The following is a 55003-nucleotide window of genomic DNA, read 5'->3' as shown; positions in this document are numbered from 1 at the left end:
CGGGCGATGCGCGAGACGTCGAGCAGGTCGTCGATCAGCCGCGACATGTGCGTCACCTGCCGCTCGATCACCTCGCGTGCGCGGTCCTGGCGCGGCTCCTGGCCGCCCACCCGGCGCAGGATCTCCACCGCGGTGCGCACCGGCGCGAGCGGATTGCGCAGCTCGTGCGCAAGCAGCGCGATGAACTCGTCCTTGCGCCGGTCGGCCTCGTGCAGCGACTGCTGGGCCTCCAGCTGCTCGGTGATGTCGGTGTTGGTGCCGAACCAGCTCACGATGCGCCCGGACTGGTCGCGCAGCGGGAAGGCACGCGAGAGGAACCAGCGGTAGTGGCCGTCGCGCCCGCGCAGCGGGAAGGTGTCTTCCCAGGGGCTGCCGCTTTCCACGTGACGGTTGAACTTGTCGAGCGCGCGGTCGCGGTGTTCGGGATGGTGGGCGCGGCGCCAGCCCTCCTCGGCCGGTGCGAGCGCGCTCGCGCCGGTGAACTCGTACCAGCGGCGGTTGAACCACTGCATGGCACCGTGCCGGTCGGTCATCCAGGCCAGCTGGGCGATGTTGTCGGCCAGCGCCTTGAAGCGCATCTCGCTTTCTTTCAGGGTGGTCGAGCGCTCCTGCAGCAGCCCGGCTGCGGCCTGCAGCGCGCTGCCGACGGCCGCTGCCTCCTTGATGTGCATCTCGGGCAGCGCGATCTCGCGACCGGCACCGAGCTCGGAGGCGGCCCCGCTGAGCGATTCGAACGACGTGCCGATACGCCGCCCCATGTGCCGCGCCAGCAGCATGCCGGCTGCGAACAGCACCACGATCCCGAAGCCGAGCAGGGCCGACGTACGCACCACGTCGCCCACCATCACGGACTGCGGAATACCGATCGCGACGCCCCAGTTGGTGATGGGCGAGCGGCTGAAGAAGGACGACACCGGCGTGCCGTCCAGCGTGGTGAAGCGGCCGCTGCCCTCGTTGGCCACCTGCAGCAGCCTCATGAGACCGTCGGCGACGCGCCGGCCCACGTACTGCCGCGAATCCTGGGCGCGGGCCACCAGCATGCCGCTGCCGTCGAAGATGGCTGCGTACCAGTCCTGCGGCAGTCCCTGGACGCGCAGCAGTCGGTCGAACTGTTCCGGCTCGACGCCGATGCCGAGCGCATAGCGCACCTCGTCGTTCACCAGCACCGGCACATCCACGCTCATCATGTGGCGCCCCAGCTCGGGCGCGACCACCAGGTCGGACACGGTGGGCTGGCTGGTCTCGAAGACGTGCTGCACCAGTTCGGGCTGCAGAACCTCCGGAAGGGGCTCGCCCCAGGGCACGGCGGTATTGATCAGCTGATGGCCGGCCTGGTCGCGCACCACCACATGGCTGCCCAGCCCGACCTGCGTCATCACCTTCAGCGCCTGCTGGTGGAAGCGCGCCAGGTCGCCCTGGGCGAGCGCAGTGGAGGTGGCCAGCGACTGCGCCACGGCCTGCACCTTCAGCAAGTGGTTGTCGGTGGCCTGGGCCAGGGCGCGGGCCGTGAGGATGGTGCTCTTTTCCTGGTCGGCGCGTGCCTGCCGGTACTGGTGGCCGAACAGCGCGACGGCGCCGAGCACGCCCGGCAGCAGGCAGGCCAGTACGAGCCAGATCAGATAGGTTCTCACCGTCCAGCGGGCGGGACGGGACTTGGATACGGTCATCGTGTGTGAAGCGCTCCCTCGCGCAGGGGCCGGACTGTCGCAGCATGGGCGGCCCAGCGCAAATCTGCTCCGTTTACCCTCCGGATGAGCAAGGAAAAGCGCAGCAGCCGGCGGCTCGGCCGGCGCTGCCGCACATCACAATGCATCTCACTGGCCATCAGCTTTCCCCATGCATGAGCACGCTCCACTCACGGTTCTATACCTCGACCGTTCGCTGATCGCGATTGACAAGCCGGCCGGTCTTCTGGTGCATCCAAGCGGCCTCGACGCGCACGAAAGCAGGACCGCCCTGGATCTGCTGCAAGCCCAGCAGGGCGAGCGCCTCTGGCCCCTGCACAGGCTCGACAAGGCCACCAGCGGTGTGCTGCTGATGGCGCGCAGCGCGCAGGCGGCGGCGCACTGGGGTGCGGCCTTTGCGGCGGGCAGCGTGCGCAAGCATTACCTGGCCCTGGTGCGGGGCTGGCCGGACGCCAGCGGCACCGTCGCGCATCCGCTGGCACGCGACCCGGAGCGGCCTTCGGCCGGCCAGGAGCACCGCGCCGCGCTGACGCACTACGAGTGCCTCGCCTGCTTCGACTGGCCCTTCAGCGCCGACGGGCGCCATCCCAGCAGCCGCTACGCCCTGGTGCGTATCGAGCCGCACACGGGGCGGCGCCACCAGATCCGCAGGCATTTCAAGCACATCGCCCACCCGCTGGTCGGGGACACTACCCACGGCAAGGGCGCGCACAACCGCGCCGTGGCCGCCTGGCTGGGCGTGCAGCGCCTGTGGCTGCATGCCGAATCGGTCGAGCTCGCGATGGCCGGGGGGCCGCTGCGCATCCGCGCGGCTGCGGGCCCCGAGTGGGCGCCCCTGCTCGCGCAGGCCCAGGGCGCCGGCAGCGCCGCACAATCGCGCTGACATGCTGAGCACCCTCACTCTCCCCGTCACGCCTTTTGCCCAGAACTGCTCCCTGCTGTGGGACGACGCGACGCGCCAGGCCGCCGTGATCGACCCGGGCGGCGAGCTGGACCGCCTGCTCGCCGAGGTCGGGCGGCGCGGGCTGCGGCTCGAACAGGTCTGGCTGACCCACGGCCACATCGACCATGCAGGAGGTGCCGGCGAACTGGCCGCGCGTCTGGCGCTGCCGATCATCGGACCGCACGAGGCCGACCGCTTCTGGATCGACGCGCTGCCCGAGCAGAGCCGGATGTTCGGCTTCCCTCCAGCGCAGCCCTTCACGCCCACACGCTGGCTGCAAGATGGCGACACGGTCGCGCTTGGACAACATGTTCTGGCGGTGCGGCACTGCCCCGGGCACACGCCCGGACACGTGGTGTTCCACTCGTCCGAGCTCAAGCGCGCCTTCGTCGGCGACGTGCTGTTCGCCGGCAGCATCGGCCGCACGGACTTTCCGCAAGGCGACCACGCCACGCTGATCCGCAGCATCACGCAGCGCCTGTGGCCGCTGGGCGACGACACCGTGTTCGTCCCGGGCCACGGGCCCGAAAGCAGCTTCGGCGAGGAGCGACGCAGCAATCCGTACGTGCGCGGCACCTGAACAAGGCAGCAGCGTGACTGCTGCTGCTGCTGCGTCAGTGCCGGCAGCGGGTGCGCACGCGCTGTCTACCGGATGATGGGGATGCCACCCTGCTCGGGCGGAGGCCTGCCGGCAGGCCGGCCGGCGGCGCTCGCCGGCGCACTGGCGGCCGGACGGCCCGCGGCACTCGCAGGCGGTCGGGCGCTGCTCGCCACCGGTGCACTGCCGCGCCCCCGCGCCTGCTCGTACAGGCCCTGAACCCGGGGGATGTTCTCGCGCAGCCGCGCCATCCGTGCCGGGCCGCTCGGGTGGGTCGAGAGGAAGCCCGGCCCCTGGCTGCCGCCGGAGGCGCGGCCCATCTTCTCCCACAGCGAGAGCGACGCCCGTGGGTCGTAGCCGGCGCGAGCGGCCAGTTCCAGGCCGACCAGATCCGCCTCGATCTCGTCTTCGCGGCTGAAGCGCAGCGACAGCAGCTGCGTGCCGATGTTCGCCGCCATGTCGCCGAACTGCCCCAGCCCGAGCACTTGCGCCAGCACCGAGAGGCCGATACCGGTGCCCTGGGTTTTTGCGATGCGCTCTCCGGCGTGCTCGCGCAGTGCGTGCGCCATCTCGTGCGCCAGCACCATCGCAGCCTCATCCTCGGTCAGGTTGAGCTTTTCGATGAGGCCCGTGAATGCGGCAATCTTGCCCCCGGGCATGACGAACGCGTTGATCTGCGGGCTGTTGATGAGGTTGACTTCCCAGCGCCAGGAATTGGCCCGCTTGTTCCATTGCGCCGCGTGTGGAATGAGCCGCGCGACGATGCTGCGCAGGCGCTGCAAGGTGGGATTGCTGTCGCTGGCGAGAACGCCCTTCTGGCGCGCCTGCCCGATCAGTTGCGCGTACTCCTGGGCAGCTGCAGCCTCGAGCTCGGCGGCAGGTACGAGGCCGCGCATGCTGGAGGGACGCCCCACATCGACCTGGGCCATGGCCGGTGCGAGCGCGGACGCGCCGGCGATCGCCACACCGGCACCCAGGAAGCCCCGGCGCGACATGCTGTTGGGCCGGGCATAAGGGCGGTCCTGCGAGGCCCCGATGAAGCAGAGCTGGCACATGCGGCCCATCATAATGAGCGCCGCAGCCCCCCATGTCAGACAACATCACCACCCCGACCCGGACCGGGCGCCTCGACGAATGGGTCGCCGCCCTGCGCGTCTACCTCGAGCCCTCCACCTGGCGCATGCTGTTCCTCGGCTTCTCAGCCGGGCTGCCGCTGCTGCTGGTGCTGGGAACCCTCAGCTTCCGCCTGCGCGAGGCCGGACTGGACCGCACCACCATCGGCTATCTCTCCTGGGTGGGACTGGCCTACGGTTTCAAATGGGCCTGGGCGCCGCTGGTGGACCGCCTCCCGATCCCGGGGCTCACCGCTGCGCTGGGGCGACGGCGCAGCTGGCTGCTCGTGTCGCAGCTCGCCATTGCGCTGGGCCTGGCCGGCATGGCGCTGTGCGACCCCCGCACGCAGCTGCAGGCCGTGGTCTGGTTCGCCCTGGTGGTGGCCTTCGCTTCCGCCACCCAGGACATCGCACTCGACGCCTTCCGCATCGAATCGGCCGACACCGAGCGGCAGGCCGCGCTGGCCGCGGCCTACCAGACCGGTTACCGGCTGGCGATGATCTGGGCCGGCGCCGGCGTGCTGTGGATCGCAGCGCGGGCCGAGGTGGCGCCGGCGGTGGCCGGGGCACAGGCCGCCTACCAGGACGGCGCGTGGCGGGTGGCCTACCTTGCCATGGCGGCCTCGATGGCGGTGGGCGTGGCCACCGTGCTGCTCTCGCCCGAGCCCGTCCGGCGTGTGCTGCCGCCCGCGCGCGGCCTGACGGCCTGGCTGCGCGAGGCGGTGGTCGAACCCTTCGCCGACTTCGTGCGCCGCTACCGCTGGCAGGCGGCGCTGGTGCTCGCGCTGATCGCGGTCTACCGGATCAGCGACGTGGTGATGGGCATCATGGCCAACCCCTTCTACGTGGACATGGGCTACACCAAGGACGAAGTCGCGGCCGTCACCAAGGTGTACGGCGTCGCCATGACCCTGGCCGGCGCCTTCATCGGCGGCGTGCTCGCGCTGCGCCTGGGCGTGATGCGGGTGCTGATGCTCGGCGCGGTGCTCAGTGCCGCCACCAACCTGCTGTTCGCATGGCTGGCGTCCCGCGGCCACGACCTGCAGGCCCTGGTGATGGTCATCTCCGCGGACAACCTGGCCTCGGGCATCGCGTCGGCGGCGTTCATCGCCTACCTCTCCGGACTCACCAACGTGAGCTATTCGGCCACGCAATACGCGCTCTTCAGCTCGGTCATGCTGCTGCTGCCGAAATGGCTGGCCGGCTTCTCGGGCCAGGCCGTGGACGCCTGGGGCTACTCCACCTTCTTCCTGGCCACCGCCTGCCTGGGCGTGCCCGTGCTGCTGCTGGTGGCCCTGGCGGCACGGGTGCGACCGCGCGGCGCCTGAGCGGGCCCGACTCACCGGACGGCCGTTTACCGCCTGTTTACAGCGCGCGCGCCGTGCGCCGCGCCCGCCGGTGACAGAATGGCCCCGCCAGCCTCGACCACGACCCTCATGCCCCACCTGCTGATGATCGAAGACGACGCCCGCCTCGCGCAGATGGTGGGCGAGTACCTGGAGCAATCGGGGTTCAGCCTGACCCACGCCCTGGACGGCAAGGCCGGCCTGGCCCTGCTGGAGCCGCCGCCCGCGGGCGGGCTGCCCGCGCTGGTGATCCTCGACCTCATGCTGCCGGACATGGACGGCCTGGAGGTGTGCCGGCGCTTGCGTGCGCTGCCCTCCGATGCCGCCCGGCTGCCCGTCCTGATGCTCACCGCCAAGGGCGACCCGATGGACCGCATCATCGGACTCGAGATGGGTGCGGACGATTACCTGCCCAAGCCCTTCGAGCCGCGTGAGCTGCTGGCGCGCATCCGCGCGGTGCTGCGCCGGCGCGGCGAGGGCCAGGCGCCCGCGGCCCGGATCCTGCGCTTCGGCTCGCTGGAGATCGACCGCGACGCGCGCACCGTAACCCTGGGCGGGCGGCCCTGCGAGATCACCTCCTATCAGTTCGACCTGCTCGCCGCCCTGGCCGAGCGCGCCGGCCGCGTGCTCACGCGCGACCAGATCATGGAGGCGGTGCGCGGCCGCGAGCTGGAGGCCTTCGACCGCTCCATTGATGTGCACATGGGACGCATCCGGGCCGCCATCGAGGACGACGCCAAGAACCCGCGCCGCATCCTCACGGTGCGGGGGGTGGGCTATGTCTTTGCCAAGCAGCAGGACTGAGCGCCCGGCGCGGCGCCTGCAGCTGCCGCTGTACCTGCGCCTGTGGCTGGCGGTGGTGGCGGCCGTGGCCGTCATCACGCTCTTCTTCGGCTGGCTCTGGCAGGCCAGCAGCGAGCCGCGGCCCCTGCGCGAGGTGATCATCCGCAACCAGCAAGGAGAGGTGCTGGGGCAGGTGCGGGTGCGTCCGGTGTTCGTGCCGGGCGAAGGCATCGAGTTTCCGGTCGCCATGCGCGACGGCAGCACGGTGGTGGTGCAGATGCCGCCCCGGCCGCGCAGCCCCGGCGAAGGCCCGCTGCCGCGCCGCTGGCTGCGCGGCGGCTCGGGCCTGCTGTGGATGCTGGGCATCGCGGCCCTTGCAGTGGCGGTCGGCAGCTACCCGGTGGTGCGGCGGCTGACGCAGCGGCTGGATGCGCTGCGCGCCGGCGTCGAGCGCTGGGGCGCGGGCGACCTGAGCGCGCGGGTGGACGAATCCGGCTCGGACGAGGCCGCGTACCTGGCGCGCCGTTTCAACCACGCGGCCGAGCGCGTCGAGCAGCTGGTGCAGAGCCACAAATCGCTGCTGGCCAACGCCTCGCACGAGCTGCGTTCGCCGCTGGCGCGCATCCGCATGGGCGTGGAGTTGATGGAGCGCAGCAGCGACACGGGAGCCGCGCGCGCCGAGATCGCCCGCAACATCGCCGAACTCGACCAGTTGATCGACGAGATCCTCCTGGCGAGCCGGCTGGACGCCCGCGCCGCGGACGTGGAGCCGCACGAAGCCGTCGATCTCACCGGCCTTGTCGCCGAGGAATGCGCGCGCAGCGGCGCCGAACTGCTGGTGTCGCAGGACGGTCGGGCCGTCATGGTCGATGGGGTGCCGCGGCTGCTGCGCCGCGTGGTGCGCAATCTGCTCGAGAACGCCAGGCGCTATTCCAGCGGCCCGGTCACCGCGGCCGTGGGCGCGGTGGCGGGCGAAGCCACGCTGCAGGTGTGCGACCAGGGTCCGGGCGTGCCGCCGGACCAGCGCGAGCGCATCTTCGAGCCGTTCTACCGCCTGCCCGGCGCCAGCGAGCGCTCCGGCGGCGTCGGGCTCGGACTGGCGCTGGTGCGCTCCATCGTCGAGGGCCACGGCGGCACGGTGCGCTGCGAAGGCGCCGAGGGCGGCGGCGCACGCTTCGTGGTGCGGCTGCCGGCATCGCAGACCGAGCCCGTCGCGGGCGTCTAGCGGGGCGGAGCGCGACGGGGCTGGGCCGCGGTGGCCGGCAGCGCGTGGCGTTGGTCGAGAGGCCGGCAGTCTCAGCGATCGCCCGCAGCGCCGGCCCGGTCAGGAAGCGCTGGCCAGGGCCTTTTGCACGCGCCCGGGCGGCAGGTCGTGCAGGCAGCGGTGATGTCCGAGGGGGCACTCGCGTTCAAAGCAGGGTGCGCAGTCCAGCGGCGGCTGGTAGGCAGGATCGTTCTTGAGCCACAGCACCTGCGCCCGAGCGTTCAGCGGCGGCGTGTGCAGCGGGCTGGTGGAGCCGAACAGGGCCACCTGCGGCACGCCGAACGCCGCGGCCACGTGCATGAGCCCGGAATCGTTGCTGACCATGGCGCGCGCCCCCGCGATCAGGGCGAACGCGTCCAGCAGGGACGTCTTGCCGGCCAGGTTCACGCACCGGCCCGGCGCAGCCTGCGCGATCTCCTCGCACAGCGGCGCCTCCTTGCCCGAGCCGAGCAGCACGGCGGGTGCGTCGAGCCCGGCCGCGAGCTGCGCGTAGTGGGCCGGCGGCCAGCGCTTGGAACCACCGAATTCGGCCCCCGGCGCGAAGGTGTAGTAGCCCCGGACCTGCAGGGCATGCGCCTGGGCCGCGCGCTCGACGGCGCCGGGCGGCAGCGCCAGCCGGGGTCGGTCGTTCTCGATGCCGGGCTCGCCGCTCAGGGCCGAGTAGAAGGCCACCATGGGAAGCTTGCCGCGGGGGTTCTTGAGTCGGTGCGTGAGCAGCCCGACGCGGGCCTCACCCAGATAGCCGACGCGATGCGGAATGCTCGCCAGGAACGGCAGCAGCGCGCTCTTGAGCGAGTTGGGCAGCACATAGGCCGTTTCAAAGCGCCCGTGCAACTCACGCGCCAGCGAGCGCCGCGCGGCGAACTGCAGCCCGCCGTGCTGGAAGGGGAACTCGATGACGGAATCGACCTGCGGCATGGCCCGGTACACCGGCGCCACCCAGGGCAGGGCACCGACCGTGAGCCGCTCGCCCCGCGCGGCCAGCCGGCGCAGCAGCGGCTCGGTCATGACGGCATCGCCGATCCACTGGGGTGCGACCACGAGGCTGTGGCTCGCAGGCGTTGGCCTTGGTGCGGTGCGGCGGTGCAAGAGGGTCATCATGGGAGGAAGCAGGCTCACAGGATGCGGGCGGTCTGGCCCCGGCGTGCGCCCAGGAAGGCTGCGCGCGGGTACGCGGCACGCCCGCGGCAACGCAGGGGGCGCGACGCGGCAGCCCTGGCGCGCAGCGCCGGTCGAGGCCGCTCCTTGGCGCTGGCCTCTCGTGGGTGCTGCGCGTCGGCTGCGCCGATGCCGGCCCGGCCGGGCTCAGTGCCCCGCGCCGAAATGCTCTCCCGCCTTCAGCTTGTAGACCGTGCCGCAGTAGGGGCAGCGTGCCTCGCCGGTGGTGGCCACGTCGAGGTAGATGCGCGGATGGGTGTTCCACAGCTTCATGTCGGCCTTGGGGCTGGGACAGAACACGCCGCCGTTGGCGTTGAGGTCCTTGCCGAGCAGCTCGACGACGGCTTCCTTGCGGGTGGCGGTCATGCAGCGGGCCCTCAGACGCGGGTGAGCCAGTGGGCGTACTTGGGGTTGCGGCCGTTGACGATGTCGAAGAAGGCCGACTGGATCTTCTCCGTCAGGGGACCGCGGGCGCCGGCGCCGATCTGCACCCGGTCGAGTTCGCGGATGGGCGTGACCTCGGCCGCGGTGCCGGTGAAGAAGGCCTCGTCGCAGATGTAGACCTCGTCGCGCGTGATGCGCTTCTGCACGATCTCGATGCCGAGGTCGGCGCAGATGTGGAACACCGTGTTGCGCGTGATGCCGTTGAGCGCGCCGGCCGAAAGGTCGGGCGTGTAGATCTTGCCGTCCTTGACCAGGAAGATGTTCTCGCCGGCGCCTTCGCTCACGAAGCCCGAGCTGTCCAGCAGCAGGGCCTCGTCGTAGCCGTCGTCCACCGCCTCCATGTTGGCCAGGATGGAGTTGGAGTAGTTGGAGACCGCCTTGGCCTGCGTCATCGTGATGTTCACGTGGTGGCGGGTGTAGCTGGAGGTCTTCACGCGGATGCCGCGCCTGAGCCCTTCCTCTCCGAGGTAGGCACCCCAGGCCCAGGCGGCGACCATCAGGTGCACGCGGTTGCCCTTGGGGCTCACGCCGAGCTTCTCGGAGCCGTACCAGGTGAGCGGGCGCAGGTAGCAGCTCTCGAGCTTGTTGGCGCGCACGACCGCCTTCTGTGCCTCGTTGACTTCCTCCTTGCTGAAGGGAAGTGTCATGCGCAGGATCTTGGCGCTGTTGAACAGGCGGTCGGTGTGTTCCTTCAGGCGGAAGATGGCCGTGCCGTCGGACGTGTTGTAGGCCCGTACGCCCTCGAAGGCGCCGCAGCCGTAATGCAAGGTGTGGCTCAGGACGTGGATCTTGGCGTCGCGCCAATCGACCATTTCACCGTCCATCCAGATCTTGCCGTCGCGGTCGGCCATGCTGGGAACAACGCTCATGTCTCGTCCTTCGGAGTCAGGTGTGGGGAAGCAGCAAACCGCCGATTTTAGTGGCCCGACGCTGTGCTCGATTCGCGCTGGGAAGCCGTCGCCGCCTGCACGGCCTGCGGCTGCGCGCCGGCGGGGTCGGCAGCGGGCTCGGGCCTCTGCAGGGTCCATCTCACAAGGCGGCCGTCGGCGAACTCGCAGGTGACGCTCGAGCCGCCCGGGTCGGTCCAGCGAAACACCTCGGGCTGCTGGTCTTTGGGCGAGAGCGGCTCGCCCAGGGAGCGCGTCATGGCCATCACGTGCAGCAGGGTGGACCGCGGCTTGAGCTTCGCGTTGAGCATCACGGCGCTGCCGACCCAGCCCACGGGCCGGTCTGCGGCCTGCTTGAGCACGTGCATCAGCCGCGTGAAATGCAGCAGCAGCCACATCAGCAGCCCCCCGCTGGCGATGGCCAGGCCCGGGGCGCCGTAGGCGCGCCAGGCGGCGCCCAGTACCACCACGGCCATTACGGGAATGAGGATTCGTTGCCAGTTCATAGGGGCGGATTGTCTCGCGGCGCACGCGCGCACCTGTTGCGGGGAGTGCGTACCGCCGTGCAAGTCGCGTGTGCGGCGTGGGTGGACCGGTGGCGCCGCCAGCATCAGCCGAGCCCGCGCACGACCTCCATCGCCTCCTCGATGCGCTCGACCGGATGAATGGCCAGCCCTTCTATCTCGCGGCTGCCTTTTTTCGGCGCGTTGGCCTTGGGCACCACCGCCACCGAAAACCCGAGCTTGGCCGCCTCGCGCAGGCGCTCCTGGCCGCGAGGCGCGGGCCGCACCTCACCGGCCAGGCCCACTTCGCCGAAGGCGATGAAGCCCTTGGGCAGCGCCCGCCCCCGCAGGGACGAGGTGATGGCCAGCATCACGGCCAGGTCGGCCGCCGGCTCGCTGATGCGCACGCCGCCCACGGCGTTGACGAACACGTCCTGGTCCATGCAGGCCACGCCTGCGTGGCGGTGCAGCACCGCCAGCAGCATCGCCAGGCGGTCGCGCTCCAGGCCCACCGACAGGCGGCGCGGGCTGGGGCCGCCGCTGTCGACCAGAGCCTGGATCTCCACCAGCAGCGGACGCGTTCCCTCCAGCGTCACCAGCACGCAGCTGCCGGGCACCGGCTCGCTGTGCTGCGACAGGAAGATGGCGCTGGGATTGGCGACGCCCTTGAGGCCGCGCTCGGTCATCGCGAAGACGCCGATCTCGTTGACGGCGCCGAAGCGGTTCTTGATGGCCCGCACCAGCCGGAAGCTCGAATGCGTATCGCCCTCGAAGTACAGGACCGAATCGACCATGTGCTCCAGCACCCGCGGGCCGGCGAGCGCGCCCTCCTTGGTCACATGGCCGACCAGCACGATGCAGGTCCCGCTGGCCTTGGCGGCGCGGGTCAGGTGCGCCGCGCACTCGCGCACCTGCGCCACCGAGCCGGGCGCCGAGGTGAGCTGGTCCGAGTACACGGTCTGGATCGAGTCGATCACCGCCACCGCCGGCTGCAGGGTCTGCAGCGTGCCCAGGATCTTCTCGAGCTGGATTTCGGCCAGCACCTGCACGCGCGAGTTGTCCAGCCCGAGCCGGCGCGAGCGCAGCGCCACCTGCGCGCCCGATTCCTCCCCGGTGACGTACAGCGCCGCCACGCCGGCGCGCTGCAGTGCATCGAGCGCCTGCAGCAACAGCGTCGATTTGCCGATGCCGGGATCGCCGCCGATCAGCACCACCCCGCCTTCCACGATGCCGCCGCCGAGCACCCGGTCGAGCTCGTCGATGCCGGTGGGCGTGCGCGCCACCTCGGTGGCCTCGATGTCGGCGAGCACCGCCACCGCGGCGGTCTTCGCCAGCGCGGCGAAGCGGTTGCGCCCTCCTGCGGCGGCGCCCTCGGGCGCGGTCTCGACCAGCGTGTTCCAGGCCTCGCAGTGCGGGCATTTGCCGAGCCAGCGCGGGCTGCTGCCGCCGCATTCGCTGCAGGTGTAGACGGTTTTTTCCTTGGCCATGGGCGGGGATTGTCCGGGACCGGCGCGTCGGGCCACTCCAGGGCGGCTCATACGGGTTAACCCGCAATACCCCACAACGGTCATGGGTCGCTTTTCATTTAACATGTTAATCAATTCAACGCTTCCGGTCCGTCCTGTCCTGCACCGGCGGCCCGCCCCCATGGCCCCCCGCTTCGCCCACCGCAACCTGCCGCGCCTGCTGCTTCAAGCCCGTGAGGCCGTGATGGCCCACACGCGGCCGAGCCTGCGCGAGCACGGCCTGTCGGACCAGCAGTGGCGGGTGCTGCGGGTGCTGGGCGAGCACGGCACCGTGGAGACCGGGCGCGTCGCGCGCGAGGCCTTCATCCTGGGGCCCAGCCTCACGGGTGTGCTGGCGCGCATGGAGCGCGACGGGCTGATCACGCGCGAGCGCGACCCGCTCGATCAGCGCCGCACCGTGGTGGCGGCGACGCCGCGCGGGCTGGAGCTGGTGGAGTCGCTGTCGAGCGCGGTCGAGGCGCACTACGCATGGATGGAAAAAAGCCTGGGAAAGCAGAACCTGCGCGCCCTGTACGAGCTGCTGGACCAGGTGATCGAACTGGAGAAACCTGCATGACTGCATTCGCCCCCCGGGGCACGGTCTACGGCACGCTGATGAACTTCCGCAGCGAGCACGAAGCGCTGGGCGCGCGCATGGACGAGCCGCCCTACAAGGCGCCGCCGCGCGCCCCGGTGCTGTACGTCAAGCCCGCCACCACCTGGAGCCGCGGCGGCGACCGCATTGCGGTGCCCGCGGCGGCCGAAGAGGTCGAGCTCGGAGCGACCATCGCCATGGTGATGCGCGCTCCCGGCGAGGTCGCCGGCTGGGTGCTGCTCAACGACCTGTCGCTGCCGCACGCGAGCTTCTTCCGCCCGGCCATCAAGCAGCGCTGCTTCGACGGCTCGCTGTCCATCGGCGACACGCTGGCGCGGCTGGACGACCCTGCGGCGCTCGCCATCGAGGTACGTGTGAACGGCGAGCTGCGCCAGACCGTGCGCTTCGATGCGCTGGTGCGCAATCCGCAGCGCCTGCTGGCGGACGTGAGCGAATTCATGACGCTGGGCGAGGGCGACATGCTCATGCTGGGATGCGAAGCGAGCCGCCCGCGCGCCCGGGCCGGCGACACCGTGGAGCTCAGCGCGCCCGGGCTGGGTACGCTGCGCAACACGCTGCATGCCGAAGAGGAGGTCGCATGAAGCACGCACGCGTGATGCTCGAAGGAACCCTGCACCGCGCCACAGAGCGCGAGGGCAAGGTGCTGCTGCAGGATGGGCGGCTGCTGGCCGAGGAGGCGGTGCAATGGTTGCCGCCGCTCGAGCCGACGCCGCGCCCGCGCACCATCTTCGCCCTCGGACTCAACTATGCCGACCATGCGCGCGAGCTGGCCTTCAAACCGCCCGAGGAGCCGCTGGCTTTCCTCAAGGGCGGCGACCGGGTGCTCAACGGCCACCGCCGCAGCACGCGCCGCCCCGCCGGCGTCGAGTTCATGCACTATGAGTGCGAGCTGGCGGTGGTGATCGGACGCACGGCGCGCCGCGTGCGCCGGGACGATGCCTACGACTTCGTCGCCGGCTACTCCGTGGCCAACGACTACGCCATCCGCGACTATCTGGAGAACTGGTACCGCCCGAACTTGCGCGTGAAGAACCGCGACGGCGCGACTCCGCTGGGTCCGTGGCTCGTCGATGCGGCCGATGTGCCCGACCCCATGTCGCTGTCCCTGCAGACCACTGTCAACGGCAAGGTCACCCAGCGCGGCACCACCCGCGACATGATCTTCGACGTACCCTTTCTCATCGAGTACTTCTCCAGCTTCATGACGCTGCAGCCGGGCGATCTCATCCTCACCGGCACGCCCGACGGGGTGGTGGACTGCCGCCCCGGCGACGTCGTCGTCACCGAAATCGAGGGCCTCGGCGCCCTCACGAACACCATCGAGGCCAGCCAATGAAACGCATCGACCACCTGATCGCCGGCAAGCACGTCGCCGGCCGCGACTACTTCGAAACGCTGAACCCGGCCACCCAGGAGCCGCTCGCCGAAGTCGCCACCGGCGGGGAAACCGAAGTGAACGCCGCCGTCGCGGCCGCCAAGGAAGCATTTCCCAAGTGGGCAGGCCTGCCCGCGCCGCAGCGGGCCAAGCTGGTGCGCAAGTTGGGCGACCTGATCGCGCAGCACGTGCCGGAAATCGCGCAGACCGAAACCAACGACACCGGCCAGGTGATCGCCCAGACCGGCAAGCAGCTGGTGCCGCGCGCGGCCGACAACTTCTACTACTTCGCCGAGATGTGCACGCGGGTGGACGGCCACACCTACCCCACCGACACCCACCTCAACTACACGCTGTTCCACCCCGTGGGTGTCTGCGCGCTGGTCTCGCCCTGGAACGTGCCCTTCATGACCGCCACCTGGAAGGTCGCGCCCTGCCTCGCCTTCGGCAATACCGCGGTGCTGAAGATGAGCGAGCTGTCGCCGCTCACGGCCGCGCGCCTGGGAGAGCTGGCGCTCGAGGCGGGCATTCCCGCCGGCGTGCTGAACCTGGTGCACGGCTTCGGCAAGGACGCCGGCGAGCCGCTGGTGCGCCACCCCGACGTGCGGGCCATCTCCTTCACCGGCTCCACCGCCACCGGCAACCGCATCGTGAAGGAAGCGGGCCTCAAGAAGTTCAGCATGGAGCTGGGCGGCAAGAGCCCGTTCGTGATCTTCGAGGACGCCGACCTCGACCGCGCACTCGACGCCGCGGTGTTCATGATCTTCTCCAACAACGGCGAACGCTGCACCGCCGGCAGCCGCATCCTGGTGCAGCGCTCGGTGTATGCGTCCTTTGTCGAGCGCTTCGTCGCGCGCGCCAAGCGGATCACGGTGGGCGACCCGCTCGACGAGAAGACCATCATCGGCCCGATGATTTCGCAGGCCCACCTGGCCAAGGTGCGCAGCTACATCGAGCTCGGCACCAAGGAAGGCGCCACCATGCTGTGCGGCGGACTCGATGCGCCGGTAGTGCCCGACCGCGTGAAGAAGGGCAACTACGTGCTGCCGACGGTATTCGCCGACGTCGACAACCGCATGAAGATCGCGCAGGACGAGATCTTCGGCCCCGTCGCCTGCCTGATCCCGTTCGAGGACGAGGCCGACGCGATCCGCATTGCCAACGACATCGACTACGGGCTGTCCAGCTATGTCTGGACCGAGAACGTCGGCCGTGCGCACCGCGTCGCCGCGGCCGTCGAGGCCGGCATGTGCTTCGTCAACAGCCAGAACGTGCGCGACCTGCGCCAGCCCTTCGGCGGCACCAAGGCTTCGGGCACCGGCCGCGAAGGCGGCACCTGGAGCTACGAGGTGTTCCTGGAGCCCAAGAACATCGCGCTGTCGCTGGGCAGCCACCACATTCCGCATTGGGGCGTCTGACGCTCCCCCCACCAGGAGGACCACCATGGGAACCCTAGCTCTCGCCGCCAAGATCACCCACGTCCCGTCGATGTACCTGAGCGAGCTCGACGGCCCGCGCAAGAACTCGCGGCAGGACGCCATCGACGGCCACCATGAGATCGACCGGCGCTGCCGTGCGCTGGGGGTGGACACCATCGTGGTGTTCGACACCCACTGGCTGGTCAACGCCAATTACCACGTCAACTGCGCGCCGCACTGGAAGGGCCGCTACACCAGCAACGAGCTGCCGCACTTCATCAGCAACATGGAGTTCGAGTTCTCGGGCAACCCGGTGCTGGGCAAGCTGATCGCCGAGACAGCCAATGAAATGGGCGTGGAGACGCTGGCGCACGACGAGACCACGCTCAACCCCGAGTACGGCACGCTGGTGCCCATGCGCTACATGAACGCCGACCAGCACTACAAGGTGATCTCGGTGTCGGCGCTGTGCATGGCGCACTACCTCAACGACAGCGCCCGCCTCGGCTGGGCCATCCGCCGCGCCATCGAGGACCACTACGACGGCACGGTGGCGGTGTTCGCGAGCGGCTCGCTGTCGCACCGCTTCGCCCAGAACGGCCTGGCGCCCGAGTTCGGCTTCAAGATCTGGAGCCCCTTCCTGGAGGCGCTCGATCGCGACGTGGTGCGCATGTGGGAGCGCGGCGACTGGAAGAACTTCTGCGGCATGCTGCCCGAGTACGCTGCCAAGGGGCACGGAGAAGGCTTCATGCACGACACCGCGATGCTGCTCGGCGCGCTGGGCTGGTCCGACTACGACGGCAAGGTGGAGGTGGTGACACCCTACTTCGGCGCCTCCGGCACCGGGCAGATCAACGCCATCTTCCCCGTCACGCCGCAAAGCGGTGCGGCCATTCCGCGGCCGCAGGCCTCGTCGGCCGAGGGATACACGTCCATCAGCAGCCGCCTCTGAACGCGCAGCGCCACCTCATGCCGCACCTCGTCATCCTCTACACCCCGAACCTCGAGGGCAAGACCAACCTCGACGGGCTGTGCCGCAGCCTCGCCGACACCATGCTGGCGCAGCGCGACGAGGCCGGCGCACAGGTCTTTCCCACAGGCGGCGCGCGCGTGCTGGCCTATCCGGCGGCGCACTACGCGGTCGCCGACGGAAAGCGCGACTACGCGTTCATGTACCTGAACCTGCGCATGGGCGCGGGCCGCAGCAACGCCGTGCAGAAGGCCGCGGGCGACGCGCTGCTGGCCGCGGTCAAGCGGCACCTGGAGCCGGTGTTCGCAAGCGAGCTGATCGGCGTCACGCTGCAAGTCGACGAGAGCCCCGGGCAGGTGTACGACGGCAAACACAGTACGCTGCACCCGCTGTTCGCCGCGCGCTGAGCTCGGCCCCTCGCTCGCCACCCGCACGCCACCGCTTCCGCACCATGCCTTCACCCGACACCCCTTCCCTTCCCCTTGCCCGCCGCGCGCGGATGGAGCACTGAACGCCATGTTTTCCCAGGACCTCATCGACCAGCTCGCCGCCGAACTGCACGACAGCGAGAAGTCGCGCGTGCAGATCGAGCACTTCAGCAAGCGCTTTCCCGGCATGACGCTGCAGGACGGCTATGCCGTCTCGCGCGCCTGGGTCAGGCGCAAGCTGGGCGAAGGACGCACCGTGCTCGGCCACAAGATCGGCCTGACTTCGCGCGCGATGCAGCAGGCCAGCCAGATCGACGAGCCCGATTTCGGCACGCTGCTGGACGACATGCTGTTCGAGCCCGGCGCGATCCCCATGCAGCGCTTCATCGCACCGCGCGTCGAGGTCGAGCTGGCTTTCGTGCTCAAGCGCCGCCTGTCCGGCGAGGGCCTGGGCATCGAGGACGTGCTCGACGCCACCGAGTACGTGACGCCGGCCGTGGAGATCATCGACTCGCGCATCGAGCAGTTCGACCGCCACACCAAGGCCATGCGCCGCGTGCAGGACACCATCAGCGACAACGCCGCCAACGCCGGCATCGTGCTGGGCGGGCGCAAGGTCGGGCCACGTGAAGTCGATCTGCCCTGGTGCGGCGCGATCCTGCGCCAGAACGGCGTGGTCGAGGAAACCGGCCTCGCCGCGGGCGTGCAGGGCCACCCGGCCATCGGCGTGGCCTGGCTCGCCGGCAAGCTCGCGCCCTGGGGAGAGAGCCTGGAAGCGGGCCAGGTGGTGCTTGCCGGCTCCTTCACCCGGCCGGTGGCGGCCAAGCCCGGCGACCGCTTCGACGCCGACTACGGTCCGCTCGGACGCTTCGAATTCCACTTCGCCTGAGGCCGCACGATGCAGACACCCGTGAATCCGTTCAAGCGCGCCCTTGCCGACAAGCAGGCGCAGATCGGCCTGTGGCTCGGCCTGGCCAACGCCTACACCGCCGAGATCTGTGCCGGTGCCGGCTTCGACTGGCTGCTGGTCGATGGCGAGCACGCGCCGAACGACCTGCAGACCCTGCTCGCGCAGGCGCAGGCGATCGCCGGCTATCCGGCCTCGCATGCCGTCGCCCGCGTGCCCATGGGCCACGGCGAACTCGGCCAGGCGCTGATCAAGCAATACCTGGACATCGGCTACCAGACCCTGCTCGTGCCCATGGTCGATACGCCCGAGCAGGCCGCCACCATCGTGCGCTGCGCCCGCTACCCGAGCGAGGGACTGCGGGGCATGGCCGGCAGCCGCGCCTCGCGCTGGGGCCGCTATCCGCAATACGCCCGCGAGGCCAACCAGCAGGTATGCCTGCTGGTGCAGGTGGAGACCCGCACCGCGCTGCAGAACCTCGACGCCATCGCCGCCATCGAAGGCGTGGACGGCGTGTTCATCGGCCCGGCCGACCTGTCCGCGTCGATGGGGCATGGCGGAAACGCCAGCCATCCCGAGGTGCAGGCAGCCATCGACGACGCGATCGTGCGGGTAGTGCGCGCGGGCAAGGCCGCGGGCATCCTCACGGCCGACGAGACCTTGGCGCGCCGCTATCTCGGCCTGGGCGCGACCTTCGTGGCCGTGGGCATGGACACGCGCCTGCTGGCGCTGGCCACCAGCGCGCTGGCACGCACCTTCAAGGCGGACGCCGCCCCCGAAGTGCCCACCACCGGCCGCGTGTACTGAAGCGCCCCACCCCTGCGGAGCACGGCATGACCCGAGACAACGACGACGACAACCACAACAACGACGCACCCAAGGCGGCGACCCGCAGGCTGCGCTCGCAGACCATGCACGAGGGCCTGCTGCGCGCCAGCTCGCGCGGCTTCCTGCACGCGCTGGGGCAGGACGACGAGGACATCGCCCGGCCGCACGTCGGCGTGTTCCACACCGGCGGCGAGATGAGCCCCTGCAATGCCAACCTGCGCGAGCAGGCGCAGCACGCCAAGACCGGCATCTATGCCGCCGGCGGCACGCCGCACGAATGCCCGGTGGTGTCGGTCTCCGACGGCCTGACCATGGCGCACTCGGGCATGCGCTTCTCGCTCATCTCGCGCGAGCTGATCGCCGACAGCGTGGAGGCGTCCACCCGCGGCCACCAGTGGGACGGCATCTTCGCCATCGGCGCCTGCGACAAGAACCTGCCCGGGCTGATGATGGGCATCGTGCGCTGCAACGTGCCCGGCGTGTTCGTGCACGGCGGCGCCGCGCTGCCCGGGCAGATGCACGGCGAAGACATCAACGCGGTGCACAACTACGAGTCCATCGGCAAGGTGCTGTCCGGCACCGCCACCACCGAGGAGCTCGCCGCCGTCACCCACGCCTGCATCCCCACCGTGGGCGCTTGCGCCGGACAGTTCACCGCCAACACCATGGGCATGGTCTCCGAGGCCATCGGCCTCGCGCCGATCGGCTCGTCGATGGTGCCGGCGGTCTTCAGCGAACGCGCACCGATGCTGCGCCGCGCGGCCCGCACCCTGATGCAGGCGGTGCTCGGCGATGGCCCGCTGCCGCGTGACATCGTCACCCGCAAGGCCTTGGAGAACGCCTGCGCGGTCGTGTCGGCCACCGGCGGCTCCACCAACGCGGCGCTGCACCTGCCGGCCATCGCGCACGAAGCGGGCATCACCTTCCACCTCGACGACGTGGCCGAGGTGTTCGCCCGCACGCCGCTGATCGGCGACCTCAGCCCCGGCGGGCGCTTCCACGCGCGCGACGTCTACTACGCCGGCGGCGCGCAGGTGATCCTGCGCGAGCTGCTGCGCGGCGGCTTCCTGCACGGCGAGGCGCTCACCATCACCGGCCGCACCCTGGCGCAGGAGCTCGCGCAAGCGCGCGAGCCCGATGGCCAGGTGGTGCGCCGCATCGAAGACGCCCGCGCCCGCGAAGGCGGCGTTGCGGTGCTCAAGGGCAATCTGTGCCCCGACGGCGCGCTGCTCAAGACCGCCGGTCTCGCCACGCTGGTGTTCAGCGGCCCGGCACGGGTGTTCGAGAGCGAGGAAGAGGCCCAGGCCGCGGTGCAGAACCGCAACTACCAGCCCGGCGAGGTGCTGGTGGTGCGCAACGAGGGGCCGCGTGGCAGCCCCGGCATGCGCGAGATGCTGGGCATCACCGCGCTGCTGTACGGCCAGGGCATGGGCGACAAGGTGGCCCTGCTCACCGACGGCCGGTTCTCGGGCGCCACGCGCGGCCTGTGCATCGGCTATGCCGGGCCCGAGGCGGCCGACGGCGGCCCCATCGCGGCGCTGCGCGACGGCGACATGATCCACATCGACGCGCGGCCCGAGTCGCGCAGCCTGCGCGTCGAGCTCACGCCCGCGCAGCTGGCCGACCGCCTGGCCCAGCGGATTCCGCGCCCGGCGCCGCGCGGCGGCCTGCTCGAGAAATACGCCGCGACCGTTCGCCCCAGCCACCAGGGTGCGGTCACGCACTCGGGCGGCGTGGTGTGGCTGCGCGACGAATCCTGAGCCGCGAGCCACCCGTTATTGTTTTCATCCTGTTCTTATTTCCACGACACCGGAGACTTCCATGACCGCTTCTTCCACGTTCCTCCAGCGCCGCCAGCTGCTGCAATCGGCCGGCGCCTTCGGCCTGCTCGCCAGCATCGGCCAGCAGGCATGGGCCCAGCAGCCGCAATTCGAGACCGCGCGCATCGTCACCGGCTTCGCCGCGGGCGGCACGTCCGACACCACCTGCCGCCGTGTCGCGAAGGCGCTGCAGGGTGAGTGGGCCAAGTCGGTGGTGGTCGAGAACAAGACCGGCGCCGGCGGCCAGATCGCGGTGCAGACGGTCAAGGGCCTCGCCGCCGACGGCAGCAACATCCTGCAGACGCCCACCTCCATCCTCACGATCTATCCGCACATCTACAAGCGCCTGCCCTACGACCCGCAGGCCGACCTCACGCCCGTCACGCTGGCCTGCGTGTTCGATTTCGGCTTCGCGGTCGGCCCGGCCGTGCCGGCGAGCGTCAAGACCGTGCCGGAGTTCCTGCAGTGGGCCAAGGCGAATCCGGCCGGCGCGAACTTCGGCTCGCCCGCCGCCGGCTCCACCCCGCACTTCATCGGCGCCCTGCTGGGCAAGAGTGCCGGCGTGGACCTCAAGCATGCGGCCTACCGCGGCACGCAGCCGGCCATGCTGGACCTGCTGGGCGGCAACATCTCGGCCGTCTCGGGCCCGATCGGCGACATCACCCAGCACCTGGCCAGCGGCAAGGTGCGCATCCTCGGCACCTCGGGCACCAAGCGCAACCGCTTCGCGCCCGACGTGCCCACCTTCGGCGAGCAGGGGCTGCAGGCCGCGACCCACAGCGAGTGGTTCGCCTTCTTCCTGCCGGCCAAGGCATCGCCGGATGTCGTGAGCCGCCTGAACGCCGCCATGAAGACCGCGCTGGCCCAGAAGGACGTGATCGAGGGGCTCGCCGGTTTCGGCCTCGAAGCCATGGCCTCCACGCCGGCGGAGCTGGCCGACCTGATCAAGCGCGACACCGCGAAGTGGGCGCCCATCGTCAAGCAGGTGGGCTTCACCGCCGAAGGTTGACGCGCATCACGCCCGGCCCGAAGGACACGACATGAGCGCTCTCCTGCAATCCACCGGCTCGTCGATGCACCCCGACGAGTGGCGCTGCCGCGTGCAGCTGGCCGCCTGCTACCGCATCTTCGACATGCTGGGGTGGGCGGAGATGATCTACAACCACATCACGGTGCGTCTGCCCGACAGCGTCACCGGTGGCGCAAAGCACTTCCTGATCAATCCCTTCGGCTTGCACTACAGCGAGGTCACGGCCAGCAACCTGGTGAAGATCGACGTGGCCGGCAACAAGCTCGACGACAGCCCCTGGCCGGTGAACCCGGCGGGCTTCACCGTGCATGCCGCCATCCACGAGTCGGTGCCCGACGCGCACTGCGTGATGCACACGCACACCACCGCCGGCCTGGCGGTGGCGTGCACCGCGGGCGGGCTGGCGCAGAACAACTTCTATTCGGCGCAGCTCGGTGGCATGGTGGCCTACCACGACTTCGAGGGCATCACGGTGCACGCCGACGAGGCGCCGCGCCTGCTGGCCGCCATGGGCGACAAGCCGCTGCTGGTGCTGCGCAACCACGGGCTGCTGGCGCACGGACGCACGCTGCCGCTGGCGCTGGTGCGGCTGTGGACGCTGCAGCGCGCCTGCGAGATCCAATTGGCCCAGGCCACGCTCGGCCCGGCCATTCCGATCGCCGAGGACGTGGTGCGCAAGACCACCGGCGACGCCCTGCAGTGGGACGCGCGCTTCGGCGCCGGACAGGACGTGTTCGACGCGCTGGTGCGGCGCGTCGATCGCATCGACGACAGCTACAAGCAGTGAGGCTCGGCACATGAAGGTCTGCATCTACGGCGCCGGCGCGATCGGCGGCTGGATCGGCGCGCGGCTGGCCCGCGCGGGCGCCGAGGTCTCGGTGGTGGCGCGCGGCGCGACGCTGCAGGCGCTGCAGCTGCACGGGCTGCGGCTCGAGAGCGGCGGCGAGGTGGTGCAGGCGCCGGTGCAGTCCAGCGAGCAGCCGTCCGAGCTTGGTGTGCAGGACCTGGTGGTCGTGGCGGTGAAGGCCCCCGCGATGGCCGACGTGGCCCGTGCGATCGGCCCGCTCCTGGGGCCGCAGACGGTGGTGCTCACCGCGATGAACGGCGTGCCCTGGTGGTTCTTCGAGGGCTTCGGCGGCTCGCATGCCGGCACCCGCCTGCGCTCGGTCGATCCCGAGGGCGCCATCGCGCAGGCCATCCCGGGGCGCCACATCGTGGGCTGCGTGGTGCACGCCAGCTGCGCCTTGCGCGAGCCGGGTTTCGTGCGCCACCACTTCGGCAACAAGCTCATCATCGGCGAGCCCTCGGGCGAGCAGACGCCGCGGGTGCGCCACCTGGCCGACCTGCTGCAGCGGGCCGGCTACGAGGCACCGGTGTCCGCGCAGATCCAGAGGGACGCCTGGTACAAGCTCTGGGGCAACATGACGGTCAATCCGGTCAGTGCGATCACCGGCGCCACCACCGACCTGATCATCGGTGACCCGCTGGTGCGCGGCTTCATCTCGCAGGTGATGCTGGAGGCGCGCGAGATCGGTGCGCGCGTCGGCATCCCGATCGACCAGCAGCCCGAGGACCGCCACCAGGTCACCATGAAGCTTGGTGCCTTCAAGACCTCCATGCTGCAGGACGTCGAAGCAGGCCGGCCGGTGGAGCTCGATGCGCTGGTCGGGGCAGTGCAGGAGATGGGACACCTGGTCGCGGTGCCCACACCCTTCACCGATGCCCTGCTGGGCCTGGCGCGGCTGCACGCCCGCGTGCGCGGCCTGTACTGAGCGATGGCCGGCACCGCCGCCGCGGTCCCGGTGCGCGCCCTCACCGGCGCGGCCTTCGCCACCCTGCTGCTGGTGGCCCTCATGATGGGCGCGAACCACGTGGCCGCGCGCATCGCCTTCAACCACGGCGTCGATGTCGCCACGGCGGTGGTGTTCCGCAGCCTGGTCACCGCGGCGGTGGTGGTGCTGATCCTCGCCGTGCAGGGCGCACGCCCGCGCTTCACGGCGCGCCACAAGCGCATGCTGCCGGCCATCGGGCTGCTGGTGGGCGTGCAGAGCCTGTGCCTGTATTCCTCGGTCGCACGGCTGCCGGTGGCGCTGGCGCTGCTGGCCTTCAACACCTATCCGCTGTGGACCGCGCTCTGGGCCTGGGCGATCTACAAGCACCGGCCCGAGCGCGCCGTGGTGCTGGCGATGCCGATGATCCTGGTTGGCCTGGCCTTGGCGCTGGACGTGTTCGGCGCGGCCTCCGGCCTGGGCGCCGGCGGCCAGTGGGCGCGCATCGGCGCGGGCGTGGCCTTCGCGCTGGCGGCCGCGGCGAGCTTCGGGATGGCGCTTGTCGTCACCCAGCACGAGGTCGCCGACATCGATGGCCGCGTGCGCACCGCCAGCACCATGGCCATCGCCGGCCTGGTGGCCCTGGGCATGGTGGCCACGCGCGGCGGCTTCCACCTGCCCACCGCGGCGGCGGGCTGGGGCGGGCTGCTGGCCCTCACCTTCCTCTACGGCACCGCCATCACCATTCTTTTCACCGTGCTGCCGCGGCTGGGCGTGGTGGGCAACTCGGCCATCATGAACGTCGAGCCGGTCTTCGCCCTGGTGTTGGCCTGGATGATCCTCGGCCAGGCCATCGCGCCGGTGCAGGTGCTGGGTGCGCTGGTGGTGGTGGGCGCGGTGATGTGGCTGGGGACGCGCAAACGCTAACCAGGCCGGCAGGTGCCGACGTCGCCGCCCGACCGTAGGGCGTTCCGATGGCGCCGGCACCCATTGGCGGTCGCCTCCGCGGTTGCCCGTTGCCATCGCAGCGGCCGTGCAGCCTGGCTGCACCAGCAGGCCGGCAGCGTCGCGCCGACTACAGCGCGAAGATCTTCCCCGGGTTCATGATGTTCTTCGGGTCGAGCGCGCGCTTGATCGTGCGCATCATGTCGATGGCGCCCGCGCCGGCTTCATCGACCAGGAACCCCATCTTGTGCAGGCCCACCCCGTGCTCGCCGGTGCAGGTGCCGCCCAGGCGCAGGGCGCGTGCCACCAGGGTGTGGTTCAGCCGTTCGGCCGTGGCGCGTTCGTCGGCCGAGTCGGGGTCGAGCAGGTAGCCGAAGTGGAAGTTGCCGTCGCCGACGTGGCCCACCAGGAAGTACGGCAGGCCGCTGGCCTCGGCTTCCTCCACCGAATCGAGCAGGCAGTCGGCCAGCCGCGAGATCGGCACGCAGGTGTCGGTGGAGATGGCGCGGCAGCCCGGGCGCGACTGGATCGCAGCGAAGTAGGCGTTGTGCCGCGCCGTCCAGAGGCGGGTGCGCTCTTCGGGCGTGGTGGCCCACTCGAACGCATTGCCGCCGAACTCCGAGGCGATCTCCTGCACGGTCTGGGCCTGCTCCTGCACGCTGGCGGGCGAGCCATGGAACTCCATCAGCAGCATCGGCTCCTCACGCAGGCCGAGCTTGCTGTGCTGGTTGACCATGCGCACCGTATGCCGATCGATCAGCTCGACGCGCGCGATCGGCACGCCCAGCTGGATCACCTGGATGGTGGTGCGCACCGCCGCCTCGATGCTCGGGAACGAGCAGACGGCGGCGGAGATGGCTTCGGGCTGCGGATAGATGCGCAGCGTGACCTCGGTGATCACGCCGAGGGTGCCTTCGCTGCCGACGAACAGCCGCGTGAGGTCGTAGCCGGCGGAGGATTTGCGTGCGCGCGTGCCGGTGCGGATCACCTCGCCACTGGCGGTGACCACCTCCAGCGCCAGCACGTTCTCGCGCATGGTGCCGTAGCGCACGGCGTTGGTGCCGCTGGCGCGGGTGGCGCACATGCCGCCCAGGCTCGCGTCCGCCCCGGGATCGATGGGAAAGAACAGGCCGGTGCTCTTGAGTTCTTCGTTGAGCTGCTTGCGCGTGACGCCCGGCTGAACCGTGACGGTGAGGTCCTCGGCGTTGACCGACAGCACGCGGTTCATGCCCGCCACGTCGATGCTGATGCCGCCCTGCACGGCCAGCAGGTGGCCCTCGAGCGAGGAGCCGACACCGAAGGGGATCACCGGCACGTCCCAGCGCGCCGCCAGCGCCACCGCATCAGCCACGTCCTGCGTGCTGTGCGCGAACACGACGGCGGCCGGTGGCGGCACGCTGAACGAGGATTCGTCGCGGCCGTGCTGCTCGCGCACTGCGGCGGCGGTGGAGCACTGGGTGGCGAATCGCGCCTTGAGCGCATCGATCAGCGCGTCGGGCACCTCGCGCTGATCGATGGCGGGAACGAGCTGCGTGAGGTCGGTGGGGGCGTTCATGGCAAGTCCTTGCGCGGCGCCTCGGCAGGGCGGCGGAAAGCGGAGAAAACCGCAGTGTATGTCCGCCTGCCGGAGCCGACGACTCCCGGCCTGCAAGCCCCCGGGCGTGGGGCATCCATTCGGCAGGATGGCGTGGGGGGCGTGAGGCGCAGGCCCTGGCGTGCACACGGGCCAGGCGCTGTGCGCAACGCGCGAAGACCCGGCCGCTCGCTACGGCAGCAGCGCGTCCTGGTATTCGAATCGCGAGACCCTGCCGTCGCCGTTGCGGTCCATCTGTTCGAAGCTCAGCGGACTCGCCATCAGGAACTGCGCCTCGGCACGGGTGAGCTCGCCGTCGCCGTCGCGATCGGCCGCAAGGAACGAACGTGCGACATCCACCGCCGTGATCGCACCTGCTGCAGCCGGGGCGCCGCCCATGGTGGCGGTCGAAGGCGCGACGGCGCCGGCCGCCGGATAGCCGGCGCCGGCCGGCCCGCCGGCTGCCGCAGCGCCGATACCACGCCCGACGCCGCCTGCGATGCCGCCGGCAATGCCCCCGGGTACGCCGCCACCGGTGGCGAAGCCCGGCCCGCCGGGCACGACGGCGCCGGCTCCGGGCAGGCCGGCAGTTCCTCCGGGGTTGCCGGGCAGCCCGGCTGTGCCGCCGAACGACCCTGGCAGGCCTGCCGCGCCAACCCCGCCCGGCACGGTCCCCAGCGGGGCGGCCGGCGTGGCGCCGATCGGCGGCGAGATGATCCCCGTGCCGGGCTCGGCCGTTCCGGGTGGCGTGATCACCCCCGAGGGCACGCCGCCGGGATACGGCTGGGGCGAGGGCAGGTTGCCCGGGACCGGCGAGGGCAGCGTGCCGCCGATCGGGCCCGGCAGGCTCCCCTGGATGGGCGAGGGCAGGCTGCCCTGGATCGGGGAGGGCAATCCCCCCGGCGCGGGCGCGCCGGGCGCCAGGCCGGGACTGCCGGCGGCACCGGCCACCGATCCGCCGGCCGAGCCCGCCCCCGAGCCGACGAAGCCGCCCGGGGCGGTGCCGATGCCGGCTCCGCCCATGGCACCCGGTCCGACCATGCCCCCGATGGCTCCCGCGGCGGCGCCGGCCGGGGCGCGCGCCCCACCCGACACCACGCCGCCGGCGGCCTGTGCCAGGGCCAGGCCGGCCGCCGAGGCCAACAGTGCGGCAGCGGTGAGTTGAATCGATCGTGCGGTCATGGCAATACCTTTCGGCCCGGACAGCAGGCCCACGACCCATCGTGCCGCCCGGAGAACGTATTGCCCATGCGCAGGGCTAGCAAAGCCGCGTAGGACATGACCCGGGGCCCAGCCGCGCGCGAGAATGTGCGTCCGCACAAGACACAGGGAGCAACCCATGGGCAAGCGCCTCACCCAGATCGCCACCCGCACCGGGGACGACGGCAGCACCGGACTGGGCGACAACCGCCGCGTGCCCAAGCACAGCCTGCGGGTGCACGCGATGGGGGATGTGGACGAGCTCAACTCGCACATCGGCGTGTTGCGATGCGAGCCCATGCCCGAGTCGCTGCGCGAGCTCCTGGCGGACATCCAGCACCAGCTGTTCAACCTCGGCGGCGAACTGTCGATCCCCGGCTTCGAGCTGCTCAAGCCCGACGCGGTGCTCGCACTGGACGAGGCGCTGGCCGAGCACAATGCGCGGCTGCCCAAGCTGGAGGAATTCATCCTGCCGGCGGGCACCCGGGCGGCCTCACAGGCCCACGTCTGCCGCACCGTGGCACGCCGCGCCGAGCGCACGGTGACGGCGCTCGGCGCAGAGGAGCCGGTGCGCGAAGCGCCGCGGCAATACCTCAACCGGCTGTCGGACCTGATGTTCGTGCTCGCACGGGTGCTCAACCGCCTGGACGGCGGCGACGACATCTACTGGCGCAGCGACCGACTGGCCCGGGCACATGCCGCGGACGGCGAGGACAAGGGCGAGGCCGGGAACCTGGAGCAGGACGCGGGCGGGAGTGCGGAGGGGGCGCAGGACACGCGGCCCGCGTAGGCAGCACGACGCGGTCTCGATGTGACGGGCTGCCGCGCACCCGTTCAGCGCCGCACACGCTGCGCCACACGCGCCGCGCGGCGGCCCAGCGAATCAGCGCGGCGCCAGCACCGCCATGGTGATGCGCGAGACGCAGCTCAGGCGCCCCTGGTCGTCGTGCATGTCGATGTGCCACACCTGGGTGCTGCGCCCGATGTGCACCGGCCGCGTGACGCCGGTCACCCAGCCCTCCGTGACACCGCGCAGGTGGTTGGCATTGATGTCCAGTCCGACCACCTGGTGTCCTGGCGGGCAGCTGTAGGCCGCGCCGCAGGAGCCCAGGGTCTCGGCCAGCACCACGCTCACCCCGCCGTGCAGCCGGCCGTAGGGCTGGCGGGTGCGGTGGTCCACCGGCACGCGGGCGCGGATGAAGTCGTCGCCGACCTCCAGGAACTCCATTCCCAGCAGCTCGGGCGCGGTGTTGCGGTGGCTCTGCGCGAGCAGCTCGACGGAGATCGGGTGGGTCCAGATGCGCATGGCGGCCATCTTAGCGAACGGGTGCGTCGGCGACTTCCGTGCGGCCGCGGCTCGGTGCGCCACGCCCCAGGAAGGCCCACAGCAGGATGGCGCCGAAGGTGGCGGTGCCGATGCCCCCCAGGGCGAAGTCGCCGAAGCGCAGCGTGAAGTCGCCGGTGCCCAGCACCAGCGTGATGGCCGCGACGATCAGGTTGCGGTTGTCGGAGAAATCGACCTTGTTATCGACCCAGATGCGCGCGCCAGCGACCGCGATCAGGCCGAACACCACGATGGACACGCCGCCCATCACGGGCAGCGGGATGGCCTGGATCACGGCGCCGAACTTCGGCGAGAAGCCCAGCACGATGGCGATCAGCGCCGCCACCAGGAACACCGCGGTGGAGTAGATGCGGGTGGCGGCCATCACGCCGATGTTCTCGGCGTAGGTGGTGACGCCGGTGCCGCCGACGCCACCGCTGAGCACGGTGGCGGCGCCGTCGCCCATGAAGGCGCGGCCCATGTAGACGTCGAGGTTGCGTCCGGTCATGGCCGTGACGGCCTTGATGTGCCCGAGGTTTTCGGCCACCAGGATGATGGCCACCGGGGCGATCAGCAGCATGGCCGGGCCGCTGAAGACCGGGGCGGCGAAGCCCGGCATGCCGAACCAGGCGGCGCCGGCCACGCCGGAGAGGTCGAGCGGCTTGCCCAGCCCGAGGCCGTTGGTCAGCACCGCGTAGACGACGCTCGCGACGATCAGGCCCACCAGGATCAGCAGGCGCTGCACCATGCCGCGGGTGAACACCGCCACCAGGGCCACGGAAACGAAGGTGACGGCCTGCATCCAGGCGTCGAAATTGGTCGGCGCCATGTTCTTGATGGGGATGCCGGCGAGGTTGAGGCCGATCACCGCCACCACCGAACCGGTGACGACGGGCGGCATGAAGCGTTCGATCCAGCCGGTGCCGGAGGCGTGCACGATGGCGCCGATCACGAAGTACACGATGCCGCAGGCGACGATGCCGCCCAGGGCCACGCCGATGTTGGGGTTGATGCCCTTGCCCGCGTAGCCGGTGGCGGCGATCACCACGCCGATGAATGCAAAGCTGGAGCCCAGATAGCTGGGCACCTTGCCGCCGGTCACGAGGAAGAAGATCAGCGTGCCGATGCCGCTCATGAGGATGGCCACGTTGGCGTCGAACCCCATGAGGATCGGCGCCAGCACGGTGGCCCCGAACATCGCGATCACGTGCTGCACGCCCATCACCGCGGTCTGGGGCCACGGCAGGCGCTCGTCCGGCGCGATCACGCCGCCCTGGCTCACCACCTCGGACGGCCGCTGCGTCCAGTCGAACATTCCCATGCTGTTTTCTCCTCGCTCCTAAAAGAAGAGCAATGGTAGGGGCTCGCGCTGCGCCGCTCAATAGGCACGCCATGCAGCGGGCGGCGGCCGCACGCGCGGTTCCATGGAAATCCAGCATGGCCGCGGCGGCGCGTGGCCGCTAGGCTCGGGCCATGCGAGCTCCTTTCGTTCCCCAGATCCGCCTCTACCAGGACTGGCTGCGCGCGCGGCACGGTCTCTCTTTCGACGACTACGACGCGTTCTGGCGTTGGTCCACAGCCGACCTGCCCGCGTTCTGGCAAAGCGTCTGGGACTACTTCGATCTGCGCTCGCCCACGCCGCATCAGGCCGTGCTGGCCGAAGACCGCATGCCGGGGGCCCGCTGGTTCTCCGGCGCGCAATCCAACTACGCCCACCAGGTGCTGCGCCACGTCGATGCCGCGCACGCCGCCGGCATGCCGGCCCTGCTCGCGAGCAACGAGCGCGGCGTCGAGCGCGCGCTGTCGTGGCCCGAGCTGCGCCGGCAGGTCGCCGCCCTTGCCCTGCACCTGCGCGCGCAAGGCGTGCAGCCGGGCGACCGGGTGGCGGCCTACCTGCCCAACGTGCCCGAGGCGGCGGTGGCATTCCTGGCCACGGCCAGCATCGGCGCGGTGTGGAGCCTGTGCGCGCCCGACATGGGCGCGCGCGCCATGCTCGACCGCTTCCGCCAGATCGAGCCCAGGGTGCTGATCGCCTGCGACGGCGTGCGCCACGGCGGGCGCGACCACGACCGCGTCGCCACCGTGGCCGAGCTGCGCGACGCGCTGCCCTCCGTGCGCCACCTGCTCGTGCACCAGGAGCTGCAGCTGCCCCTGGACACCCTCGCACCCTGCACGCTGCTCGCCGAAGTGCTGGCGCGCGACGACGGCGCCACCGAAGCCTTCGAGCCCCTGTGGCTGCCCTTCGACCACCCCCTGTGGATCGTCTACTCCAGCGGCACCACCGGCCTGCCCAAACCCATCGTGCACGGCCACGGCGGCACGGTGCTGGTGGCGCTCGCGCTGGGCTGCCTGCACAATGACGTGGGCTGCAGCTACCACCCCAACAGCCGGGGCGAGCGCTTCCACTGGTACAGCTCGACCGGCTGGGTGATGTGGAACGCCCAGATCGCAGGCCTGCTGAACGGCACCACCTGCTGCATCTACGACGGCAACCCGGGCGGCTCGCGCGAGCGCCCCGACTGGACCACCCTCTGGCGCTTCGCCGCGGACCATGGAGTCACCTTCTTCGGCGCAGGCGCTGCGTTCTATGCCAATTGCATGAAGGCGGGCGTGTCGCTGGCGGACATTCCCGGCCTGCCCGCCGTGCGCGCGCTGGGGACCACCGGCTCGCCGCTGTCGGAGGACGTGCAGCGCTGGGGCACGGCACAGTTCGCCGCACTCGGCACGCCGGACATCTGGTGGTGCAACATCTCCGGCGGCACCGACTTCGCCGGCGCCTTCATCGGGGGCAACCGGGAACTGCCGCAGGTTCCAGGGCAGATGCAATGCCGCCTGCTCGGCTGCGCCGTCGAAGCCTGGGACGAACACGGGCATCCAGTGGTCGGGAGCGTGGGCGAATTGGTGTGCACCCGGCCCATCCCGTCGATGCCGCTCTTCTTCTGGGGCGACGAAGGCAACGCGCGCTATCTCTCCAGCTACTTCGACATGTACCCGGGGGTCTGGCGCCACGGCGACTGGCTCAAGATCACATCCGGAGGCGGCTGCATCATCTACGGCCGCAGCGACGCCACCATCAACCGGCACGGCCTGCGCATGGGCACCAGCGAGCTGTACAGCGCGGTGGAGGCGCTGCCCGAAGTGATGGACTCGCTGGTGGTCGATCTCGAATACCTCGGGCGTGCGAGCTGGATGCCGCTGTTCGTGGTGCTGCGCCCCGGGCTCGCGCTGGACGACGCGCTGCGCGCTCGCATTGCCGGCGCGGTGCGCGAGGCGCTGTCGCCGCGCTTCGTGCCCGACGAGATCGTGCAGGTCGAGGAAATTCCGCGCACGCTCTCGGGCAAGAAGCAGGAGCTGCCGGTCAAGAAGCTGCTGCTCGGGCAGCCGCTGGAGAAGGTGGTCAACCGGGACGCCATGGCCAATCCGGACAGCCTCGACTGGTACGTCGATTACGCCCGGCGCCGCGCACCCTGAGGTGCCGCCGCGACGGCGGACTTGCGGTTGACCAGCACGATGCCCACAGCCACCCCCGCCAGCGCGACCATCAGTTGCACCGTGAGCGGCTCGTTCAGCAGCACCGCCCCCAGCACCAGCGCGAGCAAAGGCGTGAGGAAGGTGAACGACGACAGCCGCGTGGCCGGGTAGTGGCGCAGCATCCACATCCACGCAAGGTAGCTCGCGAAGGCACCCACCACGGTCTGCAGCGCGAGCGAGCCCCAGGCCATTCCCGAGTACGCGAAAGACCAGCGCTCGCCGAGGAGCGCCGACAGCAGGGGCGCCACCAGCGCCGTCACCCCCACCTGGTAGAACAGCATCTTCTCGGCACTGGCCGTCGCCAGGCGCGAGCTGCGGATCACCAGCGTCGTGAGCCCCCACAGCGTGCCGGCCGCGAGTGCCAGGGCGTCGCCGCGCAGCTGGTGGGGCCCCGCGACCTGGTTGACGAAGCCTTCGGCGAACGCCAGCGCCACGCCGGCGAACGCGAGCACCAGGCCGGCCCACTGCACCGTGCGCAGCCGCTCGGCCGGAACGAACCGCGGCAGCAGCAGGGCCACCACGAACGGTGAGGTGTAGAGGAACACCGTGAGCCGCGAGGCGGTGGTGTCGCGCAGGCCCAGGTAGAGGCAGGCGAACTCGCCGGCGAACAGCAGCCCCGCCAGCAGCCCCGCGCCCAGCGTGCCGTCGCGCTGGAACAGCGGAACGCCGCGCACCGCGCACCACAGCCCCAGCAGCGCCGTGGCACCGATGAAGCGCAGCGAGGCCTGCCACAGCGCGGGCACCTCGGGCACCGTGACCTTGATCAGGATCTGCTGGAAGCCCCAGAACGCGCAGCAGGCCAGAAGCAGCGAGACGGCGAGGGTATCGAGGTGTTCTTTGCGCTGGAACATGCGCCGATCTTAGTGGTGCCCCGCCCGCGCTCCGCCGCGTGGGCGCGGCGCGAGGGCCGACGAAGCAGGCCGCGAACTCGCGCGGCGCACGCCGCAGCAGTGCCTGTGCGCGCAGGCACAGCCGCAGGCGCCGGGCCCCGCGCCGCGGGCAACGGTGCGACACTTGCGCCCTTGTCGAACACGAGGAGTTGTGCATGAAAACCCGTGCCGCCGTGGCCTGGAAGGCTGCCCAGCCGCTGTCCATCGAAACCGTCGATCTCGACGGCCCGCGCGCGGGAGAAGTGCTGGTGGAGATCAAGGCCACCGGCATCTGCCACACCGACTACTACACGCTTTCCGGCGCCGACCCGGAAGGCATGTTCCCCGCCATCCTCGGACACGAGGGCGCGGGCATCGTGGTCGATGTGGGCCCGGGCGTCACCACGCTCAAGCCCGGCGACCACGTGATTCCGCTCTACACGCCCGAATGCCGCCAGTGCAAGTTCTGCCTGTCGCGCAAGACCAACCTGTGCCAGGCCATTCGCACGACGCAGGGCAAGGGCCTCATGCCCGATGGCACCAGCCGCTTCAGCCTGGACGGCCAGCCCCTGCTGCACTACATGGGCACCAGCACCTTCAGCAACTACATCGTCGCGCCCGAGATCGCGATGGCGAAGATCCGCTCCGACGCGCCCTTCGACAAGGTCTGCTACATCGGCTGCGGCGTGACCACCGGCATCGGCGCGGTGCTCTTCACGGCCAAGGTCGAGGCGGGCGCCACGGTTGCGGTGTTCGGCCTCGGCGGCATCGGGCTCAACGTGATCCAGGGCGCCAGGATGGTGGGAGCCGACAAGATCATCGGCATCGACATCAACCCGGCGCGCGAGCAGATGGCGCGGCAGTTCGGCATGACGCACTTCATCAACCCGAAGGAGGTGGAGAACGTGGTCGATGCCATCGTGCAGCTCACCGACGGCGGCGCCGACTACAGCTTCGAGTGCATCGGCAACACGCAAGTGATGCGCCAGGCGCTGGAGTGCACCCACAAGGGCTGGGGCCAGAGCGTCATCATCGGCGTGGCCGAAGCCGGCAAGGAGATCAGCACCCGCCCGTTCCAGCTGGTCACGGGCCGGCAATGGAAAGGCTCGGCCTTCGGCGGCGCGCGCGGCCGCACCGACGTGCCGCGCATCGTCGACTGGTACATGGACCACAAGATCGACATCGACTCCCTCATCACGCACACCCTGCCGCTCGGGCGCATCAACGAGGGCTTCGATCTCATGAAGCGCGGCGAGTCGATCCGTGCCGTCGTCGTCTATTGAGGAGCGCGCGATGGAGGTCCTGAGCGAGCACGCCGCGTTCGGCGGTACGGTGCGCTTTTGCAGGCACGCGTCGCGCACCATCGGGCTGCCGATGCGCTTCTCGGTGTTCCTGCCGCCGGCGGCGGCTGGCGGTGCCGGCGAGCTGCCGGCGATGCTGTACCTGGCCGGCCTCACCTGCACCGAGGAGACCTTCATGGCCAAGGCCGGCGCGCAGCGGCTCGCCGCCGAACTGGGGCTGGTGCTGATCGCCCCCGACACGAGCCCGCGCGGCGCGGGAGTCGCGGGCGAGGCCGAGCACTGGGATTTCGGCGTCGGCGCGGGCTTCTATCTCGATGCCACCGAGCCCGCATGGCGCACCCACTACCGCATGGAAAGCTGGATCTGCGACGAGCTGCTGCCGATGCTGGTCGAGCAGCTGCGCCTGGACGCGCGGCGCATCGGCCTCTGTGGCCATTCGATGGGCGGCCACGGCGCGCTCACGCTGGCCCTGCGGCATCCGGGACGCTTTCGCACGCTGTCGGCGTTCGCCCCGATCTGCGCGCCCAGCGAGGTGCCCTGGGGACAGAAGGCATTCGGCGGCTATCTTGGGGCGGACCACGCGGCATGGCAGGCGCACGACGCGACTGCGCTGATGCGCCGGCAGGCCGCGCCGCCCTACCCCGGCGGCATCCTGATCGACCAGGGAACGGCCGACAAATTTCTGGACGAGCAATTGCGCCCCGAGCTGCTCGAGGCGGCCTGCACGCAGGTCGGGCAGCCGCTCACCCTGCGCCGCCACGCCGGCTACGACCACGGCTATTACTTCATCGCGAGCTTCATCGACGACCACCTGAGGTGGCACGCGCGCGAGTCCTTGTAGCCGCGGCATGCGCGAGCACCTCCGCCGGCGGCGCGCTCCGCACCGCACCGCACCCGCAGTGCATGGCTAGCCGGCGGCGAGCTTTTCCAGCAGGCGTCGCAGCACGCGGGTCTCTCCTGGACCGAGCGTGCGCAGGATGCGGGCCTCGTACTGGCGGGCCTCCTCCACCAGCGGCTTGACCAGCCGCCGCCCGGCGGCCGTCGCGGCGACCCGCGTGCAGCGCTGGTCGTGCGCATCGGCCAGCAGTGCCACCCATCCCTGTTCTGCCATCCGCTGCGCCAGCTTCGTGAGGGTGGGCTGCTTGGACAGCACCTCGCGCGCGAGCTGGCCTACGGTCAGCGGCTCACCATCGTGCAGGGTGGCCAGCACGCGCCACTCCACCGGACTCAGGCCCGCCGCGCGGACGTGGTCGTCGAAATCCTTGTAGACCGCGTAGTTGGCCTGCCCGAGCAGATGCCCCAGGTAGTTGTCGATGAACCGGTCGGACATCGCCAGCGGCTCCTATAGCGGCAGCTCGGTGTAGAAGCGGCCGCCGTGAAACAGCAGGGGCGAGGCACCTTGGCGCCAGGTGCAGCGCTCGACCTCGCCGACGAAGATGACGTGGTCGCCCTCGTCGTAGCGGCTGCGGTTGAAGCACTCGAAGGTGGCCGCCGCGCCTGCGATGAGGGGTGCGCCGCCTACGCCCGCCGCCGAGTCGACGCCGCGCCAGCGATCGGCGCCCTTGGCGGCGAAGCGTTCGGCCAGCAGCTTCTGGTCGGCCGCGAGCACGTTGATGGCGTAGTGCGAGCCCGCCCGGAAGGCCGCCAGCGATGCCGCCGCCTGCGACAGGCTCCACAACACGAGCGGTGGCTCGAGGGAGACCGAATTGAAGGAGTTGGCGGTGAGCCCGATCGGCGTGCCGTCGGTGCTGCGGGTGGTGACGATGGTGACGCCGGTGGCGAACATGCCCAGCGCCGCTCTGAATTCGCGCGCCGAGAAACTCGGCGCCTGGGCGCGTCGGGGCGGGGTCATCGTGCCAGCTTTATTCCATGAAATTTCATGTAGTATGCCCCGAAGCAGAGCACAGGGGGACCGATGAGCTTGCCTACCTTCACCACGCTCGGCGCCGGTCCGACCGTGCTGATGCTGCATGGCGTCGCCGCGACGCACCTTGCCTTCGCACCCCAGGTCGAGTCGCTGGCGATGGCGGGCTACCGTGCCGTTGCATGGGACATGCCAGGGTACGGCGTGAGCCCCCCTATCGAGCCTTATACCTTCAAGGGCCTGGCCGAACGCTGCATCGCACTCATCCACGCGCTGCAGTGCCCGAGCGTCGTGCTGCTGGGGCACGACATGGGGGGCATGGTCGCGCAGGAGGTCGTGGCGCGCCGGCCGGAACTGGTGGACAAGCTCGTGCTGTGCGGCACCAGCCCCTCCTACGCGGCCTTCGACGGCATGCTGGTCTCCCAGCGTGCCGAAGCCCTGCACGGGACCGGCGACATGGAAGCCCTGGCCGACATGCTGGTGCCACAGCTGGTGGGGCCGGGCTCGTTGCCCGAGGGCGTGCGACTTGCACAGCACTGCATGGCCCAGGTGCACCCCTCGACCTTCCGCCGTGCCCTCCAGGCCATGACCGCCTTCGACCGCGACGCCTGCCTTGCCAACATCCATGTGCCCACCCTGCTCGTGGCCGGCGAGCGCGACCGCCATGCAACGCCCGAGGTGATGCAGCGCATGGGCCGCTCCATCCCGAGCAGCACCTACGTCGAGATGCGCGGCATCGGCCACCTGCAGAATCTGGAGGCGCCGGACGACTTCGACGCCGCGGTCCTCAGCTTTCTCGCGCTCCCCCGGCTGCTGCACTGAGCGGTCACCCGTCGCGATCGCCCGTCCGCGGCCGGCTTGCGGTCTCCAGATCGCGTCGCCTCCGCTGCGCCGGGCCATCTTCGCGGCCGTGAGGAGCCCCGCCTTGCGGCTGCGCGCTGTGTGGAACCATCCGCATCGGCACGAAACTCACCAGGCCCCGACACCCTTCAGCCGAAAAGGATCACCACATGTCCGTGCGCACGGTCGCCTGCCTGCCCTGCGCCGACGCCTCTTCGATCGCGGTCTTCTGGCAAGCGCGCGACAGCATCGCAGGGGCACCATGCGCGACACCGCCATTCCCGGCATCGCCGTGCCCCGGGCGAGCGCGCCACGCGCAGCCGCGTGGGGCTGCGGCCTGCTGACCGTCGCCGTTTTCCATCCGAAGCGCTGATGGTCGATCGCAGCCCGCCCTCCGCAGTGCCTGCCGCGCCGCCTAAGGCAAGCGCGTCGCGCGCGGCGGCTGCCGCAACGGCAACAGCATCGGCCGGGCAGATGCCTGCGGCCGTCCACACCGGCGCCGCGACCGCGCACCTCACGCGCTTCGTGGCCGTCGATGCGCAGCTGGCACACAACCTGGCGGGACGCGAGAGCCTGGCCCAGCTCTCGCGAGAACTCGCGCGTGCCCTGGCCGAGGAAGCCGCGCAGCCCAACGCCGCGAACCGCGCCCGCGTGCAGGAGCTCGTGCGCCAGGCACAGCAGCTGGGGACCGCGCTCGCCGCGCAGGGCGTGCCGCCGGCGCCGCAGGAGCCGCCGGGTCGGTCCGGGGTGGTCATGCAGCAGCCGCCGCCACAGGCAGCACCCGCGAGCGCCGTCGAGCAAACTGCGCAGACCGCGCAGGCAGGCCGCGGCGGCCCCGCACCCACCGCGCAGCCTGCCGCCCCTGACGCGGCGCGCGCTTCCGAGGCTGGCTTCTCCGCAACGCGAACGCCGCAGCGTGCTCAGCCCGCGCCGTCACCTGCGGCGACAGTACTTCAGCGCCTGGCCGTCGCGATGCCGTCCACCCCGGCTGGTGACCCGGCACCGGGCCAGGGCGCAGGCGCAGCCGGCGCTTCCGGGACGTCGGCTGCCATGCTCCCGCACACCCCACCCGCTGCTTCGGCGGCGACGCAAGTCGCTGCACCGCCGCCGCCTGCCGCCCCGGAAGGGGAAACACGGGACGCGCCCGCGCCGGCGCCCGCCTCTGCACGCGCCGCCGCGATGGTTCCGTCGAACATGCCGGCGGCAGCATCCATCGTCGATGCGGCGATGAGCCGCGTCGATCACGCCGCGATGGGCGTGCTTCTGGGAATGGCGTCCGCCGGACCGCCAGATCGCTCCGGCTTCGCCGAGCTGGAGCGCCAGCGTGCGGTTGCCGCGGCGCGCGGCAGCCTGGACGAAGCCTCGCTGCGCCAGCAGCGTCGCGAGCAGCACGGCAGCGGAGAGGGTGCGCCTGGCAGGGGCAAGCGCATGCTGTCCGGGCTGGAACTGGCCGAGCTGGAACGGCGTTGGGGGTCGTGCCGCATGGCGATACAGGCGTGGCTGCACGCACCCGGGCCCGACACCGAAGCGGCCGTTCGGCAGGCGTTCGACACCCTGGCGCGCACCACCGAATGGATGACGGCGCAGGGCAAGACGGTGCCCCCGGCGCCAGCCGACCTGCGCAATCCGTTGGAAAACCCGGTCGATTGACGCATGCACTTGCACGTCGCAGACAGGGCACAGGCAGCCGTCCGGGCACGCCGGTCGCCACCACGCCGGCACCACGAAGGGGCCCCGCATGCCGACCCGCCAGCCAAGTGACGCCGCCGCGACGAAGCAGGTCGCCGGAGAGGACGACGCGGACGCACTCGCGCGCTGGCGTCAGTGGTTCCGCCAGGCAGACCAGGCGCTGCACGAGCGGGGCTCGGCACTCGAGCGCGAGCAAGCGGCGGTGTGCGCAAGCCTGCAGGCATGCGGCCTGCACACGCCGCAGGACATCCGCGCAGCGATCGCCGCCATGGACGCGACCGAGCGCGAAGCGCTGCACATCGCGGGGTACGGCAGCGCATCCGCCCGACCCGAGCCCGCGCCGGCAGCCGCGCCGCGCCGGAGCAGGCGGCGCCCCTTCATCTGACCAGGGCGTGGCTGCAAGGTCGAGAGCAGCTGCTTGCAGTAGCCGGAGTGCGCCTCCAGCAGCGCCTCGCGCGCCTGAAATCGGCGCGGCCAAGGCCCGGGTCGCCTGCTGTGCGTGTCCGCTGGATGCACGCACGGAGCTTCCGGGCGCGAGGCGCACTCTCGCGTTGGCTTCATCACGGTCTGCGCCACCCTCGTGGGCGGCCTCCGGTGCGTAGCGGGTGGCCTCGCACGTCGCCTTGTGCTCGGTCTCGCCAGAACCGGGGGCATGCGAGCAGCCCGGGCACCCGATCAACGCAGCCGCGGCACAACGGCTCGCCGCAGTTCTGCGGCTGCCTGGCTCCACGCGGTCATGGCACGCAGCGCGCGGCGGGTCAGCGCACCAGCAGCACCGGCACTTTGCAGTGCGACAGCACCCGGCTCGCCACCGAGCCCATCACCAGCCGCCCGAGGGCGCCGTGCCCGTGCGAGCCCATGAGGATGAGGTCGTAGCCGCCTTGCTCGGCGTACTCGGCGATGGTCTCGCCCACGTGGCCGGCCTTCCAGGCGCCGGTCGCGCGCAGGCCTGCGGACTGGAGCTTGCTCACCACGGGGTCGAGCACCTTGCGTGACTCGTCCTCGTAGTAGTCGTGCGTCGTGTTGCTGCCCACGACGGATGCCGCGTGGTTGGGCAGCGGCATCTGGGCAGTGAACGCGGTGTAGTCGTGGGCCGGGTCGAACAGCGCGGGCTGGTTGACCACGTAGTCGATCATCTTGCGGGTGTACTCGCTGCCATCGACGGCAAGCAGGATCTTCATGGCATACCTCCACCAAGGGAAGTCTGCGAGGCTAGCACGGCCCAGCCGGCCGCCGAGTCAGACGGCGACGCCTGAGGTGAGGCGCTGCGTGTCGATGACGAGGTCGGGCCGGAAGCTCTCCTGCTCTCCCTTGCTGGCATAGCCCAGCGGGTTTGCCACCACCCGGCAGGCGCCGGCGAGATAGTCCTGCGGGCAATGCAGGTGGCCATGCAGCCACAGGTCGGCGCGCGCGAACAGCTCGTCGAGTGCGTTGCAGAAACCGGCGGTGCCCGGGGTGAGCCCGTAGCGCGGGTCGGCGCTGCGCAGGCTGGGGGCAAAGTGCGTGACCACCACCGTGGTGCCGTCGAAGCGCCGCGCCAGCGCCTCGCGCAACCACTCCTGGCAGGCCAGGCCAAGGGCCCGCCAGCCGTCCGCGAGCACCGGCTCGCCGCCGCGGCTGGCGCTGTAGCGTTGCAGGTAAAAGTTGGCCGCCCGCATGGCCTTCTCGCGCGCCTTGATGCGCCGCACCGTATCGGGTGCCGCCCCGGCGAGTGCCTCGAAGTCGGTCCACAGGGTCGTGCCGACGAAGCGCACGCCGCCCAGCACCAGCACCTCGCGTTCGAGCCAGTGGATTTGCAGGCGTTCGCAGGTGCTGCGCAGCCGCGCGTGGGTGGTGTCGAAATCGAGGCCGTCGTACTCGTGGTTGCCCGGCACGAACAGCACGGGAGTGGGCCAGCCGTGGCGCGGCGAGAAACGCTCCAGCCCGAAGTCATCGGTGCCAGCGAGACGGCTGCCGCGCTGGTAGGAGCCGATGTCGCCGGCCAGGACCAGCACGTCGGCTCCCGGTGCGGGCCGCACCTGCACGTCGGGCTGCGTTTCGAGATGCAGGTCGGACAGAAGCTGGATTTTCACGGCGCCGATTCTGCCGCTGCGCCCGCGGCAGGCATGTCGCCCTGCGCCGCGAACGCCCGTGCCGCGGCGTCCGACACGGCACCGCGCAGCCAGCGGTGGTCGCCGCGCGTGCCGACCCGGCGATGCCACAGCGCGTCCACGTGCACCGCGGGCACCGGAAACGGCAGTTCGCGCCAGGTGAGCTCGCTCGCCATGCCGGTCACGCGTACGAAGTGGTGCGGCAGCACGGTGAGAAGGTCCGAGCCGGACACCACCCGGCCTGCGGTGAAGAACTGGTTGACGGTCAGCACGATGCGGCGCTTGCGGTTGAGCGATGCGAGCGCCTCGTCGATGAAGCCGAAAGGCCGGCCGGAGAAGCTCACCAGCAGATGGTGCGCGGCGCAGAAGGCGTCGAGCGTCAGCTCGGCAGCGGCGAGGGGATGCGCATCGCGCATCACGCAGACATAGCGCCCGTCGTACAGGCGCTGGTGGTCGAACACGGCGGCGACGCCGGCCTGGGCTTGCGCCGTGAGGTCGGCAAGCACCGCCGGGAAGTAGCCCACCGCCAGATCGATCTGCCCCTCGTCGAGCAGGCGCCGCGGGTCGCGCGTGGTGAGCGGCAGCACCCGCACGGAGATGCCCGGAGCCTCGCGCTCGATGATCTCCACCAGGCCGGGCATGAGCTCGGCCGCTGTGGCGTCGGCCATGGCGAGCACGAAGGTGTTCGATGCCTCGGCAGCGGCGAAGGAACCCGGCGCGATCGATGCCTCGAGCTGCCGCAAGGCTTCGCTCACTGCGGGCCACAGGGCCAGCGCCCGCGGCGTGGGCTCGACGCCGTAGCCGCTGCGCACCACCAGCCGGTCATCAAGAAAGTCGCGCAGCCGCGCCAGCGCATTGCTCACCGCCGGCTGGGTCATGGAAAGGTTGCGTGCGGCCCGTGTGAGGTTGCGCTCTGCCATCACCTGATCGAACACGCGTAGCAGGTTGAGGTCGAGAGTGCGGAAGTTGGGCGAGCTCATGCGGCAATCATATGTTTGTTGAATGGTATTCATCACCATTCTAAATTTGGCAAATATCAGGGGGAACCCTAATATTCGTCCCACGCAAGCCGGCCGCCCGCCGGCAGTAGTCACCTCCGAAAGGCACCCTCATGACCACCTTCGTACGTCCCCACTTTCCCGTCGAGCACTCGGGTGCTGCCCGCCTCGCGCGTTCGGTCGAGTTCTTCGGCTCCGCCTGGCGGCGCACCGCCCACGGCAGCGTGGTTCTCGCAGCCGTCGTGGCAGCCGTGGTGGCCCTGGCGAACCAGGTCGTGGACACCTGGACGGATGGCCATCTGCTGGCCGCCTGGATCGTGATGTGGCTGGTTGCGTTCGCCGCCCTGGCGCTGTTCGCCGCTCCGGTGCGACGCGCCGCCGCCACGGCCTCGGGGCTGCTGGCGAACTGGCGTGCCCGCCGTTTCCAGGCAGCGGAAGATCGCCGCGTCTGGGAACTTGCCCTGACCGACGCCCGTGTCATGGCTGACATCAGCCGCGGCATGGAAGCGCGCTCGCTGCGCGACGTCCGTACGGTGCGTTGATGCTGGCACTGCTGGCCGCGCCCGGCCGGCTGATGCTGTGGCTGGCCCGGCAGCTGCCGCGATCGCTGCTGGATCCACTCGACGCGTGGTCGCAGCAGGTGGCACGGCGACGCGCCGAACGCCGCCGGGCGCGGCTGCTGGCAACCCGACAAGCAGGCCGCTCCTGAGCGAAGCGCCGCGGGCAGTGGCGAACTCGATGTGAAATGCAAGACGCCCCAAGCAGTGCTGGGGCGTCTTGCTTTCAAGGGCGGGCAGCCGCTCTTGCGGCAGTGACTCTGGAGGCGCAACAGTGTCAGCGCCCACTTACACCATGCATCCGGCAGGTGAAAGGCTCAACCGGCTCGGACGGTGGAACTCGAAGCTCAGGCAGCCAGCCGCTTCTCGATCTGGGCCTTGGTGGCGCCCAGCTCCTGGGGCAGGTGGTAGGCCAGCTGCTCGAACAGCTCGGTGTGCAGCTGCAGCTCTTTCAACCAGGCGGCCTTGTCGATGCTGGTGACGGCATTGAACTTTTCGCGGCTGAAGTCCAGGCCGGTCCAGTTCAGTTCCTCGTAGCTCGGGCTCACGCCGAAGACGTGTTCGTCGCCCTGCACCGCGCCTTCGATGCGATCGATCATCCACTTGAGCACGCGCATGTTCTCGCCGTAGCCCGGCCAGACGAACTTGCCGTCCGCGCCCTTGCGGAACCAGTTGGTGGTGTAGATGCGCGGCAGGCGGGCGCCCGAGGCCTCCAGCCTGCGGCCCAGGTCCAGCCAATGCCGGAAGTAGTCCGACATGTTGTAGCCGGCAAAGGGCAGCATGGCGAACGGATCACGGCGCACCACGCCCTGCTGGCCGAAGGCCGCCGCCGTGGTTTCCGAGCCCATGGTCGCCGCCATGTACACGCCCTCGACCCAGTTGCGCGCCTCGGTCACCAGCGGCACCGTGGTGGAGCGGCGACCGCCGAAGATGAAGGCGTCGATGGGCACGCCTTTCGGGTCGTCCCAGGCCGGATCGAGCGCCGGGTTGTTGGTGGCCGCCACGGTGAAGCGCGCGTTCGGGTGGGCCGCCTTGGCGCCGGTCTCGCGGGCCAGCTCGGGCGTCCAGTCCTTGCCCTGCCAGTCGATCGCGTGTGCCGGCGCCGGGCCCATGCCCTCCCACCAGACATCGCCGTCGTCGGTGAGCGCCACGTTGGTGAAGATCACGTCGCGGCCCAGGCTGGCCATGCAGTTCGGATTGGTCTCCATGTTGGTGCCCGGCGCGACACCGAAGTAGCCGGCCTCGGGATTGATCGCGTAGAGCCGCCCGTCGGCCGCGGGCTTGATCCAGGCGATGTCGTCGCCGATGGTGGTGACCTTCCAGCCCTCGAATCCCTTGGGCGGGATCAGCATGGCGAAGTTGGTCTTGCCGCACGCGCTCGGGAATGCAGCGGCCACGTGGTACTTCTTGCCCGCAGGACTGGTCACGCCCAGGATCAGCATGTGCTCGGCCAGCCAGCCCTCGTCACGTCCCATGGTGGAGGCGATGCGCAGGGCGAAGCACTTCTTGCCCAGCAGCGCGTTGCCGCCGTAGCCCGAGCCGTAGGACCAGATCTCGCGCGTTTCCGGGTAGTGGACGATGTACTTGGTCTTGTTGCAGGGCCAGGGAATGTCCTTCTGCCCCGGCTCCAGCGGTGCGCCGACCGTGTGCACGCAGGGCACGAACTCGCCGTCCACCCCGAGCACGTCGTAGACGGCGCGGCCCATGCGGGTCATGAGCTTCATGTTCACCGCCACATAGGGGCTGTCGGACAGCTCGATGCCGATGTGGGCGATGGGCGAGCCGAGCGGGCCCATGGAGAAAGGCACCACGTACATGGTGCGCCCGCGCATGCTGCCGTCGAACAGCGGCTGCAGGGTGGCGCGCATCTCGGCAGGATCGGTCCAGTTGTTGGTGGGGCCGGCGTCTTCCTTCCTGCGCGAGCAGATGAAGGTGCGATCCTCCACGCGGGCCACGTCGCTGGGGTCGGACCACGCGAGGTAGGAATTGGGGCGCTTGACCGGATCGAGCCGCTTGAGCGTGCCGGCGTCCACCAGCTGCTGGCACAGGCGCTCGTATTCCTCCTGGCTGCCGTCGCACCAGACCACCGAATCGGGCTTGCACAGGGCCACCATGTCGGCCACCCAGGCGATCAACTTCGCGTTGCGGACCCAGGCGGGGGTGTTCAGGGCCAGGCCCTGCATGACGGGAGAGTTCATTCCCAAAGCTCCTGATGTTGGAAACCTGATTTCCAAAGAAGGAGCGTCTCCAGCGCGTGGCGAGCAGCCTCTGTGGAAATCGGGCTTGGCTCAGCCGGCAGGGAGAGCCGGCTGGGGAATCGATTCTAGGCAAGCAGCCCCGGCACGGGTCTTGGTTACAAAGCAATTCCATGCAAAACATGCATGGCGCCATGCCGGCCCAAGGATCGTGCTCGACCGGTCAAGAAAGCACGAAGCCCGTGCCTGCACTAGGCGGGCACGGGCTTCGATGAAGGGTGCGGCATCGCCGCCGTGTTCGGCCTGCTCAGCCGCTGCGGATCAGGCCAGGTAGATGGCGATGAAGGCCAGCAGGAACATCAACACGCCGCCGACGAGGGGCAGCACGATGGGAACGCTGTGGATGATGCCCTCGACCGGGTCGTGCGGCTCGGCTGGCACGCCCTCGCTGGGGCTGTGGCTGTCGCCATGGCTGTGGCGGGGTTCGGGGGTGGACATGTGCGGTACCTCGGGTGTTGTGATGGCCAACGGTGCAACGGGCGATTTTACCGGCCCTGGGCAGAGCAGCGGCCGCTGCCACCGCGGCCCCAGCCGCAGCCCTGGACCCGCGGCTTCAGAGCAGCGCGTAGGTGGTGGTGGCGCGGCAGGCGCTGCGCCCGTCCTGCGCACCGCGGATATCGATCTCGCCGAAAGCCAGGCTCTTGCCGGCACGCAGCACCCGGGCCTCGACCAGCGCGTCCTGCCCCGACAGCGGACGCAGGAACGAGCTCGCGAGCTGCACCGTGGTGCAGGGACGGAACGCGCCGAAATGCTGCATGAGCGCCAGCACCATGGCCGTGTCGGCCGCGGCCATCATGGCCTGGCCGCAGAGGGTGCCGCCGGACCGGGCGAGCTGGTCGCTGGCCGGCAGGCGCAGCAGCACGGTATCGCCCTGGGCCGACTGCACCGCCAGGCCCAGCGCCTGCACCCAGGGAGCGAAATACGCGGACAGCGCCGCCTGAAGCTCTTGTTCTTGCATGACGCGAGACTCTACATCTCGCCGGCCTGGAAGCCCGCCGTGTGCAGCGCGTCCAGCACGGCGCGCAGATGCTCGCGGTTGCGGGTCTGGATGACCAGCTCGATCTCGACGTTCTGCGCGGCCAGCATGGTGAAGGCGCGCTGGTGGTGCACCTCGTTGACGTTGGCGCCGGCTTCGGCCACGGTGGCCGTGATCCGCGCCAGCGAGCCGGGCACGTCGCGCGCACTCACCCGGATGCGCGCCAGCCGGCCGGCGCGCACCATGCCGCGCTCGATGATGGCCGCCAGCAGCAGCGGATCGATATTGCCGCCGCACAGCACCAGCCCCACCTTGCGTCCGCGGAAACGCTCGGGCTCCTTCAGCAGCGCCGCGAGCCCGGCCGCGCCGGCGCCCTCCACCAGCGTCTTCTCGATCTCCAGCAGCATGACGATGGCCTGCTCGATGTCGCCTTCATCGACGAGCACGATCTCATCCACCAGCCGCTCGACCACCTCGCGCGCGAGCCGCCCCGGCGTGCCCACCGCGATGCCTTCGGCAATGGAGGTCTGCCCGACCGGCAGCGTCGCGTGCTTGATGGCGTTGTACATGGTGGGAAAGCGCAGCGCCTGCACGCCCACTACCTCGATGGCCGGGCGCAGCGCCTTGAGCGCGGTGGCCATGCCCGCGACCAGGCCACCGCCGCCGACGGACACCACCACGCTGTCGAGGTCACCCACGGCTTCCAGCATCTCCAGCGCCACCGTACCCTGGCCGGCGATGACATCCGCGTCGTCATAGGGGTGCACCAGGCTCAGGCCTTGCGTCGCCGCCAGCTCGAGGGCATGCGTGCGCGCCGCGTCCAGCGTGTCGCCGTGCAGCACGACCTCGGCGCCGAAACCGCGGGTACGCTCGATCTTCACGCCTGGGGTGAACCGCGGCATCACGATGACCGCGCGCAAGCCCAGGCGTTGGGCGTGATAGGCGACACCCTGCGCGTGGTTGCCGGCGCTCATGGCGATCACGCCAGTCGGCGGATTCGCGCTTTCGGCCAGCATGGCCAGCTTGTTGCAGGCGCCCCGCTCCTTGAACGACGCGGTGAACTGCAGGTTCTCGAACTTCAGGAACACCTGGCAGCCCGTCAGCTCGGACAGCGTGCGCGACTCCACGCAGGGCGTCTGCAGAACCTGGCCGCGCAGGCGCTCGGCAGCGCGGCGGATGTCGGCGAGTTCGATCATGCGGTCATTCTCCGACTTTGCCGACCGGCGCAGCAGCCCACCACCGCGCCCCCAATCCATGTAGCATGGCCCGCACCATCGCGGCAGCGGTGGCCGCCGGAGGCTTCCATGGTCAAGCGTGCTGTCGATGTGCAGGTCCTTCCTTCACCGGGTCTCAAAGACGCGCCGGTGCTGGACATGATGTGCTCGCACTTCGTGCTGACGCTGGCGGCCAAGCAGGGTGGCAAGTTCAACGTGCGCCGCGACCTCAACGGGCTGCTGTCGCTGGCCGGGCGTCACCTCGTGTGGCCGGTGTCCACGCTCGCGCGGCTGCGCGAGTTCCTCGGAAGGCGCTGCAAGGACAACGAGTTCTGGCGCGGGCACGAAGCGCTGTCCACCCGCGACTTCCTCGAGCGCCACGGCATCTGGCGTGGCCCCTACGAGGAGGGCACGCTCTTCTTCTACCTGGACGAGTACGCGAAGGACCAGCCGAAGGACTTGCTGTCGGTGCTGAGCGTCACCGGTGACTGGCTCACCCACGCGCTGAAGAAGCAGAGCACGCTGGTCGAAAAGAACATCGACGCGCTCTCGGGACTGCTCCAGCTGAACCGGGCCGAGCGCGCGTTGCTGCTATACGGCACCCTGGCGCGCTACCAGCGCGACCTGCGCAGCATCCTGGTCGAGTTCAAGGTCAACAATGCACCCGAGGCCTACGCGGCCATCGCGGAGATCGCGGGCGTGGCGCCCAGCGAGGTCGGCGAGGCGCTGCGCGCAGGCTCGCGGCTCGAGCGCATCGGCCTCGTCGAGAACCTTATTTCCGAGCACAACATCACCGATCTGGCCGACCTGATGAAGGTCAGCGAGAAGCTGCCCCCCGTGCTGATGCGCGAGTACCGCGACCAGGCCGAGCTGATGGCCGTCTTCACGCGGCCCTCCAGCAAGAGCGCGCTGTCGCTGGACGACTTCGCCTTTGTCGAGGACGACGTGCAGGTGCTGTGCAGCCTGCTGCGCAATGCCGTCGCGCGCAAGGAGCCGGGCGTGAACGTGCTGCTGTACGGGCCCCCGGGCACCGGCAAGACCGAACTGGCCAAGGTGCTCGCGCAGGCCGCGGCGCTGGAGCTTTTCGAAGTCGAGTACGCCGACCGCGACGGCAACTCCCTGTCGGGCCGCGACCGCTACCGCTCGCTGCAGATCGCGCAGGTCTTCCTCAAGGGCAGTGCCCAGGCCGCGCTGCTGTTCGACGAGGTCGAGGACGTGTTTCCTCCCATCAGCTCCGAGGCGGCGCAGCTGATGGCGCGTGCGGAGCAGGTGGTGGCGCCCAGCAACGGCAGCGTAAGCGGCAAGGCCTGGGTCAACCAGATCCTGGAGACCAACGCGGTGCCCACGATCTGGGTCACCAACCGCATCGAGCAGATCGACCCCGCGTTCCGGCGCCGCTTCGCCTACCACCTGGAGCTGAAATCGCCGCCGCCCGGTGCGCGCGAGCAACTGGTGCGCAAGACGCTCGAGGGGGTGGCGGTGTCCGACGCGTTCGTCGTCAAGCTGACCGAGCGCAAGGGCCTCACGCCGGCGCAGATCCGCACCGCGGCACGCTTTGCCGAACTGGCGCGCTGCGACGCAGTCGGGGTCGAGGCGCTCATCGAGCGCCAGCTGCACAACGCCGACCACGCGCTGGGCGTGCGCGGCCCCGGCACCAGCGAGCGTCGCAGCGCCACCAACTACGACCTCGACATGCTCAACGTCGAGACCCGCTTCGAGCTCCCGCGCATCGTGGCCGCCCTGCAGGCCAGCGGCCACGGCACACTGTGCTTCTACGGCGCCCCGGGTACCGGCAAGACCGCTTTGGCCGAGCACATCGCCCAACGCTTGCAGCGCCCGCTGTTGATCAAGCAGGCCAGCGACCTCATGAGCAAGTTCGTGGGCGAGACCGAGCAGAACATGGCCGCCATGTTCCGCGAGGCGGAGACCGAAAAGGCCGTGCTGCTGCTGGACGAAGCGGACAGCTTCCTGCAGGACCGGCGCGGTGCGCAGCGCACCTACGAGGTCACCGAGGTCAACGAGATGCTGCAGGGCATGGAACGCTTTGCCGGCATCTTCGTGTGCACCACCAACCTCCTCGACCGCATCGACCAGGCCGCGCTGCGCCGCTTCACCTTCAAGATCCGCTTCAATCCGCTCACGAGCGCGCAGCGCGAACGCATGTTCGTGGTCGAAGTGCTGGAGGGCGACGCCAGCCGCCTCACGCCGGAGATCCGCAACCGCCTGGCACGCCTGGAGCAGCTATGCCCAGGCGACTTCGCCGCCGTCAAGCGCCAGAGCGTGATCCTGTGCGCCAGCTTCGAGCCCGAGGACTTCCTCGAACAGCTCGAAGCCGAGCACCGCATCAAGCCGGAAGTGCGCGAAGCACGCTCGATCGGGTTCGTGCAGTAGCACCGCAGGGCCGATGCGCACCCGGCGCACACCCGACCGTCACCGATAGAACGCCTCGACCGCGCCCTTGATCTTGATCAGCAGCGGCCTGCCGCGCCGGTCCACCGTCTTGCCGGCCGGAACCTTCACCCAGCCCTCGCTGATGCAGTACTCCTCGACGTCGTGGCGTTCCTTGCCATTGAGGCGGATGCCGACGTCGTGCTCGAACACGGCGGCCACATGGTGGGGGCTGCGCGGATCGACGCTGAGATGGTCGGGCAGTTCGGGCCGCTCGGGCGCCGCGGGAGGTGTCGTGGGTTCGCTCGTCATGCCCGGATTCTCGGACATCAGCGCGCGGCCCCGACCACCCGCAGCACCTCCTCACCATATGCCTGGAGCTTCTTGGCGCCGAGCCCGCTGATGCCCTGCAGATCCGACAAGGTGCGCGGATCCTGCGCCGCGATCGCTGCGAGGGTGGCGTCGTGGAAGATGACATAGGCCGGCAGGTTGTGCTCGCGTGCCACTTCGGCGCGCCAGGCCTTGAGCGCGGCGAAGCGCAGCTGCCCGTCGTCGGTGAGGCCGGCAGCCACGGCCGCGGCCGTCGGCTTGGGGCCGCCAGCGCGCCGACGCCCGCCGGACGGCGCCGCAACGCCCTCGCGCAGCGTCACCGTCTGCTCGCCGCGCAGCACCGCACGCGAGCCGTCGGTCAGCTGCAGGGTGTTGAAGGCCTGGGCATCGACGGACACCGCCCCCACCGCGATCAGCTGGCGCAACACGCCACGCAGCTGCGTCTCGCTGAAGCCGCCGCCGAGACCGAAGGTGCTGAGGCGATCGTGCCCGTGCTGGCGCACCTTGTCGCTCGCCTTGCCGCGCAGGATGTCCATGATGTGGCCGGCGCCGAAGGTGATGCCGCTGTGCTGCTGCACCCGGTAGATGGTCGAGAGCAGCTTGCGCGCGGCATCGGTGCCGTCCCACACCTGCGGCGGATTCAGGCAGTTGTCGCAGTTGCCGCAGGGCCCCGACACCTCGCCGAAATAGTGCAGCAGGCGCACGCGCCGGCAGTCGGTCGCCTCGGCCAGCGCCAGCAGCGCATCGAGCTTGCCGCGCATCACCTGCTTGAAGTCCGCGCCGGCGGGGCTCTCGTCGATCATGCGGCGCTGGTTCACCACGTCCTGTAGCCCATACGCCATCCACGCCGCCGCGGGCAGCCCGTCGCGCCCCGCGCGGCCGGTCTCCTGGTAGTAGCCCTCGATGTTCTTGGGCATGTCGAGATGGGCCACGAAGCGCACGTCGGGCTTGTCGATGCCCATGCCGAAGGCGATGGTCGCCACCATCACCACGCCCTCGTCGCGCAGGAAGCGGTCCTGGTGGCGCTGGCGCATCGCGGCGTCCAGGCCCGCGTGGTAGGGCAGCGCGTCGATGCCCTGCTGCGCCAGCATCTGCGCGACTTCCTCGACCCGCTTGCGCGACTGGCAATACACCACCCCCGCTTCACCCTCGTGCTCGTCCTGCACGAAGCGCAGCAGCTGCTGGCTCGGATCCTTCTTCTCGACGATGGTGTAGGAGATGTTGGGCCGGTCGAAGCTGCTGACGAACTGCCGCGCCTGCTCGAGCTGCAGGCGCTCGACGATGTCCTGGCGCGTGAGGGCGTCGGCCGTGGCGGTGAGTGCGATCCGGGGCACACCGGCATAGCGCTCGTGCAGCACCGTCAGCGCGCGGTACTCGGGCCGGAAGTCGTGGCCCCACTGGCTCACGCAATGCGCCTCGTCGATCGCGAACAGCGACAGCAGCCCGCGCTCGTGCAGCGAATCGAGCTGCGCCAGGAAACGCGGCGTGGTCACGCGTTCGGGCGCGGCGTACAGCAGCGTGACCTCGCCGCGCAGCAGGCGCCGCTCGACATCCGCCGCCTCGGCCCCGCTCAGGGTGGAGTTCAGGAACGCCGCATCGACTCCGGCTTCGTGCAGCGCGCCGACCTGGTCGTGCATGAGCGCGATCAGCGGCGACACGACCACCGCGATGCCGCGGCCGGCCCGCTGTCGCACGATGGCCGGCACCTGGTAGCACAGCGACTTGCCGCCGCCCGTGGGCATCAGCACCAGCGCGTCGCCGCCGGTGCAGACGTGCTCGACGATGGCGGCCTGGGGGCCGCGGAACTGCTCGTAGCCGAAGACCTCGTGCAGGACGGACAGGGGAGAAGGTGAGGCGGTGGCGAGCACGATGGCGGCGATTGTCGCCTCACGCCCGGCTCAGGAATTCAGCAAATACCAAAGCGCTAGGGGGCACACACTTTTTGCTCATCAGTGAAATGTGAGGTTTTGATGCCACTGGATTCAATAGGCAGCCAGCTGCGACCCGACGCCAGGCGCTCAGGGGCGCGCCCGACACGAAGAACGGACCTGGTGCCAGATCCTGAGCTCGGGCTCGCCGGCCGGTGAGCTGCAGGTGACGCTTCGGCGGCCATCGCAATCACGGTTTCTACAATCGACGGACCATGCAACCCATCGCCTACACCCGCGGCCACGCGCTGGCCGACGCCCTGTCCAAGCGCATCGTCATCATCGACGGGGCCATGGGCACCATGATCCAGCGCCTGAAGCTGAGCGAGGCGCAGGTGCGGGGCGAGCGCTTCAAGGACCACGGCAAGGACCTCAAGAACAACGGCGAGCTGCTCAGCATCACGCGTGCGGACGTGATCCGCGACATCCACGAGGCTTTCCTGGCGGCGGGCTCCGACATCATCGAGACCAACACCTTCGGTGCCACCTCGATCGCGCAGGACGACTACGCGCTCGGCCACCTGGCGCGCGAGCTGAACCTCGCCTCTGCACGCCTGGCGCGCGAGGCGGCCGACAAGTTCTCCACCCCCGACAAGCCGCGCTTCGTGGCCGGCGCGCTCGGCCCCACGCCGCGCACCGCCAGCATCAGTCCCGACGTGAATGATCCGGGCGCGCGCAACGTCGATTTCGAGCAGTTGCGCGCGGCCTACTTCGAGCAGGTGCAGGCGCTGGTCGAGGGCGGGGCCGACCTGCTGCTGGTCGAGACCATCTTCGACACGCTCAATGCCAAGGCGGCGCTGTTCGCGATCGACGAGTACTTCACGCAATCGGGCGAACGCCTGCCGCTGATCGTCAGCGGCACCGTGACCGACGCTTCCGGCCGCATCCTGAGCGGCCAGACGGTGGCGGCGTTCTGGTACAGCGTGCGCCACGCCCGCCCACTGGCGGTGGGCCTGAACTGCGCGCTGGGGGCGGCGCTGATGCGCCCGTACATCCAGGAGCTTTCGCGCGTGGCCGGCGACACCTATATCAGCTGCTACCCCAACGCCGGCCTGCCCAACCCCATGAGCGAGACCGGCTTCGACGAGACGCCCGAGGTCACGGCGCGCCTGCTGCACGAGTTCGCCGCCGAAGGCCTGATCAACATCGTGGGCGGCTGCTGCGGCACCACCCCTGCGCACATCGGCGCCATCCGCGAGGCGGTGACGCCGCTTGCGACGCGCAGCCTGCGGCACGCCGCAAGCAACGTGCCGGGAGTGCCGGCCTGAGCGGCCCGGCTCAGTCCCCCGCCAGCGCGCCCAGGGTGTCCTCGATCGCTGCCGCCACCGCGTGCAGCGCCTCGGAAGGCTCGCCCTGCGCCTGGGGGCCGGCCAGCACGCGTTCGGCGGACGCGGCAGCGGCAGACAGGCGGTCGGCGCCCATGGTGGCGGCCGAGCCCTTGAGCGTGTGCATCATCCGCACCGCCTCGGCCTGCGGCACGCTGTTGAGCAGCGTCGGCAGCCGCGATGCGATGCCCTGCAGGCTTTCGGTGAAGCTGGGCACGAGCCGGTCGTAGAGCGCGCGGTCGCCGCCCAGCCGGCTCACCGCCGAGCCCCGGTCGAGCAGCTGCGACGCGAGCGGACGCGCGGTGTGTTCCGGGTCCGCCTGGCCGTGCGCGGGCTGCTTGGGGTTGTCTGGGTGCGATGCCGTGCGTTGCGACAGCGCTTGCGGCGGTTCCGATGCCGGCAGACCGGCGCCCTGCGAGGCAGCCTCCGGCAGCGGTGGCATCGTGACCGCTGCCGCAGGAGCGGCCATTGGCGCCGCCGCCCCTCGCTGGCCAACGTGGTGCAGCAGCACCTGCACCAGCTGCTCGATGCTGAAGGGCTTGCCCACGTGGTCGTTCATGCCGGCCGCGAGGCTGTCCATGCGATCGCTCTCCATCGCGTTGGCCGTCATCGCGATGATCGGCAGGCGCCAGTTGCCCAGTTGCTCGCGCACCGCACGGGCGGCAGTGAGCCCGTCCATGACCGGCATCAGGACGTCCATGAGTACCGCGTCGAACTGGTGCGCGGCATCGCGGATGCGCTCCAGGCCGTCGCGGCCGTTGGATGCAAGCTCCACCTGCGCCCCCTGGGCGGCCAGCAGCTCCATGGCGACCTGCTGGTTGGTCGGGTTGTCCTCCACCAGCAGCAGGCGCAGCCCCGCCAGGGGCAGCCCTGGCCCGACGGCGCCGCGCATTGCCTGCGGCGGCGCTGCGGGCGCGAGCGCATCCGCCAGCATGGTGGGCGTGACCGGCTTGACCAGAAAGCCGTCCAGCAGGGCCTGCTCGTCGGGAGGGCGCTGGCTCAGCATCTCGCGTCCGTAGGCCGTCACCATGATGACCAGGGGCGCCTTCGCAGCGGCTGGGAGCTGGCGGATGCGCAGGCTGGCCTGCCAGCCGTCCATGTCGGGCATGCGCCAATCGACGAACACCGCGTCGTAGGCCTGCCCCGGAGCCGCGGCATCGACCATGGCCACCGCGGCCGCGCCGCTGTCCGCCACATCCACTGTCCAGCCCAGCCCCCGGGCCATGGCCGCAAGGCTCTCGCGCGCGTCGCTGTTGTCGTCCACGATCAGCACCCGGCGCGGTCCCGAGGCCTTCGCCGGCGCCGGCGCCGGCGCAGCGTCGGCCGGCGCCACGGGCAAGTCCAGCTCGAACCAGAAGCGGCTGCCGCGCCCGGCTTCGCTCTCCAGGCGCAGCTGGCTTCCCATGAGGCCCAGCAGCTTCTGGCAGATGCCCAAGCCCAGGCCGGTGCCCCCGAACTGGCGCGCGGTGGTGTCGCTGGCCTGGCCGAACTCGCTGAAGATGCGCTCCTGCTCCTGCGGGGCGATGCCGATGCCGGTGTCGCGCACCGACACCTCGACCCGGGCGCGCTCGCGGTCACCCCCGAGCAGCCGCAGGGCCAGCACCACCTCACCGCGCTCGGTGAACTTGATCGCGTTGCCACCGAGGTTGATCAGCACCTGCCGCAGGCGCAGGTCGTCGGCCACCAGGCGCGGCGGCAGGGCCGGGTCGATGTCGAACAGCACCTCCAGCTCCTTGCGGCCCACGCTGGCGGCGAAGATCACCGACAGGTCGCGCAGCAGGTCGTCCACCGCGAAGGCGCGCGGCGCCAGCGCCATCTTGCCGGCCTCGATCTTGGACAGATCGAGGATGTCGTTGAGCAGCGTGAGCAGCGAGCGCGCCGCGCGGTCGGCCTTGTCGGCGTAGTCGCGCTGGCGGCCATCCAGGGTGGTGCCGCGCAGCAGGGCCAGCATGCCGAGCACCGCGTTCAGCGGTGTGCGGATCTCGTGGCTCATGCTGGACAGGAAGCGGCTCTTGGACTGGCTGGCCTGCACGGCGAGGTCGCGCGCCTGGCGCAGCTGGGTCACGTCGAGCGCGAGCACGAAAAAGCCCCGCACCTCGTCGGCTTCGATGTCCGGGATGTAGTGCAGCTGCCAGGACGAAGTGCGCCCCGCTCCTTCGTCGGCCTCGTATTCGAAGTACTGCGGCCTGCCCTGCAGCACCTCGTCCACGTGCGGACTGAGCTGGTCGTAGAAGGCCTGGCCGAAGATGTCGGGGGACAGCAGTTGCCCCTTGAGCTGCCCGGGTTCGCGATGGAAGACGTCGCAGAAGCGGCGGTTGACGAAGCGGCAGCGCCGCTCGCGGTCCCAGTACGAAACCCGCGCCGGCAGGTTGTCGGCGATCACGCGCATCAGGTGCTCGCTGTCGCGCAGGCGCAAT

General features: G+C 70.4%; 53 protein-coding genes (2 of these 53 cut by a window edge). 29 read left to right on the top strand and 24 right to left on the bottom strand.

Annotation, left to right across the window (positions count from 1 at the left end; translation table 11 throughout):
• On the bottom strand, positions 1-1667 hold the 5' portion of the coding sequence (locus tag WG922_RS16355) for a hybrid sensor histidine kinase/response regulator (RefSeq protein WP_340283828.1). 898 nt of this gene lie to the left of the window's left edge; the window shows 1667 of its 2565 coding nt (coding positions 1-1667); the start codon lies at positions 1665-1667; the stop codon falls past the left edge of the window.
• A 169-nt stretch (positions 1668-1836) separates the two neighbouring features.
• Here WG922_RS16355 and WG922_RS16350 point away from each other — a divergent pair, with 169 nt between their 5' ends.
• Together WG922_RS16350 and WG922_RS16345 are read left to right on the top strand one after the other, a co-directional pair.
• On the top strand, positions 1837-2568 hold the full coding sequence (locus WG922_RS16350; RefSeq protein WP_340283827.1) for a pseudouridine synthase: 732 nt from the start codon (positions 1837-1839) through the stop codon (positions 2566-2568).
• Between the two features lies 1 nt (position 2569).
• Positions 2570-3208: an MBL fold metallo-hydrolase gene (locus WG922_RS16345; RefSeq protein WP_340283826.1), complete on the top strand. Its 639-nt coding sequence runs from the start codon at positions 2570-2572 to the stop codon at positions 3206-3208.
• Between the two features lie 65 nt (positions 3209-3273).
• Here the strand turns inward: WG922_RS16345 and WG922_RS16340 are convergent, their stop codons facing one another.
• Positions 3274-4281, bottom strand: a complete 1008-nt coding sequence (locus tag WG922_RS16340; RefSeq protein ID WP_445322845.1) for a M48 family metallopeptidase — start codon at positions 4279-4281, stop codon at positions 3274-3276.
• Between the two features lie 32 nt (positions 4282-4313).
• Between WG922_RS16340 and WG922_RS16335 the strand changes: the two genes are divergently transcribed.
• From WG922_RS16335 to WG922_RS16325, 3 genes are all read left to right on the top strand, one after another.
• A complete protein-coding gene (locus WG922_RS16335; protein WP_340283825.1) occupies positions 4314-5666 on the top strand; it encodes an AmpG family muropeptide MFS transporter in 1353 nt (450 codons plus the stop codon).
• A gap of 108 nt (positions 5667-5774) precedes the next feature.
• Positions 5775-6488, top strand: a complete 714-nt coding sequence (locus tag WG922_RS16330) for a response regulator transcription factor (RefSeq protein WP_340283824.1) — start codon at positions 5775-5777, stop codon at positions 6486-6488.
• Entirely contained in the window at positions 6463-7692 is a 1230-nt protein-coding gene (locus WG922_RS16325) for a sensor histidine kinase (protein ID WP_445322844.1), read from the top strand. The genes WG922_RS16330 and WG922_RS16325 overlap by 26 nt, the downstream gene beginning before the upstream one ends.
• Before the next feature lie 99 nt (positions 7693-7791).
• On the opposite strand, the gene waaF is transcribed toward WG922_RS16325, so the two are convergent.
• The 5 genes from waaF to radA form a co-directional block, all read right to left on the bottom strand.
• Positions 7792-8829 carry a lipopolysaccharide heptosyltransferase II gene (gene waaF / locus WG922_RS16320; RefSeq protein WP_340283822.1) on the bottom strand — a complete coding sequence of 346 codons (1038 nt, stop codon included), beginning with the start codon at positions 8827-8829 and terminating at the stop codon, positions 7792-7794.
• A 207-nt stretch (positions 8830-9036) separates the two neighbouring features.
• Complete coding sequence (locus WG922_RS16315) at positions 9037-9255, bottom strand: zinc-finger domain-containing protein (protein WP_340283821.1); 219 nt, start codon at positions 9253-9255, stop codon at positions 9037-9039.
• Between the two features lie 11 nt (positions 9256-9266).
• The gene (locus WG922_RS16310; protein ID WP_340283820.1) at positions 9267-10202 is read right to left on the bottom strand and encodes a branched-chain amino acid transaminase; all 936 of its coding nucleotides are present in this window, start codon (positions 10200-10202) and stop codon (positions 9267-9269) included.
• Between the two features lie 47 nt (positions 10203-10249).
• The gene (locus WG922_RS16305) at positions 10250-10726 is read right to left on the bottom strand and encodes a glycerate kinase (RefSeq protein ID WP_340283819.1); all 477 of its coding nucleotides are present in this window, start codon (positions 10724-10726) and stop codon (positions 10250-10252) included.
• Between the two features lie 104 nt (positions 10727-10830).
• Positions 10831-12210 carry a DNA repair protein RadA gene (gene radA / locus WG922_RS16300; RefSeq protein ID WP_340283818.1) on the bottom strand — a complete coding sequence of 460 codons (1380 nt, stop codon included), beginning with the start codon at positions 12208-12210 and terminating at the stop codon, positions 10831-10833.
• A 160-nt stretch (positions 12211-12370) separates the two neighbouring features.
• Between radA and hpaR the strand changes: the two genes are divergently transcribed.
• From hpaR to WG922_RS16235, 13 genes are all read left to right on the top strand, one after another.
• The gene (gene hpaR, locus WG922_RS16295) at positions 12371-12805 is read left to right on the top strand and encodes a homoprotocatechuate degradation operon regulator HpaR (RefSeq protein ID WP_340283817.1); all 435 of its coding nucleotides are present in this window, start codon (positions 12371-12373) and stop codon (positions 12803-12805) included.
• Positions 12802-13425, top strand: a complete 624-nt coding sequence (locus WG922_RS16290; protein ID WP_340283816.1) for a fumarylacetoacetate hydrolase family protein — start codon at positions 12802-12804, stop codon at positions 13423-13425. Before hpaR ends, WG922_RS16290 begins: the two co-directional genes overlap by 4 nt.
• Positions 13422-14180, top strand: a complete 759-nt coding sequence (locus WG922_RS16285; protein ID WP_340283815.1) for a fumarylacetoacetate hydrolase family protein — start codon at positions 13422-13424, stop codon at positions 14178-14180. The genes WG922_RS16290 and WG922_RS16285 overlap by 4 nt, the downstream gene beginning before the upstream one ends.
• On the top strand, positions 14177-15637 hold the full coding sequence (gene hpaE, locus WG922_RS16280; protein ID WP_340283814.1) for a 5-carboxymethyl-2-hydroxymuconate semialdehyde dehydrogenase: 1461 nt from the start codon (positions 14177-14179) through the stop codon (positions 15635-15637). The genes WG922_RS16285 and hpaE overlap by 4 nt, the downstream gene beginning before the upstream one ends.
• A 25-nt stretch (positions 15638-15662) precedes the next feature.
• Positions 15663-16589 carry a 3,4-dihydroxyphenylacetate 2,3-dioxygenase gene (hpaD, locus tag WG922_RS16275; protein ID WP_340283813.1) on the top strand — a complete coding sequence of 309 codons (927 nt, stop codon included), beginning with the start codon at positions 15663-15665 and terminating at the stop codon, positions 16587-16589.
• Positions 16590-16606: 17 nt separating this feature from the next.
• Positions 16607-17014: a 5-carboxymethyl-2-hydroxymuconate Delta-isomerase gene (locus tag WG922_RS16270; RefSeq protein WP_340283812.1), complete on the top strand. Its 408-nt coding sequence runs from the start codon at positions 16607-16609 to the stop codon at positions 17012-17014.
• A 109-nt stretch (positions 17015-17123) separates the two neighbouring features.
• The gene (gene hpaH / locus WG922_RS16265) at positions 17124-17924 is read left to right on the top strand and encodes a 2-oxo-hept-4-ene-1,7-dioate hydratase (RefSeq protein ID WP_340283811.1); all 801 of its coding nucleotides are present in this window, start codon (positions 17124-17126) and stop codon (positions 17922-17924) included.
• 9 nt (positions 17925-17933) lie between these two features.
• Positions 17934-18749 (top strand): HpcH/HpaI aldolase/citrate lyase family protein, encoded by an 816-nt coding sequence (locus WG922_RS16260; protein WP_340283809.1) that lies wholly within the window; start codon positions 17934-17936, stop codon positions 18747-18749.
• A gap of 26 nt (positions 18750-18775) precedes the next feature.
• Complete coding sequence (locus WG922_RS16255; RefSeq protein ID WP_340283808.1) at positions 18776-20530, top strand: dihydroxy-acid dehydratase; 1755 nt, start codon at positions 18776-18778, stop codon at positions 20528-20530.
• Positions 20531-20591: 61 nt separating this feature from the next.
• A complete protein-coding gene (locus WG922_RS16250; RefSeq protein ID WP_340283807.1) occupies positions 20592-21599 on the top strand; it encodes a Bug family tripartite tricarboxylate transporter substrate binding protein in 1008 nt (335 codons plus the stop codon).
• A 31-nt stretch (positions 21600-21630) separates the two neighbouring features.
• Positions 21631-22407 (top strand): class II aldolase/adducin family protein, encoded by a 777-nt coding sequence (locus WG922_RS16245; protein ID WP_340283806.1) that lies wholly within the window; start codon positions 21631-21633, stop codon positions 22405-22407.
• 10 nt (positions 22408-22417) lie between these two features.
• A complete protein-coding gene (locus WG922_RS16240; protein ID WP_340283805.1) occupies positions 22418-23392 on the top strand; it encodes a 2-dehydropantoate 2-reductase in 975 nt (324 codons plus the stop codon).
• A 3-nt stretch (positions 23393-23395) separates the two neighbouring features.
• A complete protein-coding gene (locus WG922_RS16235; RefSeq protein WP_340283804.1) occupies positions 23396-24316 on the top strand; it encodes a DMT family transporter in 921 nt (306 codons plus the stop codon).
• 148 nt (positions 24317-24464) lie between these two features.
• Here WG922_RS16235 and WG922_RS16230 read toward each other — a convergent pair whose 3' ends face one another.
• Together WG922_RS16230 and WG922_RS16225 are read right to left on the bottom strand one after the other, a co-directional pair.
• Positions 24465-25889: an FAD-binding oxidoreductase gene (locus tag WG922_RS16230; RefSeq protein WP_340283802.1), complete on the bottom strand. Its 1425-nt coding sequence runs from the start codon at positions 25887-25889 to the stop codon at positions 24465-24467.
• Between the two features lie 210 nt (positions 25890-26099).
• Positions 26100-27089 carry a hypothetical protein gene (locus tag WG922_RS16225; RefSeq protein ID WP_340283801.1) on the bottom strand — a complete coding sequence of 330 codons (990 nt, stop codon included), beginning with the start codon at positions 27087-27089 and terminating at the stop codon, positions 26100-26102.
• Positions 27090-27246: 157 nt separating this feature from the next.
• On the opposite strand from WG922_RS16225, the gene WG922_RS16220 reads away from it, so the two are divergent.
• Complete coding sequence (locus WG922_RS16220) at positions 27247-27897, top strand: cob(I)yrinic acid a,c-diamide adenosyltransferase (protein ID WP_340283799.1); 651 nt, start codon at positions 27247-27249, stop codon at positions 27895-27897.
• 93 nt (positions 27898-27990) lie between these two features.
• Here WG922_RS16220 and WG922_RS16215 read toward each other — a convergent pair whose 3' ends face one another.
• Positions 27991-28413 (bottom strand): hotdog fold thioesterase, encoded by a 423-nt coding sequence (locus tag WG922_RS16215; protein ID WP_340283798.1) that lies wholly within the window; start codon positions 28411-28413, stop codon positions 27991-27993.
• A 10-nt stretch (positions 28414-28423) separates the two neighbouring features.
• The gene (locus WG922_RS16210) at positions 28424-29752 is read right to left on the bottom strand and encodes a solute carrier family 23 protein (protein ID WP_340283797.1); all 1329 of its coding nucleotides are present in this window, start codon (positions 29750-29752) and stop codon (positions 28424-28426) included.
• A 152-nt stretch (positions 29753-29904) separates the two neighbouring features.
• On the opposite strand from WG922_RS16210, the gene WG922_RS16205 reads away from it, so the two are divergent.
• Positions 29905-31902 carry an acetoacetate--CoA ligase gene (locus WG922_RS16205; protein WP_340283795.1) on the top strand — a complete coding sequence of 666 codons (1998 nt, stop codon included), beginning with the start codon at positions 29905-29907 and terminating at the stop codon, positions 31900-31902.
• On the opposite strand, the gene WG922_RS16200 is transcribed toward WG922_RS16205, so the two are convergent.
• A complete protein-coding gene (locus tag WG922_RS16200) occupies positions 31878-32813 on the bottom strand; it encodes a DMT family transporter (protein WP_340283794.1) in 936 nt (311 codons plus the stop codon). The two genes, WG922_RS16205 and WG922_RS16200, sit on opposite strands and share 25 nt — an antisense overlap.
• Before the next feature lie 194 nt (positions 32814-33007).
• Here WG922_RS16200 and WG922_RS16195 point away from each other — a divergent pair, with 194 nt between their 5' ends.
• Together WG922_RS16195 and fghA are read left to right on the top strand one after the other, a co-directional pair.
• Positions 33008-34114, top strand: coding sequence for an S-(hydroxymethyl)glutathione dehydrogenase/class III alcohol dehydrogenase (locus tag WG922_RS16195; RefSeq protein WP_340283793.1), 1107 nt, complete (start codon positions 33008-33010; stop codon positions 34112-34114).
• Positions 34115-34124: 10 nt separating this feature from the next.
• Positions 34125-34973 carry an S-formylglutathione hydrolase gene (fghA, locus tag WG922_RS16190; protein WP_340283792.1) on the top strand — a complete coding sequence of 283 codons (849 nt, stop codon included), beginning with the start codon at positions 34125-34127 and terminating at the stop codon, positions 34971-34973.
• 66 nt (positions 34974-35039) lie between these two features.
• On the opposite strand, the gene WG922_RS16185 is transcribed toward fghA, so the two are convergent.
• Positions 35040-35462, bottom strand: coding sequence for a MarR family winged helix-turn-helix transcriptional regulator (locus WG922_RS16185; protein ID WP_340283790.1), 423 nt, complete (start codon positions 35460-35462; stop codon positions 35040-35042).
• 12 nt (positions 35463-35474) lie between these two features.
• Entirely contained in the window at positions 35475-35984 is a 510-nt protein-coding gene (locus WG922_RS16180) for a flavin reductase family protein (RefSeq protein WP_340283789.1), read from the bottom strand.
• Between the two features lie 63 nt (positions 35985-36047).
• Between WG922_RS16180 and WG922_RS16175 the strand changes: the two genes are divergently transcribed.
• The 3 genes from WG922_RS16175 (at position 36048) to WG922_RS16165 (ending at position 38910) form a co-directional block, all read left to right on the top strand.
• Complete coding sequence (locus WG922_RS16175) at positions 36048-36818, top strand: alpha/beta fold hydrolase (RefSeq protein WP_340283788.1); 771 nt, start codon at positions 36048-36050, stop codon at positions 36816-36818.
• A gap of 492 nt (positions 36819-37310) precedes the next feature.
• Complete coding sequence (locus tag WG922_RS16170; RefSeq protein WP_340283787.1) at positions 37311-38486, top strand: hypothetical protein; 1176 nt, start codon at positions 37311-37313, stop codon at positions 38484-38486.
• Between the two features lie 88 nt (positions 38487-38574).
• Complete coding sequence (locus WG922_RS16165; RefSeq protein ID WP_340283786.1) at positions 38575-38910, top strand: hypothetical protein; 336 nt, start codon at positions 38575-38577, stop codon at positions 38908-38910.
• A 373-nt stretch (positions 38911-39283) separates the two neighbouring features.
• Here the strand turns inward: WG922_RS16165 and WG922_RS16160 are convergent, their stop codons facing one another.
• From WG922_RS16160 to WG922_RS16150, 3 genes are read right to left on the bottom strand one after another with little or no spacing between them, the layout of a single operon-like run.
• Positions 39284-39706 carry a universal stress protein gene (locus WG922_RS16160; RefSeq protein WP_340283785.1) on the bottom strand — a complete coding sequence of 141 codons (423 nt, stop codon included), beginning with the start codon at positions 39704-39706 and terminating at the stop codon, positions 39284-39286.
• 57 nt (positions 39707-39763) lie between these two features.
• Positions 39764-40597 (bottom strand): metallophosphoesterase, encoded by an 834-nt coding sequence (locus WG922_RS16155; RefSeq protein WP_340283784.1) that lies wholly within the window; start codon positions 40595-40597, stop codon positions 39764-39766.
• On the bottom strand, positions 40594-41595 hold the full coding sequence (locus WG922_RS16150) for a LysR family transcriptional regulator (protein ID WP_340283783.1): 1002 nt from the start codon (positions 41593-41595) through the stop codon (positions 40594-40596). Before WG922_RS16150 ends, WG922_RS16155 begins: the two co-directional genes overlap by 4 nt.
• A 131-nt stretch (positions 41596-41726) precedes the next feature.
• Here WG922_RS16150 and WG922_RS16145 point away from each other — a divergent pair, with 131 nt between their 5' ends.
• Both WG922_RS16145 and WG922_RS16140 read left to right on the top strand, forming a co-directional pair.
• A complete protein-coding gene (locus WG922_RS16145; protein ID WP_340283782.1) occupies positions 41727-42155 on the top strand; it encodes a hypothetical protein in 429 nt (142 codons plus the stop codon).
• Positions 42155-42322 (top strand): hypothetical protein, encoded by a 168-nt coding sequence (locus tag WG922_RS16140; RefSeq protein WP_340283781.1) that lies wholly within the window; start codon positions 42155-42157, stop codon positions 42320-42322. The genes WG922_RS16145 and WG922_RS16140 overlap by 1 nt, the downstream gene beginning before the upstream one ends.
• A 195-nt stretch (positions 42323-42517) precedes the next feature.
• On the opposite strand, the gene WG922_RS16135 is transcribed toward WG922_RS16140, so the two are convergent.
• From WG922_RS16135 to WG922_RS16120, 4 genes are all read right to left on the bottom strand, one after another.
• On the bottom strand, positions 42518-44368 hold the full coding sequence (locus WG922_RS16135; RefSeq protein ID WP_340283780.1) for a phosphoenolpyruvate carboxykinase (GTP): 1851 nt from the start codon (positions 44366-44368) through the stop codon (positions 42518-42520).
• A gap of 318 nt (positions 44369-44686) precedes the next feature.
• Complete coding sequence (locus WG922_RS16130) at positions 44687-44863, bottom strand: hypothetical protein (RefSeq protein ID WP_340283778.1); 177 nt, start codon at positions 44861-44863, stop codon at positions 44687-44689.
• A 115-nt stretch (positions 44864-44978) separates the two neighbouring features.
• On the bottom strand, positions 44979-45383 hold the full coding sequence (locus tag WG922_RS16125) for a PaaI family thioesterase (RefSeq protein ID WP_340283777.1): 405 nt from the start codon (positions 45381-45383) through the stop codon (positions 44979-44981).
• Between the two features lie 11 nt (positions 45384-45394).
• Positions 45395-46657, bottom strand: coding sequence for a threonine ammonia-lyase (locus WG922_RS16120; RefSeq protein ID WP_340283775.1), 1263 nt, complete (start codon positions 46655-46657; stop codon positions 45395-45397).
• A gap of 48 nt (positions 46658-46705) precedes the next feature.
• On the opposite strand from WG922_RS16120, the gene WG922_RS16115 reads away from it, so the two are divergent.
• Entirely contained in the window at positions 46706-49006 is a 2301-nt protein-coding gene (locus WG922_RS16115; protein ID WP_340283774.1) for an ATP-binding protein, read from the top strand.
• 39 nt (positions 49007-49045) lie between these two features.
• Here WG922_RS16115 and WG922_RS16110 read toward each other — a convergent pair whose 3' ends face one another.
• Both WG922_RS16110 and recQ read right to left on the bottom strand, forming a co-directional pair.
• Positions 49046-49315 (bottom strand): DUF3297 family protein, encoded by a 270-nt coding sequence (locus WG922_RS16110; protein WP_340283772.1) that lies wholly within the window; start codon positions 49313-49315, stop codon positions 49046-49048.
• 17 nt (positions 49316-49332) lie between these two features.
• Entirely contained in the window at positions 49333-51201 is a 1869-nt protein-coding gene (gene recQ / locus WG922_RS16105; RefSeq protein WP_340283770.1) for a DNA helicase RecQ, read from the bottom strand.
• Positions 51202-51476: 275 nt separating this feature from the next.
• On the opposite strand from recQ, the gene WG922_RS16100 reads away from it, so the two are divergent.
• Positions 51477-52529 (top strand): homocysteine S-methyltransferase family protein, encoded by a 1053-nt coding sequence (locus WG922_RS16100; protein ID WP_340283768.1) that lies wholly within the window; start codon positions 51477-51479, stop codon positions 52527-52529.
• A gap of 10 nt (positions 52530-52539) precedes the next feature.
• Here WG922_RS16100 and WG922_RS16095 read toward each other — a convergent pair whose 3' ends face one another.
• Positions 52540-55003: the 3' portion of a response regulator gene (locus WG922_RS16095; RefSeq protein WP_340283767.1), read on the bottom strand. 1478 nt of this gene lie beyond the right edge of the window; 2464 of the gene's 3942 nt are visible here — the last part of the coding sequence; the start codon falls outside the window, past its right edge; it ends in the stop codon at positions 52540-52542.

It is taken from the genome of Ramlibacter sp. AN1015, assembly GCF_037726105.1.
Taxonomy (GTDB): domain Bacteria; phylum Pseudomonadota; class Gammaproteobacteria; order Burkholderiales; family Burkholderiaceae_C; genus Ramlibacter.
This window is presented reverse-complemented; position numbering and strand designations above follow the sequence as displayed.

What these genes read in the sequence shown, in the direction of transcription:
- hpaH (WP_340283811.1), top strand. Translation starts at nt 17,124, where the DNA reads ATGTTTTCCCAGGACCTCATCGACCAGCTCGCCGCCGAACTGCACGAC.
- WG922_RS16130 (WP_340283778.1), bottom strand. Translation starts at nt 44,863, where the DNA reads ATGTCCACCCCCGAACCCCGCCACAGCCATGGCGACAGCCACAGCCCC.
- WG922_RS16335 (WP_340283825.1), top strand. Translation starts at nt 4,314, where the DNA reads ATGTCAGACAACATCACCACCCCGACCCGGACCGGGCGCCTCGACGAA.
- WG922_RS16175 (WP_340283788.1), top strand. Translation starts at nt 36,048, where the DNA reads ATGAGCTTGCCTACCTTCACCACGCTCGGCGCCGGTCCGACCGTGCTG.
- WG922_RS16150 (WP_340283783.1), bottom strand. Translation starts at nt 41,595, where the DNA reads ATGAGCTCGCCCAACTTCCGCACTCTCGACCTCAACCTGCTACGCGTG.
- waaF (WP_340283822.1), bottom strand. Translation starts at nt 8,829, where the DNA reads ATGACCCTCTTGCACCGCCGCACCGCACCAAGGCCAACGCCTGCGAGC.
- hpaD (WP_340283813.1), top strand. Translation starts at nt 15,663, where the DNA reads ATGGGAACCCTAGCTCTCGCCGCCAAGATCACCCACGTCCCGTCGATG.
- WG922_RS16245 (WP_340283806.1), top strand. Translation starts at nt 21,631, where the DNA reads ATGAGCGCTCTCCTGCAATCCACCGGCTCGTCGATGCACCCCGACGAG.
- WG922_RS16220 (WP_340283799.1), top strand. Translation starts at nt 27,247, where the DNA reads ATGGGCAAGCGCCTCACCCAGATCGCCACCCGCACCGGGGACGACGGC.
- WG922_RS16115 (WP_340283774.1), top strand. Translation starts at nt 46,706, where the DNA reads ATGGTCAAGCGTGCTGTCGATGTGCAGGTCCTTCCTTCACCGGGTCTC.
- WG922_RS16325 (WP_445322844.1), top strand. Translation starts at nt 6,463, where the DNA reads ATGTCTTTGCCAAGCAGCAGGACTGAGCGCCCGGCGCGGCGCCTGCAG.
- WG922_RS16140 (WP_340283781.1), top strand. Translation starts at nt 42,155, where the DNA reads ATGCTGGCACTGCTGGCCGCGCCCGGCCGGCTGATGCTGTGGCTGGCC.
- WG922_RS16180 (WP_340283789.1), bottom strand. Translation starts at nt 35,984, where the DNA reads ATGACCCCGCCCCGACGCGCCCAGGCGCCGAGTTTCTCGGCGCGCGAA.
- WG922_RS16110 (WP_340283772.1), bottom strand. Translation starts at nt 49,315, where the DNA reads ATGACGAGCGAACCCACGACACCTCCCGCGGCGCCCGAGCGGCCCGAA.
- fghA (WP_340283792.1), top strand. Translation starts at nt 34,125, where the DNA reads ATGGAGGTCCTGAGCGAGCACGCCGCGTTCGGCGGTACGGTGCGCTTT.
- WG922_RS16225 (WP_340283801.1), bottom strand. Translation starts at nt 27,089, where the DNA reads ATGACCGCACGATCGATTCAACTCACCGCTGCCGCACTGTTGGCCTCG.
- WG922_RS16270 (WP_340283812.1), top strand. Translation starts at nt 16,607, where the DNA reads ATGCCGCACCTCGTCATCCTCTACACCCCGAACCTCGAGGGCAAGACC.
- hpaE (WP_340283814.1), top strand. Translation starts at nt 14,177, where the DNA reads ATGAAACGCATCGACCACCTGATCGCCGGCAAGCACGTCGCCGGCCGC.
- WG922_RS16215 (WP_340283798.1), bottom strand. Translation starts at nt 28,413, where the DNA reads ATGCGCATCTGGACCCACCCGATCTCCGTCGAGCTGCTCGCGCAGAGC.
- WG922_RS16195 (WP_340283793.1), top strand. Translation starts at nt 33,008, where the DNA reads ATGAAAACCCGTGCCGCCGTGGCCTGGAAGGCTGCCCAGCCGCTGTCC.
- WG922_RS16350 (WP_340283827.1), top strand. Translation starts at nt 1,837, where the DNA reads ATGCATGAGCACGCTCCACTCACGGTTCTATACCTCGACCGTTCGCTG.
- WG922_RS16125 (WP_340283777.1), bottom strand. Translation starts at nt 45,383, where the DNA reads ATGCAAGAACAAGAGCTTCAGGCGGCGCTGTCCGCGTATTTCGCTCCC.
- WG922_RS16205 (WP_340283795.1), top strand. Translation starts at nt 29,905, where the DNA reads ATGCGAGCTCCTTTCGTTCCCCAGATCCGCCTCTACCAGGACTGGCTG.
- WG922_RS16135 (WP_340283780.1), bottom strand. Translation starts at nt 44,368, where the DNA reads ATGAACTCTCCCGTCATGCAGGGCCTGGCCCTGAACACCCCCGCCTGG.
- WG922_RS16285 (WP_340283815.1), top strand. Translation starts at nt 13,422, where the DNA reads ATGAAGCACGCACGCGTGATGCTCGAAGGAACCCTGCACCGCGCCACA.
- WG922_RS16340 (WP_445322845.1), bottom strand. Translation starts at nt 4,281, where the DNA reads ATGTGCCAGCTCTGCTTCATCGGGGCCTCGCAGGACCGCCCTTATGCC.
- WG922_RS16315 (WP_340283821.1), bottom strand. Translation starts at nt 9,255, where the DNA reads ATGACCGCCACCCGCAAGGAAGCCGTCGTCGAGCTGCTCGGCAAGGAC.
- radA (WP_340283818.1), bottom strand. Translation starts at nt 12,210, where the DNA reads ATGGCCAAGGAAAAAACCGTCTACACCTGCAGCGAATGCGGCGGCAGC.
- WG922_RS16310 (WP_340283820.1), bottom strand. Translation starts at nt 10,202, where the DNA reads ATGAGCGTTGTTCCCAGCATGGCCGACCGCGACGGCAAGATCTGGATG.
- WG922_RS16290 (WP_340283816.1), top strand. Translation starts at nt 12,802, where the DNA reads ATGACTGCATTCGCCCCCCGGGGCACGGTCTACGGCACGCTGATGAAC.
- WG922_RS16170 (WP_340283787.1), top strand. Translation starts at nt 37,311, where the DNA reads ATGCCTGCGGCCGTCCACACCGGCGCCGCGACCGCGCACCTCACGCGC.
- WG922_RS16240 (WP_340283805.1), top strand. Translation starts at nt 22,418, where the DNA reads ATGAAGGTCTGCATCTACGGCGCCGGCGCGATCGGCGGCTGGATCGGC.
- hpaR (WP_340283817.1), top strand. Translation starts at nt 12,371, where the DNA reads ATGGCCCCCCGCTTCGCCCACCGCAACCTGCCGCGCCTGCTGCTTCAA.
- WG922_RS16165 (WP_340283786.1), top strand. Translation starts at nt 38,575, where the DNA reads ATGCCGACCCGCCAGCCAAGTGACGCCGCCGCGACGAAGCAGGTCGCC.
- WG922_RS16185 (WP_340283790.1), bottom strand. Translation starts at nt 35,462, where the DNA reads ATGTCCGACCGGTTCATCGACAACTACCTGGGGCATCTGCTCGGGCAG.
- WG922_RS16250 (WP_340283807.1), top strand. Translation starts at nt 20,592, where the DNA reads ATGACCGCTTCTTCCACGTTCCTCCAGCGCCGCCAGCTGCTGCAATCG.
- WG922_RS16200 (WP_340283794.1), bottom strand. Translation starts at nt 32,813, where the DNA reads ATGTTCCAGCGCAAAGAACACCTCGATACCCTCGCCGTCTCGCTGCTT.
- WG922_RS16235 (WP_340283804.1), top strand. Translation starts at nt 23,396, where the DNA reads ATGGCCGGCACCGCCGCCGCGGTCCCGGTGCGCGCCCTCACCGGCGCG.
- WG922_RS16210 (WP_340283797.1), bottom strand. Translation starts at nt 29,752, where the DNA reads ATGGGAATGTTCGACTGGACGCAGCGGCCGTCCGAGGTGGTGAGCCAG.
- WG922_RS16330 (WP_340283824.1), top strand. Translation starts at nt 5,775, where the DNA reads ATGCCCCACCTGCTGATGATCGAAGACGACGCCCGCCTCGCGCAGATG.
- WG922_RS16305 (WP_340283819.1), bottom strand. Translation starts at nt 10,726, where the DNA reads ATGAACTGGCAACGAATCCTCATTCCCGTAATGGCCGTGGTGGTACTG.
- WG922_RS16145 (WP_340283782.1), top strand. Translation starts at nt 41,727, where the DNA reads ATGACCACCTTCGTACGTCCCCACTTTCCCGTCGAGCACTCGGGTGCT.
- WG922_RS16160 (WP_340283785.1), bottom strand. Translation starts at nt 39,706, where the DNA reads ATGAAGATCCTGCTTGCCGTCGATGGCAGCGAGTACACCCGCAAGATG.
- WG922_RS16120 (WP_340283775.1), bottom strand. Translation starts at nt 46,657, where the DNA reads ATGGATTGGGGGCGCGGTGGTGGGCTGCTGCGCCGGTCGGCAAAGTCG.
- WG922_RS16260 (WP_340283809.1), top strand. Translation starts at nt 17,934, where the DNA reads ATGCAGACACCCGTGAATCCGTTCAAGCGCGCCCTTGCCGACAAGCAG.
- WG922_RS16345 (WP_340283826.1), top strand. Translation starts at nt 2,570, where the DNA reads ATGCTGAGCACCCTCACTCTCCCCGTCACGCCTTTTGCCCAGAACTGC.
- WG922_RS16255 (WP_340283808.1), top strand. Translation starts at nt 18,776, where the DNA reads ATGACCCGAGACAACGACGACGACAACCACAACAACGACGCACCCAAG.
- WG922_RS16230 (WP_340283802.1), bottom strand. Translation starts at nt 25,889, where the DNA reads ATGAACGCCCCCACCGACCTCACGCAGCTCGTTCCCGCCATCGATCAG.
- WG922_RS16100 (WP_340283768.1), top strand. Translation starts at nt 51,477, where the DNA reads ATGCAACCCATCGCCTACACCCGCGGCCACGCGCTGGCCGACGCCCTG.